A 43,766-nucleotide genomic window follows, 5' to 3' on the forward strand; every position below is an offset into this window, starting at 1 on the left:
TGATAACTTTGGCTTTCAATTTACCTGGAGACTTACCCCCAAATTTAATTTAGGTGGTTGGTTCGGTTACACGATCGCTCATCAAGTTAAAGGAGAAGAAAATGAAGCAACCATTCTCAATGGTGCAATTAACTTTGGTTTCCCGGACTTGTTTGTTAAAGGAAACTTAGGAGGGGTTATCGTTGGTGTACCACCGAAAGTTACTAGTAATGATTTTTTAGTCAACGGAAAACAAGCAGAAGATCCAGATACTTCATTACACATAGAGGCTTTTTATCGCTATCGAATAAACAATAATATTAGTGTCACCCCTATTGTTTATGTAATTACTAAGCCCGATCATAATGATGTTAATCAACCGATTTGGGTTGGGATTTTACGTACCAGTTTTACTTTCTAGTTTTATGCTCCCAGGAGGATTTTTTTTCATTATATTCAGCGTAATTTGTCAAGCAATCCACTAGATGCGATCGCTCTAGGTGCAGGTAGTCGTCACCAATAATATGCGATCTGTGACGGCTTTCGCCTGACGAGCGAAGGCACTCAACCCAAATTAGCAAATTTGTTGTACGCTCTGTTTCATTATGAGAGCGAAGTATTGGCCTTAGTTTGGTTTGGAGGAAACAACGGAGACTTCTTAATCCAAGGCATTTCAATTCCCCAACTACCACCACCGTTTTGTTACCAACGGCTATTTCCATGTCTAAAAGAATTTTAAGTTTCCATAATCCATATAACCACTGGAGTTTAGACATCGCACCTTCGGTGCGATAGTCTAAACTCCAGAAATTATCCCAAAAAGGTATCGCTCCCCATTTGCTAACGATGACGGCGACTCCCATCCCTCGCACTCTAGCATTAACTTTGCATGGAGATTTAGATGTCAGTCAGATTGACGAGTTACCACCAGGTAGACAACCAATAGAAACTAAGCTACTGACCGAGCGAACGCGAGATAAAGCTTACCGTTTAATCGATCGAGAAGTAGAACGGGGTCGTCAGGCATACATTATTCTGCCGTTGGTCGAAGCTTCCGAAAAGCTGGACTTGAAAGCTGCTATTGAGGAACACCAACATTTGAGTGAAATCGTTTTCCCTAACTACCAAGTCGGATTATTACATGGTCGCATGAGTTGGGCCCAGAAAGAAACTGCACTCGCTCGTTTCCTTAACCACCAAACTCAAATTTTAGTATCTACTACGGTAGTTGAGGTTGGTGTCGATGTCCCGAATGCCACCGTCATGCTAATCGAACACGCCCAACGATTTGGCTTATCGCAGTTGCATCAACTGCGGGGTCGAGTTGGCAGAGGTAATCACAAATCTTACTGCCTGCTGGTAAGCGATTCTAAATCTGACGATGCTAAAACTCGGCTGAAAGTTATGGAGACTTCGCAAGATGGTTTTTTCCTTGCTGAAATGGATTTACATTTGCGAGGCCCAGGTCAAGTGTTAGGAACCAAGCAAGCGGGATTGCCTGAATTTACTTTAGCTGATTTGGTCAAAGACCAAGCACTGCTGGAACAAGCGAGAAAAGCTGCTCAGTTGGTAATCAGGAAAGACCCTACTTTAAAGCAATGGCCTAAACTTTGGCAGGAACTGTCCCGCAGACAACGGTTTGACCAGCTAGATGTTCTGGCCACGCTCAACTAAGTCCAGCATCCCCAATCGAAAATGTGCGCCATGGCGCACAATTCTACCGAGTCAAAAGTAATACTTTTAAGATTTAAGTAGAAAATCAGGCTTGTCAGGCACTCAACTGCTGCTGCCTCATCACTTGCTCGCGAATAGCATTTGCGGCTGCTGTGGCGATCGCATCCCAATCAGAATGGGTCAAAATTGAGCGCACCAGAAAGCGCAGTTCGAGGTCATCCTTTTTTGTCGTCTCCGCTTCTGCTGTTAGTTCCTGCGACAAGATTGCCAACAGTTGTTGTTGAGCCTCTGGAGAAGGATGAAGTAACCGCTCCATAAGCAATTGTCTGCCATAAGCTACTGCTGCTTCCATTCCCGCACCCAGATCCCAAGAAGCCAGTAGCTTAAGGAACTCAGCCATGATGAGCGATCGCAACTCCAACAAACAAGCAAATTCATCTGGGTTTTGGAGAAACTCTCCTAAATTAGCACCTAAATCAAAACCTGCTCCAATATCGCACCCAGCTTCTTCCTCAATACGGACAGCTTCCCTAACCCAATCTTCGTCTAACATCAGTTGCATCAAATTAACTGCTGTCTCTTCTGTTTGCTTTTCCATCTCTAGTCCGGATCAGCTACAAATTTCTGCACCTTCGGAACTGTCTGGTTTCATGTTAAGCAACTGCTTGGCTCTATTCAATCGGTAGCGATACAGGGGTGAAGAGTGAATTTGCTCTTCAAGTTGGGCAATTAAACTATCTAAAACTAAAATCCCTGCATCGGCTCTATTGCAGATTTCCTTCATCTTGGCTGAAGTCTGCTTAACTGTTTCTAGATCGGGTAACTTCGGTTCCTGAGTCATAGTAGGTTAATGGCAACTGCCATATCGTTATTGAAACGCCTGATTAATTCTTTGGTGAATGCGGCTATAGCATAGAAAGAGAGCGAATAACTTTTACTGCTTCTCGAGTACTAATATCATTACGGCATTCTTTAATGGGCTGAGAATTTCGTTCTCCATAGTAAGACTGGCGGACAAAACCTGCTCCTATAAAACGGTAGAAGGGGCCGTTCCCCGCCCAGTCCATATACATATCCGCTTCTGGAAAATTTTGCCGCATTTCTGGATCTTGATAATGCCCGTAATACAGTATCGTCTGACCAAAAAGCTGGGTATCCACTGTAATCTGATTTTCTCGTTCAGGAATTCCCCCAATACCTCCGTATGTACCTTCAATGGCAAAACAAGCATTAGATGAGTTTCTGTAAATAATGGCATACTGAGCACACTGACTTCTGGGACGACATGGTGCTTCTACTCGAACGCTGGCTACCCGAAATCCTGCTGGGACATAAGTTGGAACTACAATTTTGATCCCAAGAGAACGAAGCTGTTGAATTTGTGCTTGATTTAGCCTAGAATTGGCTGGTAGTTGTGCCAACACTGGCAAATAAACAATACCTTTGAGAATTATTAAACTTACTATCAAGCCAAATAATAATCGTTTTTTCATCGCCCTTTGTCCCCATTCCCATTATTTTAAATCAATATAAGTTTGACGATACCTATCTCTTACCATTCGTTTAGCTTCTTTGGTTGTCCAAGGCTTAACAGGAAGCAAATCTGGTTGCGATTCTAGTAGTTCTAAATAAGATCGATCACCCGTCACTTCCCAAATTACCTGTGCTATAAATTTACAACAACTTAACGGAGCTTGCACTACCTGTTTTTCCGTAAACCGTACCACAATCCAACCCCATTCATTAAACAGTTGATTGCGACGATAGTCACTGTCATCATCCCAGCAATGTGTCGGCTTTTTAGAAATACCAGCATAAGGCTCATCTACCTCCACATCAATACCGATTCCTGAGCTATGATGCACAATAATAAAGTCTGCTGAATAGCACTTCTTTGACCTGGGAATCTTGAACTCAAGCCCCTGCATAACAGTTGGAAAGTAGCGTTGTAAATCCTGCATAAATTCTTTTTCACTTACACCTTGTCTAGCCTGGGAACGACCAATTGGGCTAACTCGATTTGACATCAAATCTGATAGCAATTGACAACGCGATTTAAGATTAGTTAATGATTTTTGAGCTTTAATTTCAGGTAGATGCTCGGAAATTATCTGCTGTTTTTGATACGTCGCCAACTTCATTTGGTATTCGGATATCTGCTGTCGATACTGCGAAAGTAGCTTAGTACGATAACTCAGTAAATATGTGTAAGCAGCTGCTATCAAACAAGAATAAGCACTGACAAGTAACAGCAATTCTATCCACGACCAACCCCAAGAAACAGCCATTAATGGAAGTGCGCTCGCACCACCCAACCACAATAGCCAAATTAAAATGAGCCATTGGACGGATGGTACTATCGGTAAGTTCGGTAACTGTGGTTTGGTAACAGATGAAGAACTATCAGAAACAACTGTTATCTGATTGTTTATAGACAAATTTAAAGGATATTTACGGCAGAAATTTGTTACCGCTTCTGGATAAAACACCATCGGATAATTCATTTTCTTTTTTTTGGTAGCGCTGTCGCGCTTTGTTGTAAAAAACCAGTTGAAATAAATGCCAAAACTTACTCAGAAAAAGCCTCAGTACCGAAAAGGCAATCGAGCCATCAACGAACCCTCTACAGTCAAATCAATTCCTATTAAACCTGATGAGGAAACTGAAACAATCTTAGCTCGAATAGAAGCCGAACGCGATTACTATCACACTTGTACTAACAGTAAATACTGATGAACTTAGCCACTCAATCTTTAGCCCATACATCAATTACGGCAGCCCAACTTTGGCATCAATTAGAAATAGCCGAAACAAATGAACAAATCGAGCGCTTATTCCAATCAATTTGGCACAATCAAGAAAACCAAGAAATCGCTATTGATGCTCATGCCGAACTTGCCAACCAAATTGATGCCGAAATTATAGCAATTAAAGCAAGAATGGAATTTTTAATCCAATTGCATCAAAGTGCGATCGATAAATTGGAAGGATGGCGAGAGCGATTAGACCAAACTGTTATTTATTTTAATCAGATTGGAGCAATTACAGCCGAAATTGTTGGTAAACAGCATCGAATTACTCTCAAAGAAAACCCACCAACTTGTGAAGTATCTATCGACCCTTCTCATCTCCCAGACCAATATCGCCGTGTCGAAACTAAAACCGTGATTTCGGCTGACAAAAAGGCAATTACTGATGCTTGGAAGCAAGGAATACCTGTAGAAGGTACAAAAGTTTATCGTAGGCGTAAAGTAATTTATACCTTACTACCAAGCAATTTACCTCAATACCAAGCTAGTACAATAGTCAATGTTGAACCATTAGAAAATCAGCCACAACCTACCAAAAAGCGACGTAAAAAAGCTGATTGAGCCAGATTAGGGGAGCAAAGGTATTATCCTTATTCCCCTATTTTTAGATAGCTAGAGATTAATCCAATAGTGAGGGTCATCCACTTGCTCAGGGGTAATATCAAACAGTTTTGATAATAGATGTTTCCTTTGTTTAAGGATGCTATCTTCCTCATATTCAGTCAAATCAGCAATTAAATTAACCTCCACATCCCAATTAAACAGAAATGTTGTCCCCCTTTTAATTGCGTTTTCAGTACCAACTATTTTCACTATCCTTGCTCCATTTGATAATACGAAGTAGCTAACTTGGCCTTATGTTAGCACATTACTTGCTTTGCTTTTTAAGCCCCTCCAATTGGAGGGTATAAAAATCATTCAACAGCAGGTTTTATTTGCTTAACCTTAATTGTCACGCTCAGAAAACTTGTAGTTCACTCATTTTCAATCATGAAAAAAATAGCGTTTTCTACTCCAGCTTATCACTCTACTGAATTAGCTAAGGGAGAGGGTCTTAAAATCCCTGTATTTGATATGTCGCTGACCGATAATAAAACGAAAGGTCGCTATCAAGCTGAACCGGAAGTGTTAAGAAACTCAATGCTTGAACTGCTATTTGAACCATCTGAATTGAAATCGCTTGTGATTGTTAAACCCGACCCCGATGATAACAGTCACGACCCTCTCAAAAATATTGATTTTGGCGATGATATTCCCAGAAGGGCTACTTTCAGTTCTGGTAAAAATGTGTACTTTGCCGACCAACAACTTTCAACTAAACTGTTAAGTATCTTTGCCACTCAACCCGACACGCCTGTCGTTACGGCTCTTTATTAGTTAGCAGTTGTACTCAAGGAGCGCAACTTTTAGATAGTTCAGAAGATGGTCAAACATTGAAAGTAAAAATTGTTGATTCCCAAAGCGATAATCCGAAGGAAAAAGCGTTAGCTAAAAAGTGGCAGACTGGCGACTGTCATGGCAAAATTTCACCTGCTTTAGCTGAACAATTAGGAGCAATTCACAACCGACCCTTCCAATTTCGTATGGCATGGATGAAACAGTGGTCGCAGGAAGATTGTCCAACTCCAGAGATTAGCTTCTTAGCTAAAGGAACCTTGCTACCTGATGCTCAATTAACTGATAATTCTGGCTATGATATTATTCTAGACCGCTCTTCTATCAAAGGAATTGCCAAAGATAAACTAGCTTCTTTAATTCCTTGTGGTGATTACGAATTTCCCCAAATTGTTTTAGGAAATCGTGGTAATGCTAAAACAACCGAGTACGAGAATTCTTGGCAATTCTCGATTTGGTACTCAGAATCAGCCATTGAAGCTGACATCGTTCCTGCTACTAAAGCCGAGGCTCAAAAATTAGCAAGTTTGCAGAATAATCGCATACAACTTGCCAAATACTTAGTCGAACAACATGACAAAAAAGCAGCTTTCAGACAGACCGCAGATGATACAGAAACCTCATTGAATGAATTAGGCGATGAGCAAACTAAACGCCACGAATCTCGCCTTATCTCTATTCTCAGAAATGACAAATTAGGCCAATTACTGGACTTTCCCAAAGTTGTTGACTTTATGCAAGAACAACTTGCTAGAAAATGGAAAGATTTAGCTATCAAAGGTGCCATTCATCACGGTTCTGCTATGGCTCAACCTGGTGAAGATTTGTTACCAGGAACGATTGTTGCACCTCATTTACGACATGGAACGGAAGTTATCGTTACTCGCTATCCCATTGTTAGTAAAGACAACATTCGCCGCTACACCGTTAACAACAAACAGAAACCCGAACTCATGCAATACAAAGGTTGTGTTTTCATTCGTCCCGACCAAGCTATGCAGCATCACCAATGCGATTTTGATGGTGACCAATTGGTAGTTACACCTGCTTCCAGACTACCTCACATTGCCCAAGAAACCCTTCACGCTAATGATGAAAACCAATACGAAGCGATTGAAAAACGCCCCAAAATTGACTACACTCAAGCTACTGACGAAGATGGTAAGCGTAAGTATACCAAACTCAGACAGATTGCTGTAGCGATCGCTAAAAACAAAATCGGCTGGGTAGCCACTTTGATTGGACGAGTACAATCTTCTGCACCAGAAGCTGGACAACCAGAAGGTTTATTCAACCAACGAAAAGAAAAATTGCTGGGTAAGTTATTCGACGCGCTACAAATTGAAGTCGATAGCCCTAAAAGTGCAACTAGGTTAGAAGACTACCACCCTAATCTACTAGAAACAGCCTCCAAGTGGTCTCAACAATATCCTTGCTACCTATAGTATTTTACTTTGTTTTGCACTGTTAGCACTCGAAAAATGAGCATGATTGGTGGCGATCGCACTTCACTCTTACCTTAAACTGCCACTCGATAATATAATAAATCACTTTACTATAGCAAGCCTTTATTGAGGATGGTGCATACTACGATATTACCAAAGGTAGCTCAAATTTACTGGAAATCCCCGACCTGCGACGCTTTGATAAACCAGAACGTTCTCGACGCTTAGACCAGTGGAAAGAGTTTATCAGAAAAGCATTGACTATTATCAGCATGGGCAAAGTAAATGACCCTAAATTAGCACAACGAGTTGATGCTATCCTGCTGTTAACTTTGAAAAAGTTTATCGAAGATTTAGAGATTATCGAACGCTATAATGCGGCTTTTGAAAAAGGTTGGAAATCAAATGAATGGCAAGAGATGCCAACACTCAAAGATTTGCTAAAATTCTGTACCAAAGAACAATTAAATTTAGCAAATTTTACCGATTTAGACCGCTTTGCTATCAACCAAATTACTACTCAATGTCATGCCTTACTCGCCTCACCTTTAGGAAAAGCGCTAGCTAAACCAAGTACATTTTCTCCCGAACCTGCAATTAAATTTTTCGCGTTAAGTGGTTTGAGTAACGAACAAGACCAATATTTGATGGCAATGAATGCTCATGCTGCTTGCATTCGTAATGCTCTTTCCCACCCAAAAAGTTTATTTATTGGAGACGAACTTTCGATTTTGTTGAAAAAAGATGGCTTTGCTGAAGTAGTAGGTGAACTTTGTGCAGTCGGACGGAAAAATGGGATTTCAGTGCTGCTACTTTGCCAGGATATCGATAGCATAAATGATTGCAGTGCCGGAACGATGATTCTGCAAAATATGGTGTACCGCATTACCGGGAGATTAACATCTAATGCAGTTAATTCTTGGGTGCAAAGTTTGGGGTATCCATCAGAAATTATCGGTCAAAATGCTACCGAAGCTTTCTTTCCCAGAACGGTTGACCTCTGTTCTGATTTGCCAACAAAGTCAATAAACTACTTCTTATATTAGTTACTCTCTCTATAGAATAATTGATTCTCCTCCGAATATATCCAGCCAATACCTTCAGGATCATATTTTTTAGTCCAATCAGTGAAATTTTTGTTAAATCTATTTCTAACAAGTGTGTCACGATGAATACCAAAAAGATCTGCTAGTTGATTTGTAGTACATGGGCTAGTTATTATTGGATTATTATTTGCTAAAAAGCCCATAACTTGTTGGTTGTCAAATAGTTCTATTTGGGTTACTTCTGAAATACCAACTTCGCCCATAAAATTCATATTATCTTCCATTGTTTGTACAAACAAATTCTTAATTGCTTCATTTAGTGTTTTATGCCGCTCTGCAATAAATTTCTCAAAATTATTCTCTTTAAGAGCATAGTAAGCTTCTTTAGAGATCAGGTGGCTACTCAATGTATTGAGTAATCTAGCTTCATCATTGCCGTGCTTACTCAGACAATCACTAAAAAAGTCTGATGGTAACTTCTTGCCTTTGCGGGTATTAGTCTTTTCTGAAATAAGTGTTCGGTTGAATATAAGATCTACTCTATTTCCTTTTTCTTTTCTATAAATACCTTCTGGGAAGATATGATCGTCTTCACATTGATGAAGTTTAGCAGGCTGACCATTCAGAAAGTCTTTAGCTCCCCTACTTGCTACTAAATTCATAATTCCTAGATAGATAGCTGATTGAGGTTCATCAATATCTAAATTTAAATCTTGAGTAGATAACTTCTTAAGCCATTCTGGTTTTTCATTTCTATTAATCCAATTTCCTATATCCCGTACATCCTGATAAGTTTTGGTATCTACTGCTTGATCGTAACGCCGACTAAAAATACTACCCCAATACCAACAATCTAGTTTTCGATAATCTTCCTCTCCTGCTGATTTCATCTTGAGTTGATTCAGTAAGCAAGCTAAAGGTATTATTAGTGTACTATAAGGAATCCATTTTTTCTCAAAGGCACCGTAATGACTAGTAATTCGTTTATGAGCCTCAACAATAGATTCAGTTGCTTCCTTCCAAAGTAAGTTAAAAGATTCACCTTCTAATTCGTTAATAACTTCAAGTAAGTTACGTTTACGAGGTTCTTTACCCTTTTGTAGTGCAATCACACGAAGTAAGAATTCAGGCTTTATTGCAGTAATTACATCTTTATTACTTTTCTCAAAAATCTCCCATAGTTTTCTTAGCTGTACATTTTTTAAGTACAATTGTGCTCCAATAAGATGAAAAAGTGATAATTTAACACCTGTTCGATTAATCCGATCAAAAGTATTAACTATGTTTTGCCAATCTGTTTCTTCCGAAAGATCAACGACTGGGACTTGGAAGCTTGTTAGACGCTGTTGAAATTTCAGAATTGATTTACGCTGCTCATTATCCCAGACATTTTGCTTTGTGTAGAGCCATTCATTAAAGGTGTTAGTATCCAATAAAGAAGAGAATCGCAATGCTTTATGTGTGTACACAAGTTGGTCTAATTCTGCCTTACGTTTCAAATCCACTACTGATATTCCAGTGACAGAATCATCAATAGCGCCATTTAGAGCTTCATCAAAACGCAAGTAGAATCGATAAGGATTTTTTGAGCCACGTAGCGGGATATCAGCCTCATAAAGAGCATAGAACAATGAAGTAATCCTCTGTTGACCATCTAGTACAAGGCGTACAGTCGTATGATTTTTGGGATTTGCTTGACTATTCACTTTTTTGACTCCTTCAACAGGTTCAAAAGGAAACATCGGTTTGTTAGCGGGAGTTTCGAGGATTAGAAAAGTGCCGATAAAGTATCCATATAGAATTGATGTCAGTAACTGTTCGATATCATCGCGATTCCAAACAAACGAGCGCTGAAATCCCACAGGAATAACAATTTTGGCATTTAGAGCTTCATTGATAATTTTTAAGAAATTCTCTGAGACTGCTGTAAACGAATTGGCTTCCATAGCTAACTTAAATCAATTAAAAGAGGTCTACTTAAGAGTATTCCCCAAAATTCGCTCCATAGAACAAAGATCTGTTTAGTAAATAAGTTTACTTACAGAGCTTTTACATACCTACTGCTAAACCTACACTTACTTCAACTCCTGAAAAGCTCAATCCGTTCGAGCGGTGGAATCAGCTAGCTCAACTTGGTCAAACCAGGGGGAACGTTGAAGTTGAAACAGAGAAATCGCCAGTTACTCAAAACTTGCCCATCCCAACCAAAGATAATTCTGCTAATCAAGATAGCAAACTGCTTACAGTTAATATCGGTAAGGAGCAACCACCAGAAACATCAGTGGCATCGGGCCAGTTTTCCTCCGGTGCTATCGGTATTCTCAACCGCACGCCTCAACCTCTAACAACTTCAAACACTTTACAAATTGCACTCGGAACCATTACTAAAGGTGCCGTATCCGTTCCCTTACTTTGGGACACTGGTAGTGGCGAACAGCTTTATAATCGATTTGCCATTACTTTAACCAAAGATATTTTAGCCACTAATGGCTCGGTTGCCTTGAACAAAGGAACTGTGATTATTGCTCTCAAGCCAATCATGTCGGTAAAAAGAATCTGATGGTACAAGCTAGTGCTATTGCTATTGTCTACACCGACGAATCGGGCAAAGTTAAACAGCAAGAAATACCCTCTGGCGCAATTTTGATTGCTGGTGAAGATGGTACGCCGTTGATTGCCAAAGGTCATCTCGATTCTGGCGATGATATTGCCAAGCAGGATTTGTTTGTCGGACTGCTTTCTGGGATTGGACGAGTCGGAGAAGTGTTTACACAACCGAGAACTACAAGTAGTACTAGCATCAACAGTAATGGTTTTAACAGAGACACCATCACTGTCGAAAACCGCGAACCACAAATTTGGTCGGCTGTCCTCGATGGCTTTTTCAGTCCTTTAGCGAAACGAATGGAAAGACGCTCGCAGCGAGCAGTTGAAGAACTTTTAAGCCGTCCCAATATTGCTATGGTTCCCAAAGGTACTAAAGTTTCCGTTACTGTCAACAGTTTCCTCAGCATTAGCCGATAACCGTTATGAAAACTCTGAGTTGCTCTTTGGTTACAGCAGCGCTCGCTGCTGTTTTTTGCCCAATTTCGACAATCGCTCAATCGGTAGCCAGTGGCTATCAAATAGTGGGTCGAGATATTGCTATCAATCGTGCTCTTGATGTTAAAGTTTATCCGGGACGGGCGAGTGTGATTGACTTTAGCCAAACGGATGAGGTGATTGGCTATGTATTGATTGCTGACCCCTCTCGTCTGGTGTTCGGTACAGATACAGAATTATCAAGCGGTCGTGCTAAAACTATATTCTTGCGCTCGATTCTACCATTGCGCTTTCCTGGTGCTACTACCGCTAACATCACCAGCCTTTCCATCAAAACAATGGATTCTCAACACAAACAACGACTTTATACTTTTAACGTAACACTCGCTAATAATCGACCAGAGCAATTAGGAATTCAGATTGCTACAGTTCCCTCTGGAAATAGGCAAACTTTGGGTATTAGTGCTGGTCAAACTATTACAGCATCAGATGTAGAAAGAGGCTTGAAAATTGCTATCCAAAGAAGGTACACCACAGCTAACGACCCAGTTGTTTATCAGGTGCGACAGTTTTTAGACAAATTGAAAAATCGCATACTGCTAATGGTGATAAGTATTTACTTCAAGTCAAACCTTTTTCTGAGTCCGGTGTTGGGAAGCACAATATAGATTGGTTAATTGTTGCTGTCGTCCCGGAAACTGATTTTATGAACCAGGTGAACGCCAACACTCGCGTTACATTTGTACTTTGTTTTCTGGCATTAATTCTCTCTATTTCACTTCTTTTATTTATTTCTTGGCGAATCGAACTCAAACTACAGCGATTAATTGCCGCTACCCAAGCAATTACTGCCGGAAACCTCAACCAACAGGTGCTCGGAACTAATGTAGTCGAACTCGAATACTTGGCTCTTGCTTTCAATCAGATGAGCCAACAATTACAAAAGTATCGTTCTCAATCCGAGTATTACTCTCATATTCTGCTATGCCGAGTCGAATCTAAAACTCGCCAACTCAAACTGAAAAACCGGGAACTCAAAAAAGCAAAAAAGGCAGCTGAAGCCGCTAATCATGCTAAAAGTTCGTTTCTGGCTAATATGAGTCACGAATTGCGAACTCCGCTCAATGCAATTCTTGGCTTTACTCAACAGATGACTCGTCACCAACAAACGACTCCCGCTCAACAGTGGAGTCTAAATATTATTAATCGCAATGGCTCTCATCTATTGAAACTTATTAATAATATTTTGTCTGTTTCTAAAATTGAAGCGGGTGAAATGAAACTGGATGAAACTGCCTTTGACTTCTATGCTTTACTCGATGATATTGAGCAGATGTTATTGCTCAAAGCTAAGGCTAAAGGTTTGCAATTAATTTTTGACCGTGCGGAAAAAGTCCCGCAATACATCTGCACTGACGAAAGTAAATTGCGTCAGGTTTTAATTAATCTTTTAGAAAATGCGATTAAGTTTACTTGTTCCGGTAGCGTCACGCTTCAAGTTAAAGTGACTGACCGTTTACCTCCTTCTCCCCACCTGTCATCAAAAACATTTGTCGCTTTGCTTTTTTGGATTAGCGATACAGGTTTCGGTATTGCTCCCGAGGAATTAGGGTCTTTATTTAAACCTTTTGTCCAAACCCAAGCAGGTAGGCGTTCTCAAACTGGAACTGGATTAGGATTGCCAATTAGTCGTCAATTTATTAAGTTTATGAGTGGCGATATTCGCGTCAAAAGTAAATTAGGAAAAGGAACTACTTTCCGGTTTTATATTCGAGTTGGTTTGGCTGATGCTGGGGAAGTGGACAATCACCTCTTATCTCCTAGAGTTATTGGTTTAGCTCCCAACCAACAAAAGTACCGCATCTTGGTTGTTGACGACCAATGGGAAAATCGTTTGCTCTTAAGTGAGTGTTGTCAGGAGGTGGGTTTTCAAGTTTGGCAAGCATCTAACGGTAGGGAGGCAATTCAGTTGTGGCAGCAACATAAACCGCACTTGATTTGGATGGATATTCGGATGCCGATAATGGATGGCTATCAAGCTACTCAATACATCAGAAAACAGCCAAATGGCGAACAGACAGTGATTATTGCTTTGACGGCTAGCGTTTTTGATGTGAAGCAGGAACAAGCTTTTGATGTCGGTTGCAATGACTTTGTAGCTAAACCTTGTCCAGAGGCGGTGATTTTTGAGAAGATGGCACTTCACTTAGGTGTTCGCTACGTTTATGAAACTCAATCTTCTCTTCTCCAGCAGCATCAGTTAGTTCCACAACTGACTCCTGAATCGCTTTCTGTGTTGTCTCAAGGATTGCTCGTTCAACTTCACCAAGCAGCGGAGCTTGGAGATGACCAAACAGCTAAACAACTTATTGAGCAGATTCAAGAGTTTCACAATCCACTTAAAATGGCACTTGTTCAATTGGTTGAAGAGCTACGATTGGATACTATTAGTGACCTCACTAAATTTTCTGTTAAATGACTCTCTGGTTTAAAAACAAAGTTACTCACATTTGAGACTCTGTTTTTTTTCTGGGATTAAGAACAGTATCTATCGCTTTATCAATTAATTCAATCGATTCCTCGCCTGGGTAACTAGACACGGGGATTTTTCTGTTGGTTAATTTCGGTGGTTTAGTACCATGTTTTTCTGTATAGTACCCGTCAGCAAAACTTTGGATTAGCTGGATTTGGTCTGGGTTACTTTTTATTCCCTTTTCTTTTAATCTTTCTTTGTTTTGGTATTAGTTTGATTATTAGCTTCAGTTTCTGGTGACGAACCATTTCTCCCTTGGGCAACATCGGCTAAATTATCTGGTTGTCTAAAGTAATCTTCTAAAATTGGAATAACCGAACGATACCACTTTAACTGTGACCCCTGCCATTTATTAGTTTTGGAAGTAGCGAGCAAACTAATACCATGTTGAGAACCTGCTTCTGTGAGTATCCAAATCCGCTTTTCATCGTTTCTTTCTTGGTATCCCAGCTTGACTAATGCCGTATTTACTTGCTCCGGCTTAATTTTAACGGTTAAGTTTTCTGTTAATAGCGCCGCTAGTTCTGTGGCACTCATTCCTTCTTCTGGTAGTGAGTGAGTTGCACCAATCAAAGATTTAGCTAATTCTGCTATTTCTTTGAGTTCTGGGTACATGGTGGCTAAAGCATTGAATTTGAATTGAGCAATTGCGGCATTACTCAGTCCGGTATTTAAGAGCCAGTTAGATAGTTGGTCGATGGTTTGGATGGCTGTTGCCACCTGTTCGGGAGAAGGCATGGAATATCGTTCAAGAACTTTTCACCAGATTAAGACTATCCGTTGCAGTAGTCCAGCTATCTGTAATTAATTGGCATTATTGCAGCAAATTTTCCAATTCACCAAGCAATTTTTCTAGCCTTTTTTGCTTCTTCGGATCGTGCCAAATCTTAGCTTGTTTGATAGCACGAGTAACACTTGTCAATCGCCCCGATAAATTGGGCGACTGCTCCTTTGCTGTCTTGCTAGGGCGTAGTTCTCTGACTCGCTGACGAATTTCTTCTACCGATAAGTTAGCTGTCATTACTTCATCTAAAAGTGCTTCCTGCTGCTCAACTGACTTAAGTTTGAGAATCTCATTGACCTTGGTGTATTGCAATTTTCCCTGACGCAATACCGACTCGATCGGTTTGGGAAGTTTCAGTAATGGCACTCGATGCTTGCGAAAACTCTCTGGCGTTAGCCTGCCAACTAAGTTGAAAACATCCTCGACTATCTCCCAATCCGACTTACGGACAACATTATCCGTAAGCCCACGTTTCTGATTGGCAGCTTGGTTGAGCAAGCTAACGACTTCCTCTTGTGACTTTTCCAAGTTCCGCATCAGCATTCCCATGATGGCTTGAGTTTCCTCCCAAGCATTTAAGTCAGAACGCTGGAGGTTACTAATCGCCTTGATATCAAGAGCAGTGCGATCGTCCACATCAAAAATGCGGACTGGTATCATTTGCAATCCGGCTATCATCGCACTCCGCCAACGCTTCTCTCCTGCCAGCAAATCGTACTCCAAATCGTTGCTATTTGGTTTAGGGCGCACGGTGAGCGGGTCAATTACGCCAATTTCCCGCATTGATGCAGCCATTTTGTTGAGTTCTCCTTCATCAAAATAGCGGCGAGGCTGATCGGGGTCGGGGTGAATTTTGTCTAGGGGAACTAATACCACTCCCGTTGGAGTATGGCTAGCTGTTGGCAGTTGTTCCACTGTTTCATCAGGTGGAGGCGAACTCTCCTGCCGTATGGTTTGCATTAGTCCCTGAAAGCGATTTGGTTTATTTGCCACTGAAGATTTCCTTACCAATTGCTTGATAATCACTCCATGCTATTTTGGCACGCCGATCGCTTACTTGATGCACCAAAATCCCATCATTCCAGAAGAAGCATCGCCTTCCTCTATCCGTTCAAAACCGACAGACTGGAGCTTAAAGCCAAGCTTGGTACGCAGGATATATTGCACCACCTCCATTGGTTGAGCATGGGGATGGATTTTTATCCCCAAAAACTCCTTCACATCCTGACTGTACTGCTTCACCCGATCGCTAAACTCTATCACCTCTTTTTCAATTCCTGTAAACTTAAGTTCAGAGTTGAAGAAATACGTTATTCCTAATTTCTTCAGTGCTTCTATTTGTGCAGTCATCAATCGCAAATCCTGCGGACAAACTTTCCCTTTCCCCCTTTCCCAATGTCCGGTTAAATGATTTTTATCCCGATTTTCCACCAACTCAGAATCATGAGTCAGGTAATAATGCAAACGAACTTTGGACAGCCAGCCATCTTCGTCCTTTAGTACTAATTCTGGAGTAACGGGAACCCCATAAGTTTCTTCTAATTGATATTTGCGAATCCTGTTTATTTCCTCCTGAGTTTTAGCACGTTTGTCCTTTAATAAAAGGTATTCATAGTTGCTAATGTTTTCGTTATTACTAACAGCTTTGGCAGCAGATAATCTGTTTGTTTTTCTGGTAATTTCAGCGACTTCACTAACAGAAGCCGCTTCAGTTTTTAACTTATCTAACTCCTCTTTTATTTTGCCGATTTGCTCCGATAATTCATCCGCTCGTAGGTAATCTTCAGCAGTATGAGCCGCTGTTTCTAGAGTCTGCAAAGCGGTAATTTCTTGCTGCAATTCATTCTCGCGGCACAAATGTAGTCTATGACCTTCAGCTTGCAAAAGCTGCCAAATAGTATGGCGATAATCCCACATCCCGGCATTAATTCTCGCCGCCATCTTTGCCCAAGTTCTTAAGTGAATTGGGTCATAAGCAGAATCAATATCAAAGTCTATACCTTGCAACAAATGAAGATTAGTTTTGATGACTTTATGCTGAGATTTTAGGATAGATTGATAGTTAGCAGATCCGTTGCCAATCTTACCAAAGCCAAACTGTTTAGCCCAAACAAACCAAGGCACATTTTCATCTCGGACTCGCGCCAAAGCTTGCAAAGCATCGTTAACTGGTATCGTTCCTTTAAAAATCCCAAAAACTAATGACGATCGCACCTTCCCAATCTTCCGGGTGAAAATTCGCTTGCGACAAAGGATGCAGACTATCAATGCAAAGACCGTATCCGAACAGTTTACCAGCAGTCGAATCTCTAGTTTCGTCGATGTAGTTAACTCCCAGAGTTGCACAGATCGCCCTTCCCAGTTGAATCCGGTGAGTAATAATCAACACGCGACGATTACCCGTATGCAGAGCATCAGAAACGAGATTGATTAAACCTTGAGTTTTTCCCGTACCTTTGGGCGATTGAATGCCCACCAACCCCGACTGTGGATATGGTACTTCTTCCAGATATCTCTGGCAGAGCCTTAAAGCCACCGGATAGGTCAGTTGCCATGATTGGTTTGCCAAAATGAAAAGGCTTGTGCGCCCTCGTAGAGGTCACAGAACGCATCCTCGCCTTGGACTACCACAAAATCATCAACGCCTTTCTCTGGCCCAGGCAAGCAGATGACTTTCACCCCACATTCGGCAACCTGGAAGCATTGACCTAGTTTGTCAATTTCCCGGTTGACATTCCGAATAGTTTGGCGTTTGATGTCATGATCGAAGCCGATGTAGATTTCCCGACCTGGTGTAGCGAAGTGTTGCAGTTCCGGGACGAGGTAGGGAGAGCATTTTTCCCCGAACGGGGTTTTAGTGCGAACGCCCCCAGTGACTCCGGGGAGAGCAATAGCGGCGTAGCCCAAAGTGAGCAAGCAACCTGCTTTTTTAGCGCCTTCGACGATGACTATAGGCAGGTTCTTCGCCCATACCCATTGCCAGAAGCCCTGTTGCCTGTCTTCAGAAGTGATGGGGACATGGTAGCGATCGGAGACTCGTTGCCAAATGCGATCGGGAACTTGCAGGAAAAACACTCTGGTCGGCGTTTGGGGCGGATGCTCGTACTTGATAATTTTCCCTTCAGCGCCACAGCGGGGATTGTTAGGTTTAAAGCAGCCCCACTGCATCGGTTGCCAGTTGTCCAAGGGATCGAGTCCACTACACCACCAACCGCCAGCTTCAATGTGGCTGTATTTTTTCCTAGCCCAGCGCCATTGAGCATCAGGTTGAATTCTACCAGAGGCGGTGTCAATTTCGTATAGGAGATAAGAATAAGGGGCATTGCCTGCGAGGACACGGACGTTAAGGGCGAAGATGTCAGGATCTACGCCGCTACTGTGCCATTCATCGAAAGGTGCCAGAGAATTAAGCATCGAGCTATTCCTTGCATAGGAATAACCGTTTTCTCATGTTCTGAAAATTCCTGCTTGCACGCCGATCAAAGATAATTAGGTTAATCCAGGCGTAATAAAACGCTGAAACGCTTGCCGTTCAATAGTTTCAAAATTAACTTGTCACCAGATCCGGGTATTTTTGTCACCAGATCCGGGCGTTTTTGTCACTAGATCCGGGTGTGTCCGTAATAATTTTCTAAGCCATGCCCCGTATGGGTTTGAGGCTTGTTTTGGGCTAATTTTTTTCTTATTACGCAAAAGCCCAGCTTTTATTACGGGCTGGGCTGTGGTTTGAAGTGGGTGATGATGTTCTTAGATAGAGAGTTCCGGTAGCACTTTAGGCAAGATTTTCCTGAGTTTAGCGGCAGTTTGGGGACTGATTGGCTTGCCTTTCTGAAGTTGGCAGACTAGCGGTTGAGATATGCCCAGCTTTTCAGCAATGACACTTTGCTTCGTCCAACCTTTAGTCTCACAAGCCTTCTGTATTGGTTCCCACTCTAACGGCGCAGAAGATGCTGATTTCCGTTTTCGGGGCAAAGATTCTGACTTTTTAGCAGCTATTAGGGCGGGAATTTTACCGGGAGGCTTGATAGTAATCCCAGCTTCTAGCAGTAATTCAATAATTCTTTTTTTGCAATCTTTAGGTTTACCTATTGTACTTCCAGGTCGTAACCATTCTGGATAAGTTTCAGAGTCATATAGAATCTGCCAATCTAACTCAATCAATCGTATTAAAGCTTTATCCCAACGTTGTTTCAGCTTACCAGCATAGCGATGATCTTTACGGGCTAATTCAATTTCATTTTTTGGCATCACCATCTCTAGCACCGTTTTAACCCTGTATTTCCCATTGGTATGAATGGCGCTTTCTGTTGTTATATTGATGGCAATTAAGAACGCCAACTCATCATGATACGGATTCATTTTGAGCGTCGATTCGGAAATCCAACCAAACTCATATAACGCAACTGGAGGAGTGGAATTCTTACCTTGCTTATTAAAGAAAAATTCCGCCCACCTCCCTGTCCGAATGAACGCTACTATTTCTGTTGGTTCTTCAATTTTATCTGTAAAAATGTTGCGCTGTCCATAGCGTTCTATAGCAATATCCCAAATCAGGGAATTCATATCGCATCCCAGTTTTCCCACATTCCACTTAATAGTTGCATCCAATCTTCTAAGCAGCTTCAAACATTGCTCTATTCTGAGTAGCTTCTGGGAAGTAGTCATATCTTTTCGCTCACCCCAACCCATTAAATCTATTAAATTAGTGCCGCCATTTTTCCCAGTTCCAGCTAACTTAATTTCAGTTCTCCAAGGTTCAGGTTGCCGAAAAACATAAGCAGACAGTAAACAGTGCAGTTTAGCGGTATCTTTACCCAAACTGCCAAACTCCTCAATAATTCCCCAGGCGGCCTTGCCTGTAAAGTAAAAATACTCTTTAGTAACTGGGTCTTTATCTTTTAAAGCTAACTTGACAAAACCCGTGCTGTAACGATCCCAAAAAAACACATTTTTATGGATATCTTCCTGCCAATTCCAGATTCGTAGTAATGATTTACAAGCCGTTCTAGGAGGGGCTGAAGTGAGCAATTGAGTGATAGTGTTGCTAATAAATAGCTGAGGTTCTGTTGCTGGAACTGTTTTTGAAGCTAACCCCAGCATTGCGGTTAACTCATCTATTGTCCGATTGGATAAATCTAGTGGCTCTAGAAAACTCAAAGCTGAATCAACTGCTACTTTTTTCCATAAACTTTCCTCGGTTCTACCTGTCTGAAGCCAGGGAGTCAGATGATTTAATATCTCCTCTGCTGTTGAAGAGTAGAAATCATCATCAACTATCTGCTGTCCGAGAAATTTTTCGAGTTCATCAACACACTTAGGACTAAAACCTTCTAATGTTTCATCCCTTTTAGTAATTTCGGCATGAATTCCCATTGCTACATTCAAGGCTAAGGTTTCTAAAAAATTCCCCTGTCTTAGCTTTTGGGCATATTCTTGAATGCGGTTATGGTCTATTGAGTTATATGTTGCCGATAATATCAATACTGTCTTACTAGCTCTCTCTGGCTGCTCTGAGGTTCCTAGTTGCGTATTGATATTAATTTTATTATTTGTTCCTGGCATTAGTTAGGCTTTCCCCGAAATTGCTAAATGGTAAAGTGAGCTAAGGAAAGAATTAGTGAATTAATGCGGACTTCCTAAGCTGTTATTTCTTCAGAAAATTCAATAGCTGCTTTAGTTTCAACAGTTACGTTGTTTTGGGAAACTTCTGAAACCGAAACATCGATCCAATCTACAATTGTTGACACGGTATCGTTGCAGGAGTTAGCTGCACTGTGGGGAATAGGAGTAGTTTCAGCAAGAGTGGAACTCCTTGCCTTAAGTGCCGCTTCTAAAACTTTGGCTACCCAGTCCACCAAAACCAATCCTTCTCCTCTAGCAGCATCTTGTATCAGGGATTGCAAGTGTGCGGGAAGCTGTAAAGTTAAGGTAAAAGTTTCTGTTGATGGCAACGTTCTTTTGGCTTGCTCAGGAATTGCCTGTCGATTAGTCCAGAATTCACATTCTGCTCCCCTTTCGTTGCCGTCCTTTTCAATAAAGTTCAATTTCCCTAACTGGTAGCAGTAAAAACTATGGGGGTCATCTAGGAACTCTCGGCTGCAATGGTAGCAGTTCCAACAGCTTCGTGAATCAGTTCCCGCTTGACTTTGTGGCTTTTTGGAGATGTTCTTGTTCTTAGAGTTAGAACCTGAACCTTTTTGCTGATATTCTTTGGCAATTTGGGCAACATGAGTGGATGTAACTCTACCTTTAGGAGCAGTTTGGAAACAATTGAGGAAAGATATACAGAAATTTATATCTATCCGCAAAACATTAGTTGGTGGAATCAAACATTCGAGGAACTCAGTCAAGTAGAACAGTTTATCATCAGTTTATTAAATTGGGGATACGAGCGAGAAAAATGGGAATCGGTTTTTGGTTTTAGCCCTACTTACACTGCTAAACCAGAACAAATTGACTGGGAAAAGTTAGAACAATTGTGCCAAACGGAAAAACCGCCATTACAATACTTTAGCAACGTAATTAGCATCATCGACCATAGTTCAGACTGCATTTGGCTAGACCTGACTGATGAAAGTTATGAATCGTTGGCTTGGAGTAAAGAGAATATCATTTACCTAAAAAGCCAATGGGAAAAAGCACTTAAATTACAGCAGCAAATGGCAGAATTTTCAGTTTGGTTTGAAGCGAAAGTCGAACACAAAAAAGCCGCCTTGAAACTGTGGAATCAAGCTAAAAAATGAACGTACCATTACCACCTCTAGACATAGGAAAACTGGTGCAAACGATAGTTCCTCAAACCGAGTTGGGTGAAGTACAAGCCCAACTCTTATTTTTGTCGGGACAGTACGTTTTGATTTACAAAGAACAGGAAAAAACCCATTGTAAATTTGTATCGCCAGCCGCCATAGCAAGAGCTTTCAGCAATACAGTAATTGATTCGGGTTGGCTTGATTATCATACCGTTCGCTGGGGACATGGTTTATCTGGGGAATGGATAGTCCAGTACTATCCACCGCAGCAGTATCAAATTCTGTGTGAAAACAATGAATGGCAAATTCCCCTACCTGCCTTCATATTCGTGGGATATCGGACTAGGTACTGGATTTGGGCATCAAAAACTAAACAGTTTGACCCAAATGCGGCTTTGTACGCTGCACCCCTGCCTAACGTTTATGGCGATGGTGCAATTTGCTTTGGCGAACTGCATCCACCTGATTGTTCGCCAAGCCAAATCGGAGTAGCCTGGAAAATATTTTGGCAGAGCAATTTCAGTAACCATCTAATTCAAGGTAAATCAAAGCGCTATCCTCAAGACGTGCTTAAGCAGCTAATGCAGGTGAGAAACAAACGAATTTATCCCAGCAAAGACTTAGTGATTTTTAACAAATCCCTCGACGTTATTTGCCAAGGCATTACTAGATGAAAATTCCTCAATTTATAGAGTACAAAACGGCTTTTGATGCAAGTTTACCACCAATAACTGCTAGCGCACTCGAATATTGGTTATCCAGAAATGGTGTATTTGTTCGAGCACAGCGACAAGGAATAAAAGCTTGTTTCCCCATCGCCAATTGTCGCATTGCTTCCTTGGCAGTATTAGAACCATATTTCCAGATGGAATACCCTCGCGTACCGTTGGAAATAACCAAATTGATGTGGTTACTTAGTGAGTCAGCAGGCGAAAATGAAATACTTTTTCACCTATTCTTTAAAACTGGAGGTTGGCATTTAGAAGTTCCCGCCCAAATTGCTACACCAACTAGCGTTACACCTTTAATCAGTTCGGTTGATTCATCTTATGAAACAGCATTGATTGAAGTGCATTCTCATGCCAACATGAGTAGTGAATTTTCGGAAGCAGATAATCGAGAAGAAACTGGATTTAGAATTTTTGCGATTCTAGGTAAGCTGAGAAGCCAACCGGAAATTAATACTAGAATTGGCATTTATTCTCACTTTTACTCAATTCCGGCACGTTGGGTATTTGAACTACCAGAGATGCTAGCGGAAAAAGTGCCAACTTAAAGTATTAATTGTAGCTGATTTTCTGCGATAATTATTTTTCCTTACCACCACAAGAATCAGTATGGCTAAAACCTACTGATTCTTTTACTGACTAAGCAAGTAATTTATTGCGCTGTCTTTGAAAATTTTAGTTAATCATTAAATGTATGATAGACCTAACTTACAGTAATTCCGTCCCAATTTTAACTCGTCATAGTCATCAAATTAATATTTGGATTGTTGGCACAGGAGGAACAGGAGGATGGCTGGTTCCTAACCTAGCTCGATTAAGCAAACTCATGGAAAAAAGTAGCAACAAAAAGATTACTTGTACTTTGGTAGACCCAGATATTATTGAGGCTAAAAACATTCCCAGACAGAACTTTATTGAAAGTGAAATTAGCAGTAATAAAGCCTTAATTTTAGCTACTAGATACAACCTAGCATTAGGCAGCAATTTAACTGCTATTCCCGAACCTTTTCATCAAGATTTATTAGATAATTGGTGGACGGGTTTAACAATAATTATTGGTTGTGTGGATAATGCAGCAGCCCGTTACCAAATCAGTCAATGTCTGGAATTGAATCAAAATAAAGAACCGAATATTTGGTATTTGGATTGTGGGAATCATGCCAATTCAAATTCGGGACAAGTGTTACTTGGTTCTACCAATCAATTCCAACTAGAAAATGCTTTCGACAACCCAGAAAAACCCAACTTTTGTATTAACTTACCTTCCCCTACTTTGCAGCATCCTGAATTACTAGAACCGCTACCTGAAGAACTGAATAATACCTCGCTTTCTTGTGCAGAAATTGCATTGCTTAACCAACAAGCATTATTTGTAAATCAACAAGTAGCTACCATAGCCACAGAGTACGTAAAATCTCTTCTATTAACAGCAGAATTGAGACGGTTTGCTACTTACTTTAATAGTGATATTGGTTCAATGCGATCGCGCTACATTTGTTCTGAAAATATAACCCAATATACAACCTAACACAACATGAGCCAACTTTTCCACCTCGACACTTCTATCGGGAATCCAAATCAGTTACTCAAACTTCTAGAGTCAGAAAATTCAGCTTTAGAAGTAAGAGAGGTAATAGCAGTTTTTGGAGCATCTATTTCCCAACCAAAATTACCTAAATTGCATCAATTTCAATTAGGGGATATTGTAACCCAAGGGCAATGTTATGGAGTAGTAACTGCGCTAAATGAAACAGACCGACCGATAACAATTACTTGGGATGGAAATAATAATTCTGAACCTGATGTATTTGCTTACACGCTGGACGAAATTCGGTTTTTGGGAATTTCAATCATTCCTCAATTAGTTCCACTAAAAACAATTGTAGAACTACCAGCTAATATAACTATTCAACTAGCGAATACTAAATTTGTCAAGTTCCATCAAGCGAATACTTTCTTAGTTGAAGAAGTTAGCGAACATCATTTGGTTATCCGCTCTCTTGAAGAGCGATATCGCTTGACTAAAGAACTGTTTCCGGGAAAGCTATTTGCTTGTATTGTAGATATTGCCATCTCGGTTCAAGTACCTAGCAATTTATCTTTAATAGCCCTAAAAAATCAAGTTAAATTGCATTTAGGAATGGCTAAAGCTGTTAACGATAATTTGTCATGTTTAACAGCAATGAAGAAACAACAATTATTTCAGAACTTGGTTTTGAAATTAGCAGGTCAGAATTATGATACTGAGGAACTAAACGAAGTTTGGTCAGCAGTGTGGGCGGAACAAATAGCCAGTTTAGCTAAGGAACAAGACTTGTACAAGTTTAAACTAAGTGAGCGGGTTTTCAGACAACGAGAAGGGTTAGAAATCTGGGGAACTATTGTGGGGTTAAACGTTGAATTAACACGACCTTTTCAAATAAAATGGGAGCAGGGAGAAGTGCAGAATTATAGCTTGATTGAACTAAAATGTTTAGGGATTACTCCCCTCAAACCTATCATCAAATTATCGCCGAATGTTGCTTATCAAATTAGCGAAGACGGTCGTTATTTTAAAGCTTGGATTGGCTTTCGTACCAAAGGATTAGCAAAAGCTTGGTGGCGAATAATCAAAAAGCAAGTGGGATACCTCAGCCATTGGCAAGAATGTTTTAGTGTTGAATTTAAACACACAGATAAGCGTTATGAATGCGTTGTAGAAAAGTTTCGTCAAAAAACTGTAGCTAAACGATTGTTAACTTTGCAAAGATTAGCAGAAATCAACTTGGAAGAAATGCCACGATGAACGGAAGGAAAAACAGAGCATTATACTAGCTCAAGAGACTCATTAGTGGTAAAACTTAGTAAGAGTTAACTAGCATGAGTTTCCAGCAAGAATGAACCCAGAAGAACAGCAAGAAATCCTCAAGTTACGTGCTTTAAACGTCACCCCCAAACAAATTGCCCGTAAATTAGGTTTGAAAGCATCAGAAGTAACTGCATTTATCAAAGAACAAGCCGAACAAACTGCAAGAGCGAAAGCTCAAACTGGTGAATTACCACCCATAGATAAATGTCTAGCTGATACCAGATGTGCTAAAAGATTACTGTTTGAAGATAGTGATTCTCTTCAGAATGAAATCGGAGGTTTAGGGTTAGTTTTAGTAGCCAGAACTACTGGATACAACCGCTATAGCGTTTGTACTTATTTGCTAGATTACTGGTGTTTGGGTCTAAAAGATACAATCGGACCTAGAGACTTTAACAGTAATAAGTATCTAGAATTCGTGCAAAATTCATATATGAACTTTCCCCAAGGATACCAAGAGATTACTTTAGAACAAGCACAAGCAATAGTTTTTGGTGCAATTGATTATGCCAAATCGTTGGGATTTAGCCCTCATCGAGATTTTGAACAATCACGAACACATCTGGGTGAGTGGAATGGGGAAAGTCAACTAAAATTTGGTCGGGCTGGTAGACCATTTTATATTAGCGGCCCTTACGATAATTTCCAACGAGTTATTAGTACTCTGGAAAAGACTGTGGGAGTGGGAAATTTTGATTATTTCGGTGGTTTTGAGGTTTGAATGAGCTAATGAGTACATATAACATTTTGAGCCAAACTGAACGTCAACGGGTAAGTGATGGAGAAGTTGTTTCAATCTTGAGTGGTTGCGAGTCTTCATCTCGAAAAATGGTGCTAATATTGCCACAATTGGGAGATTTCGACAGCTTGGAGTATGCTTGGTGGTTGCAACGAGAAGCCCAACAGCTACAAGCACAAGGGATTGCAATTCGAGCAGTAGGAATTGGTAATTGCACTTCCGGTCAAAAATTCTGTAGTTACACTGGATTTCCGGCAGACTGTTTATTTGTAGACCCTACTGCTCAACTGCACCAAACACTCAACCTATATTCAGGTTTATCCCTCAAACTACCAGGTTTATCGCCTGGTGCGAATGCTTGGCTCAACCTAATGCTAATGTGTGCTGGAATTGGTAGTCCAGGGACTTTGGCAGAAGTGTTTCGCGGATACAAAGGCGACGCAAAAGCACCTCAGTTAATTGGCGACGAAGAAATTGTACGGGCTGCCCCCCTGCCTCCAATCAAAGGCTCATTCTTCAAATTGGCAGGTGGTAAAGGTTTTCAGCGTCCATTTGAGTTAGCAACTTTACGACTGCGAAATATGGCAGAAGTGCTAACAAATTGGAAAACTTACGTTCCTAACCCTGCTTATCTTACCCAACGCGGTGCGACTTTCTTGTTTAATCAGCAGGGGGAATTACTTTATGAACATCGCGACTGTGCCATACTTGGCTTTGCTGCTGATATGAGTAATCCGCTATCTTTTCTTAAGAAAACCAACTAAAGTAAGCTAGCGCTTAAGTCAAAGGTTGAAGAAATAGTAATTGAGTGAAATCAATGAGCCAAAATTTACTCAACCTAACCCAAACCAGCGAATCACACCAGTTTACTTTTACTCCCCAACAATCAAAAGCTATCCAACAACTAAAAGAATTTCTGATTAGCCGAAACACAATATTTCTGTTATGTGGATATGCCGGAACCGGAAAATCGACAATCATTATTCAATTCATCAAAGAACTGCTACAACAAGGCAAAAGAATTGCTTTGAGTGCGCCCACCAACAAAGCAGTTAATATCCTCAAAAAGATGGCAACACAGCACCAAATTATCGGAGTAGACTTTTTGACAATCCACCAACTGTTAGGGTTAGGAATGGTCAGAAAAGAACAAGATAAAGTGCTAGAGCAAACCAACTCCAGTACCCTATACCTATACGATATCATCATTCTTGATGAATGTTCGATGGTAGGAATAGAACTGTGGAAATGGATAGAAAAAGGATTCAAGCAAACACTGTTCAACCGGAAAAAACTAATTTTGATGGGAGATCCAGCCCAATTAAATCCCATTGGAGAAAAACACAGTCCTAGTTTTAATGTAATCAATCGAGCTATCCTGACAGAAGTAGTTAGACAACCAGGAGAAAGCCCAGTACTGGACTTTATTACTAACTGTCGCTCCTTTGTAAAAAATCAAGCTAAAACTTAAATTTTCCTGCCTCATTCCCAATACAAAAAAGGAGACAAATCGAATGGTGCTTTTAAAGTAACCAGCGAAACAATGTTAGACTATGCCATCAAAACAATCAAGCGAAAATTTGCTCTTCATCCCGATTGTTTTAGAATTCTCTGCTGGACAAACAAAAGAGTAGATTACTACAATCAGATAATTCGAGAACAAGTTTACGGTTCGACTGCACCACCATTCGTTCCCAGCGAACGACTAATTACTAAAAAACCAGTAATAGCACCAGATGGCAAGACAGTAATTTTGCCAACTTCGACTGAATTTACCGTAAAAGAAGTAGAAATCAGTCAACATTATGGCTATCGAGTATGGCTGCTAAAAATTGTTACCGATGAGGGAATAATGCGGCAGATTTTTGTGCAGCATGAATCCGAATCCAACCGCTACGAAGCAGAACTAGAACAAAAGCTAAAAAGTGCTAAACGAAATGGTTTCTTGTGGCGTAAATACTATTGGTTCAAAGATGATTTGTTTGCGGAAGTCGATAATTGTTTTTCTTTGACAGTACATAATTCGCAAGGAAGTACTTTTGATGAAGTAGGAATAGATGGGGATGACCTTTTCACTCGCTTATTGGTAGGAGATGATGAGAGCAAAAAACAGAAATTAAAGGAGTATCATCGTTTGTGGTATGTGTCTGGCTCCAGATGTAAAAAAAGACTATTGTTTGTCGCTCCTCAACCTCACAAAATTGAGCGACTATTCCCCCGACAAATGACGCTTTTTTAACTAGGGAAGTAGGGAGTAGATAACTTTGATTCGCTACTCTCTATAGCAGTCTAAATGATTTGTGAACAAGACTTTTTTTGAACCACGTTCGCGTAGCGGTGCGTAGCACTTAGACACGAAGGACACGAAGAAAGAAGAGAGAAGAAGAAATTTTTACAATTGATTTAGACTGGCTATATTCCCTATTTACTAATAATGAGTACTGCTACCGCAGCGATAAGTCGAACCATTAAATTGCTAGAATTATGACAAGAATTGGACTGAAAAAATCAGTTAAAGCCAAAACATCTGACTCTAGTGTAACTTCCGCAGAAAAGTCAAATGTAGATAGTGCTAAAAAACGGCAAAAAATTTCAAAAACTAACTTACCTACACCAACTAAAGAAGTAGCGAATGAACCCTCAGAAACTATTTCATCCCAAACCGAACAAACCTCTGAAATATCGGCTTTACCAATACCAACACCAGTAGAAGCGATTTGCAATTCTAGAGAATTCAACGATTACGTACAGGTACTAAAAGCGATAGTTCCTAACAATAATAACCATCCGATATTGTGCAACATTCTGATTGAAGCCGAGCCGAATTCCCAAAAGTTACAATTGACTGCATATAACCTAGAATTTGGAATGCAAGTTAGCTTTGATGCCACAGTTAATCAACCAGGTTCTCTGACATTACCTGTTACCATACTAGCTGATATATTAGGAAAATTTCCTCAAGGTCGGCTGACAATAAACAGTGAAGTTACTATACCCAAAGGTAACAAAGCTGCAAACACATCACCATCCATAACTGCTACCTTATCAATGCCAAGGAGTCAGCACGTTATTCGAGGATTAATCGCCAGCGAATTTCCCACAATTCCTCCAGTAAACCACAAGTTATTTTCTCTCCCAGCTAGCACGCTAATAGGGGTACTTAAAGGTAGCTTGTTTGCTGTCAGTTTGAATGAAGCGAAACGAATTATAACAGGTGTTAACTTTAAACTTAGTTATGATGCAGAACGTGGGATTAATTGCTTAAGAATTTGGACAACAGATGGACATCGAATTGCCATGATTTTGGGATTAAGTGAGAGCAACAACGAAGCTAATCATTGGCTGGAGGAAGCAGTAGAATTTACTGTACCTGCTAAAGTGTTGAAGCTACTAGAACGCAATTTAAACCCGACAGAGCGCGTTTCTATTTACTACGATGGTTCGGCAGAGCAGGTAGCAAAGTATGTAGCTTTTCGTTGTCAGAATTGGCAAATGACAACCCAGTTGTTAGAAGGAAATTACCCACCATGTAACCAAATTGTTGACCCTTACAGAAGTGAGTTGAAGTACCAAATAATAGTGGAGCGATTAGCGTTAGTTAAAGCATTGGAAAGATTAGCAACTCACAGCGATAAATCCCATGTTACGGTAGGGTTAGAATTTGATTCCGAACAACAACAAATTCGAGCTTCAATTACTAATGCAGTTAGTTCCGGTCAGGAAATAATTGCTGCTAAGATTGATGGTGATAACTTGCGAGTAAAGTTAGATATTCGTTATTTAATCGATACAATGAAAGCAGTTACAACGTCAGATTTGCGAATGCTGTTAGCTTCACCCTTGGCACCAGTGTTGATTGTACCTTTTGGTACGCCAATTTCAGGAGAAGCTGCAATCGAATCCGAATATGCAATAGCACCCCAAGAGTAAGTGAAAAAGGGGGAAGGATTTTTGACTTTTCCTACTCCCTTTTTCCTCTTAAATCAATTATTATTTTCTTCTGATTGAGACTGAGATACAAGTTGCTGAAAATCAGACAATGATTCAATAGTAACAGCTTGCCTATGCAACATCCTGAGTAACTCAGAATCTTGTACCAGATTAATAGCTTTTACCAACTCACTTGGCAGTTCTGTGAACCGGATTTCTAAAATTTCGATAATATCCTCTCGACGAGCTAAACGTTCAAAAGTAGTATCGTAACGCATTTGATTTTCCTCCTCAAAACGTTTGATTTCTTGACTAAACCCACTTTCCAAATCTCCTGGCAATTTCATCATCCAGTCGATTAATCGAAATAATTCACGGATTTCAGTCCGATTATAACCTCGTTCAAATAAACTCTTAACAATGCTCAATTTCCACTCTAACCGTTCTTGAGGTTTTCCACCTGTCGCCTGTGTTTTTAGATGCGCCATAACGAGAGGAGCGAAAGGGTTTATACTTGCTTCTAAAGTTTGCCAATCCTGTTGATAGTCTAGCAACTTGACCATCGAAAACCGCAATAAAACCCTAGTTCCCCAGATTTCATAACTGTACTCTTGGGGTCGCCAAGACTTTTCTGAGTCGGCTAAAATTGCTAAACTCGCCACTTTTTTCCGGTAAATACCGAAAATGCGGCTGTTATAAACATACATTCTTTCCGCAAAAGTTGATTGGTATTGACTCTGCACTTCTAAATGAATCAATACCCAAGTTTCCTGACCGTTAGTTAACCAAACTTTAACTAATTTATCAGCTTCTCTTTGTCCTAATTCGTCATCCCGCATCACTTGTCTGAGTTCGTTATCCAGAAATTCGTATGGGATTTTCCAGTCTATTTGTTCGTAGATATCCGGGAAAAAGAAAGCAATAAAAGATTTAAAGTAAACAGCGATAGCTTCTTTCCAAGGATTATCATAATCATCCCGTTGTTTAGACATATTTCTCCTTCCCCTAGCGGGGATTCTCTGGGAACTTTTGTGAAAAACTGAACTAATGCACCAACCATTATCACTCAAATATCGACCAAAAAACCTAGCAAGTTTAGTAGGTCAAGAACCCATCAAAATCGCCCTAACAAATGCAGTAACTTCGGCTAAAATTGCCCCAGCTTATTTGTTTACTGGGCCAAGAGGAACAGGTAAAACTTCCACAGCACGCATTCTAGCCAAATCGTTAAATTGTCTTAATTCGTCAGTGACGACAGCAAATCCTTGCCAGAAATGTGCATCATGTAAAGCAATTGATGCAGGCAATAGTTTGGATGTAAGTGAAATTGATGCAGCTAGTCATAATGGGGTAGAAGATGCTAGAGAATTAATCGAACGCAGCAATTTTGCACCAGCAATGAGTCGGTATCGGATATTCGTTTTAGATGAATGTCATCAACTTAGTAGTAGTGCTCAAAATGCCCTGCTAAAATGTATCGAAGAACCACCATCTCATGTGGTATTTATTCTCTGTACGACTGAAGCACATAAGGTATTACCAACTATTAGTTCGCGCTGTCAAACGTTTAACTTTAAAGCACTGTCTATGGAGGCAATTGTCGCACAATTGTCACGAGTAGCTGTTCAAGAATCGATCGCCATTACAGAGGAAGCAAATAAGCTAATTGCACGACATTCAGAGGGTGGCTTAAGAGATGCTTTGCAATTGCTTTCTCAATTATCGCTGATGGGAGAACAAATTACACCAGAGCGTGTAGTAGAAGTGTCAGGTGGGATTCGTTCTCACGATTTAGCTACGATTGTCAAAGCTATCTGTGCGGGTGATGTACTGACAGTATTACAATCAGCAAGAACTCTAATTGATAGCGGTAAAACACCGAAATTGATTTTGAGTAGCCTGTTGGCAGTTTACCGCGATTTACTGATTGTTAAAAGCGTGCCCAAAAGTGAGAATGTAGTCGTCGGAACTTTGAATTATTCGCAATTGCGACAAGTTGCTAACAGGCTAGATTTTCCTAGCATAGATGCAGCTTTGATGCAGTTACAAAAATCAGAAAGTCAGTTGAGAGTAACAACTAATGGTGCTACTTGGTTAGAAGTATGCTTGCTCAATTTAATTCACAACAACCAACGCCAACCATTACGAGAACTACCAGAAAGTCAAGAACAGCATAATCGAAATGGAAATGGCAAAGCTGAGAAATTAAGTTCTGTTTGGATGAAGGTTGTTGAAGCTACAAAACCCGCTAATCGCAGCTTACTTTCTCGTGCCACATTAATCAGTTTAAATGAAAGTAACTGTGTATTAGCAGTTCCCACATCTGATGTAAAAAGGTTTCAAAACAACGTTGCATTGGTAGAACGAATTGTTAGCAGAGTATTGGGTTATTCGGTTACGATTGCGATTGAACAAAGGAAGGAACTGTCAGCATGATAACGCTATTAGTTGGCAACGATACTGAAGCGATTAAGCAAGAATTAGCAACATTAAAAGCACAAACTCATCCCCGGTGGCGAGACTTTAACGTGCATCAATTTAGTGCCGAACAATTAAGTGCTGCCATGATGAGTGCTTTTTCAATTCCTTTTGGTGAAGGTGGCAAACTAATTATTGTAGAAAATTGTGATTTCAAACAGTTTGGTGAAACTGGATTAGAGATGTTGCAACCTTTATCCATGTTACCAAAAACTACCCATTTGGTGTTTACGGCTAATTCGATTGATAAGCGACTGAAGGTAACTAAACATTTGTTATCGTTAGGTAAGCTCAAAGAGTTGGCTTTGATTCCACCTTGGCGTACTGACTTAATCGAACAAGCGCTCGGCAATACTGCTAAACAAATGCAGTTAACTATTGCTCGTGATGCTGTAAACTATTTAGCTCAAGCTATTGGTAATGATACTACCAGAATGGTGAAAGAATTGTCAAAGTTAGCTGTCTATGCCGCAGGTGCAAAAATTACCAAAGAGCAGGCTATTGCGTTAATTCCCATCACTACAAGTAACAGTTTACAATTAGCTCAAGCATTACTAAAACGTGAAATTGTTGTCATTGTTCAAATAGTACGCGAATTACTATCTCGTGCTGAATTTCCTTTAGTAATTGTGGCTACTCTCATTACTCAGTTTAAGACTTGGTTGTGGGTAAAAGCAGCATTAGTAGCTAAACGCTCTGACTCAGAAATTGCTACTTTGTGCGGCTTAGGCAATCCCAAACGAATGTATTTCTTACGGCAAGAGATAAATGAGGTTTCGACAAATTACTTGTCAAAAGTACTTTCGATGCTATTTGAGTTGGAAGTTGAACTAAAAAGTGGAGAAAAGGCTGATTCCATACTGCCAGCATTGTTGAGAATTGTACAGGTACCCTCGCATACTCAGTAGACGAAAAGCGAAAAGGTAGGGGTTAGGGGGTAGGGGGTAGGTGTTAGGGAATCTTTAGGTGATAGGGCTCAGGTGGTAGGGGATGGGGAAAAAGACTCTTCCCTAACACCCAACCCCTAACCCCTACTCCCCGCACCCAAGATTTACTCATACTACATAGTCATGCTACAATAATGGGGCAAGTAGTAATACATGAACTGGCTATGGTTTGGGTTCTTTTTGCCCAACTGGTGCGCCAACCGCTGGATTGCGCGTATACCGCACAGAAATGCGTGACTACTCAGCAGTTTGATTAGCTCAGTGGTAGAGCATCCGAACGCATCGGTAGGACGTAGGTTCAATCCCTACATCAAACACCAGGAAGTTAGCTCAATGGGTAGAGCGATCGACTGAAAATTCGATTTGTCGCAGGTTCAAATCCTGTACTTTCAACCAACCCTGTCCGGGTCAAAAGACACTACTTTTTGGAAGTAGCTTACCTCAACTCTCTAACAAACTCTGCAATGTAGGTGTGTACTAGGGATAGTAACAGTAAAGAAGCCAGTGCAATTGTTTTCTCTCTAACTTGAGTATGTCCTTCATTGTCTTTATCCAGTTTTCCTAGATACAACAAACTGAACGGCATATCTGAGGATTGCGATCTTTTTCTGAGTACTCTACTCACGAAGTAGCAATCATCTTAATCCAGTCCGAGAAGAAGCAACTCGCCCGCAACCGAACTGCAAACACCTACATTTGCAGATTTGACAATCTGTGTAGTATCTATGTAGCATAAAGTTAATAGTAAAAACCTAAGTCGTCTGAGCAATTTTCTATGTGGAAAACATTTTATATTAAACCTAACGAAATTGGAATTTTGTATCACCGTAGTGATTTCCAAAAAATTTTGCAGCCGGGGACTTACACTTATTTTGGTTGGCACTGGCAAGTCAAAACCTACGATCTCAATCAACCAGAGGTAAAGATTGAGAACTTGGAGCTATTACTGCGAGATCGTAGTGCGGAGTTAGAACCATACTTATTAGTAGTAAGAACTGCATTCAATCAAGCCGCTTTAGTACGAGTAGGACAAAATTGGGTTAGTGTTTTACCCAATCGATTGCGAGCTTTTTGGCGCGGTTTTATTGAAGTCGAGTCTCATATTTTCAATTTGAATGAAAGTTTGGAATTACCAGCCGAGTTTAGAGAACAAATACGTAAGATTGCCTTGGATGGAATCCAGAAGTTCTTAATTTCCGAGTCGGAAATTGGTTTACTTTACGTGCAGAAAAACTTCGTGCGATCGCTCGAACCAGGTGAGTATGCTTTTTGGAATGTCGAGCGAGTTGTTTTAGTTCACAATCTCAGTCGAATTATACCCAATCCAGACTTTCCCTTGCCAGATGTATTGATCGAGCAACATCCTGATTTCGTAGCAGCTTACTGCGAAACGGTGCAATTACAAAATCATCAGGTAGCCATTGTTCGCTATCAAGGTAAAGTTATTTCTATTCTCCCACCCACTATTCGGAAACTATTTTGGCGAGGTGTGGAAGTAGAGGTAATTGATATCAGCAATGATGCTAAATTACCAACTAATTTAGTAGCAGAATTAGTCTTGAATGCGTCAGAGAGAGTTCGCAATTTTTTGCATATTCAAGAAGTGCCAGCACAGCACGTTGGATTACTTTACATCAATCAAGAGTTTCAAACCCAACTTCAGCCAGGAATACACGCTTGGTGGATATTTGGACGTTCTTGGCAGACGGAAGCTATTGATTTGAGATTGCAAACGATCGAAGTATCCGGTCAAGATATTCTCTCTAAAGATAAAGTACCTTTGCGGTTGAATTTAACTGCTGGGTTTCGCATTCTAGATCCATTAAAAGCCAAAAACGGCTTATCCGATATTGCTGGTTTCTTATACAAGGAACTACAATTTGGTTTGCGGGGAGCAGTGGGCGAACGTACTCTAGATGCTTTACTAGAAAATAAAGGAGCAGTCGATAAAAGTGTAGCTGAATATATCGAGCAAAAAACTGCCGACTATGGAATTGAAATTAATTCCGTTGGGGTCAAAGATATTATTTTACCTGGCGAGATTAAGACAATTTTGAGTAAGGTGGTAGAGGCAGAGAAATCTGCTCAAGCTAACGTAGTACGTCGTCGGGAAGAAACTGCTGCTACTCGCAGTATGTTGAATACGGCGAAAGTGATGGAAGATAATCCGGTGGCTTTACGTTTGAAAGAGTTAGAAGTGTTAGAAAGAATTGCTGAGAAGATCGATCGCATTCAAGTTAACGGTAGCTTGGATAGCATTTTGACCGACTTAATTCGGCTCAACCGGGAATAAAATAATAGTGCGATTGCTCAATATTTCGGAGGAAATTTAATCGAGCGATCGCATACACATTGCTGCCATTTGTACTGCTTAATTTTTATTTTTAGCCGCCCCTATCGGTGGCGGTAAATAGAAGTAATTGTAGTCTACAAATGCAACCAGATTATCTGAAATTACTGGCTCAATTTGAGCAGGAATTCTCTCCTATCTCTCGCCATCAATCAGTAACAGAAAACCAATTGGTTGAGGCTAACAATCTCCTAGAATTACTAGGAGAAGAGATCATTTGGCATGAAACAACACCTGCAACCAACCCACTCAATAAAAACCTGCCATCTGATTTACCAAAAGAACTGAAACAAGCTTTACAACAGCAAGGCATAAAACAGCTTTATTCTCATCAAATCAAAGCTCTCAAAGCAGTGCGTCAAGGTCGAGATATCATCTTATCAACTACAACCAGTTCTGGCAAATCTTTGAGTGCATATATTCCGATTTTAGAAGGAGTAATGCAGCATGATTATACCGCCTTAGCTTTTTATGGATTAAGAGCCTTAACATCAGAACAAGGTCAAAAGGTTGCTAACTTAATCAAATCTATTCCCCAGTCTACACAACCTCGATTAGCGATGCTAACCGGAGATACTAACAAAGAGGAAAGAGAAAGATTGTTAGCAACTAATCCTCAAATTATTGGAGCTACGCCAGAATTAATTCACTTTGCACTTAGAGGAGTTCATTGGAGTCAACCTTGGCAGCAATTTTTGAGCAAATTGCGTTACGTCCTAATTGATGAAGCGCACACTTTTAATGGTGTTTATGGAGCAAATATGGCAGCTTTAATTCGTCGCTTAAAGTTGGCAGTTGATAGTAATGGTGGTAATTCTAATCAACTACAATTCATCTTTTTGAGTGCTACAATCGGTAATCCAGTAGAATTAGCTAGGAGATTATCTAGTAGAAATCGTCAACGTAATTCAACTAAACCAGATAGATTGGTTTGGATTAATTCTAGTGGAGCAGCTACACCTTCTCGACAGTTAATTGTCACTAAATCTAGCCATAATGCTAATCCAGATGCAGCGAGAATCATCTTGTTTTTATTGCAGTCTGGACAAAGCGGAATTTGTTTTTGTAATGGCAGACAAGCTATCAAGAATTTGTGGTCAACTTTACGACAGGAAGCGATTCAACAAGGCTATAGCAGCATTGAAAAACAAGTAGCTATATTCTATAGCAGTTTAACTAGCCAGCGTCGTGCCGAAATAATTCAACAATTAGAACTAGGTCAAATTCGATGTATTATCAGTACCAGTTCGTTAGAAGCTGGAATTGACCTACCACAACTGGATTATGTAATTATTAGAGGTTGGCCTGGTAGTTTGCAAGCATTTCGACAAAGATTAGGAAGAGCAGGGAGAGTAAAAGCTGGTTTAGCTGTTTTTATTCCGATTGCTCAATTACCGTTGGATAATTATTTTGCTACGCATCCTCAGTTGTTATTAGGAGCTCCGTCAGAACAAGTTAGCTTTAGTACCAATTACCCGATAGACTTAGCCAAACATTTGATGTGTGCCGCAGTAGAAACGGGAATTCCTGTTACTAAACTCAAGTACTATTTTGGTAAATTAGCGCTGACTATTGCCACAGCTTTGATGGAACAGGGAGTCATACACAAAAGTCGCGGTCTATTATGGGCTAAAGGATTTCCTCATAAAGATGTTAACTTTAGAGGTGGAATAAATAGCAACACAGTTCAATTGATAGATGCGGAATTTGGAGAAGAAGTTGAAAGTTTAAGTGCCGAAATTGCTATCCATGAAGTGTTTCCTGGTGCAATTTACCGAACGCAGAATTTGGATGGACAATTAGTAACTTATCGTTCGGAAACTTTGGAATTGGAAATGGGAAAAGCCCTATTGCAGTTAATTACAGAAACTCAGTTGTTTACGATTGCTGTCAATCGTGTTGATACCTGTATCCATCAAGAATTGAGTACGCCTAAAATTGTTCCTTTGCTCGTTACAACAGAAGAAAGTAATGGTTCTACTCAAGTTCCGCTATCAATACAATTGAGTTTAGGTTGGGGTGAAATTAGTCAACAAGTAACTGGGTATCAATTACTAACTAGGTCATATAAGTTAACTTGTTTGCAGAAAAAGTGCGTAAATTATAAGGAGGGATTGAACAATCATATTCATTGTCCAGCTTGTGGTAAACGATTGCGGAAAGCGGAGTTAACAACGGTACTTAATGAAGTTGAGTTTGAGCAACCTTATGCTATCGAGTTTAGTACTCCTGTTGTCCAGATTAGTGTTAGCGAATCAGTTAATCGATACTGGCAAGAAATTGTAGTTCGGACTCGCACTCAACTGTTACAAACCAAGCAACCAATTCCGACAAATTATCAACAACTATGGGAATATCCAGCGCAGTTTTTGGTAATCCATAGTTTTGGGCATCAGATTTTAGCAGCTTTGCCATTGGTGGTATTGTCTGGGATGAATGATGTGAGTTTTCGGGTAGAAAAAAGAGGAATTGCAGATTATGTTGGCTTATTTTATGACCAAGTTGAAGGCGGTTCTGGTAGTGCGGAGGCAATTTTTAAGCAGTTGCCAAAACTTGCTAAAGTAGCAGGGGAATTAGCTCGAAATTGTGAATGCGAATCCGGTTGTCCTAAATGTTTGATTCAACCTGGTTGTCCTGATGGTAATAAAGGGTTACTCAAAGAAATGGGGCTGCTTTTATGTGATGCGCTTTCATTAACTGAAGCATAATTCGATTAGGTGAACTTGGAGAAGTGCATATTAAATGCGCTTCTCCAAAAAATTTAATGCGGCGGTAAGTTCTTCAGGTTTCATTGGTTAGTTCCTGTAAAATTAGTAAAATTCTCTCCTTGAGTTCTGGCAAATTTAGTTCAACTACATTCCAAACTTCATCTAAATCTATACCCAAATAATTGTGAATTAGGACATCTCGAAATCCGGCAATTCTTCGCCAAGGAACTTCTGGATGATTCTGCCTTAATTCCACAGAAAGCTGCTTAACCGCTTCTCCGATAACTTCAAAATTACGAATCACTGCATCTTGAATCAAAACAGATTCCAAAAACACCTCTTTACCACCTAGCGTGTAAGATTCAATCCGCTCAATTCGTTCGATAATATCTTCTAAAAAAACCCGCTCGTTTGTCACAATGGAACTGCCTCATTCAAAATGCGCTCGCGCCACACATCTCGCAGACCTTTGACATTTGCTACATCAACTTTTTTGCCCAAAAGGTCTTCTAAATCTTGTATAAGTGCTACCCGATCTAAAAGACTTCGCCCTGTCTCCATTTCTACTAAGAAATCCACATCACTATCCGGTTTGGCAACACCTCGCGCTACAGAACCAAATATCCGCACATTTGATGCGCCATGTTGTGCAGCAAGAGAGAGAATTTCTTCTCGTTTTTGTTTGAGTAACTCATCAATATTCATAGTTCTAGCCTCCCGCTTCTATATTTAGTTTAAGGAATTTGTTCTACGATTTGTTTAACTAATTCGGAAGCTGAATCTAATTGATTTAAATTCACATTTGTATAGTAGTCAGGCATCCGAGCGATTTCTCTCACCACTGCTGCTAAATCAGCATTTCCTTTCCTCGCTCCCAACCCATTAATAGAACATTCGATTTGTCTTGCGCCACTATGAAGAGCAGCTATTGAATTTTCGACAGCCAAACCTAAATCATCATGACAATGAACCGACAGCTTAATACAATCAATCTCCCTCACCCGTTGTTGTAGCATTTGAATTAGTTGACTAAATGATTCCGGGGAAGCTGTTCCCAGACTATCAGGAATACTGATGGTAGTTGCTCCACTAGCACAAGCTGTTTCCACCGCCTGACATAAGAAATCTGGTTCACAGCGAGTGGCATCAAATGCTGACCATTCTACATCTGCACAATAGTTTTTTGCTGTAGCCACGCTTTCTCGAATTCGGGCTAGCGTTTCTGCTTGACTGTGGATCGATCGATCTTTTAAATTTACAGAAGTGTAAAGATGAATTCTACCTTGAGCCGCAGGTTTAATTGCCTGGGCTGCCACCATAATTTCTTCAACTTTATCGCTAGCTAAAGCACAAACAATCGAATCTTTTACAAGTTGAGCCACTTGGAAGACTGCAGCGAAATCTTTCTCTTTAGCTGCCGGATATCCCACCTCAATTACGTCAACCTTCATGAATTCTAAAAACTGAGCCAATTCAAGCTTTTGTTCTACATTAATTTGCACCCCCGGCATTAATTCTCCATCGCGCAGAGTAGTGTCAAAAATGATGACTTTATTTCCAACTTCTCCCGCCATATTGCACCTCGCGCCAGTCCTCGCTCAACAAAAACTTAGGTGTTTCAGTGGCGCAACCGCCACTTAATTTTCAGAATTAGTACTCATTCTGAAACTATGAAACTGCTAACTTTATCGGACTTTAAACCAATTATAAGTAATAAATCAACCTCTTCAGTTCCTAGCCACATTCAACAACAATTCCAGTTACTTGTCAAACAAATATTAATGGAATTGCCAGTAGAACCAATCCTTGACAACTATCCTCAATTTCAACAATGGATTACATCGTTAAAACAACTAGCACCTAGTCTATTTGTTCCTCACAAAAAGCTTTTTGTTGACCTGACAATTACGGCTAGACTAGAGTGGAAATCGGAGAATGCCAACAATACTTCATCTTTTCCACTCATAGAAGTGCAGACAAATCTAGGGATTATCAAAGGAAGAAAGCGACTATTTGAATGGGGAATTCGTCATCCTAGCCTAAGTTATTCAGACCGAATTAAGTTATGGGTGGCAACCGAACATTTTCAAGTTAATCCTAATGAAATGCAACTGATTGTTTTAGCACTCCATCCAACAAAAACTGCTCAAAAAGTAGTATTTAACTGGGATAGCAAACAACATAAGCTCACCCGCAATTGGTTAGTGAAGAGAATGAACCCATCTATTACTACCAATAAAAAAAATACAGATGCAGCACTCGCCCTAGCAAAAAGCCTAGATCAAATTGAGGAAATACCAATATGAACTAATAAGAAAGAAATGATTAAAATTTAATGCTGTTTCCTGAAAGATTGTGCTAAGAATAGAACTCTTTCTTCTACCGAGCGCTCGATAGAATTTGCCAACGTTGCCGGAAAAGTTAGTTCGTTAAACAATTCTTTGGAGAAGAGATAAAAATGTCTACCAAGATTGACATAAAACCAAAAACAATTTTGATTGTGGAAGATAACCCGATGTTGCAGGTAGGGCTGCGGCACGCACTTTCTGCTCAACCTGCTTTTCAAGTTGTAGGACAAGCCCAGGATGGTCTACAAGCAATGAGTGCCGCCGTCGAACTCAAACCAGACATTGCTTTAGTAGATATCGAATTGCCAGGAATGGATGGTATTACACTGACGCAACGAATCAAAGAGATACTACCTAACACCCAAGTAATCATTTTCACGCACTACACCAATCGAACCAAAGTGATGGCAGCCTTAACCAGTGGGGCTAATGGATACTGCGTTAAAGGTGTTAGTATTCCTCAACTAGAAGCAGCAATTACCGCAGTAGCCGAAGGAAACTTTTATCTAGATGCGAAAATTGCTGAGTGCTTGCTGCAAAACCTCAGACAACCATTACCCGACGGTGAAGAATTAGAAGAAGTGAAATTGACCCCCAGAGAAATGCAAGTTTTACAACGACTGGTTGAGGGGAAAAGCAACACGGAAATTGGTCTAGAATTGAGGATTAGTGCGAACACGATTAAAGGTCACGTTCAGCAAATTATTCATAAACTCAAGGCAAGCGATCGCACCCAAGCCGCAGTCAAAGCTTTACGCTTGGGATTGGTTTAGTACTAAAGGTAGCGTAAACCAAAAACTCGCTCCTTGACCTAAATCGCTGACTACACCAATTTGACCGCCGTGCGCTTCCACAATTTGCCGACAAATATAGAGTCCCAAACCCGTTCCCGGACGACGTACAGAGTTAGTTCCCCGCACATACAAATCGAATAAAGAAGCACATTCTGTTTTTGGAATGCCCACACCATTATCTGCAACAGTTACACGCAGCATTTTTTTACTAGCATCTACCAGGGCATCCAATGTCAACATAAAACCGGATGGATTGTATTTGACTGCATTACCAATCAAATTTTCAAACACTCGCCAAAGTTGCTCGGCATCAGCATTTATCAAAGGTAAATCAGCAGCAATCCGATAAGCAACAACAACCTGAGACTTGGTTAACATCGGTTCCCAGTTTTTCAGGATACGACTGGTCAAAGCGTGCAGCGATATCGGTTGTAAGTTCAACGGATAGCGCGACGTTTCTAATAGCTGCGTTTCCACTAAAGAATCAATCAGTTGAAGTTGCCGAGTGCAACTATCCAACATTGTTTCGACAATCTGCCTGTCGAATACAACATTTGCCGTAGTGTTATTTAGATAACTTTGCAGTAACAAAGAAATTCCGGTGACGGGATTTCGTAAATCGTGGGAAACAGCATGAACAAAAACTTTCAAACGCCGTTCTGTCTGCTGTCGCTGTTTAATTTCCTGCTGTAGTTGAATATTCTGTGTAGCGAGTTGTTGATTCTTGGCAAATAGTTTCTGTTGACAGCGACGCATCGCTAATTGCTGTTCGACTCGTGCTACTACTTCAATCGATTCAAACGGTTTAGTAATGTAGTCAGCACCCCCGACTTCAAACCCTTTCACTTTATCAAATACATCGTCGGCAGCACTAATAAAAATAATCGGTATTTTTTTGGTTATATCAGATGCTTTGAGTCGGGCGCATACTTGATAACCATCGAGATCTGGCATTCGGATATCCAGTAAAATTAGGTCGGGCAGTTGTAAAGCGATCGCTTTTAATGCTCTTTCCCCGTTTACCACTTTTCGTACCCGATAACCATGTTCAACTAGCATGGATGACAACAACCGAATGTTATCAGGAATGTCATCAACTATCAAAATATCAGGTGGAACCAAATGTTCAGTCATGACGTACACCGCTAATTGCTTTGTTTTTTAGGAGTTCCCGAATCTTGCCGACAGTTTGGTTCGATTGGACATCAGCCGTAGTTACTGGGTCGCTAGGGTCATGAGGATGGGGTAATAATTGTTCGGCAGCGCGAATTCGACGATCTAGTTCATCATCAATATTGAGTACCTGCTTAGTTTTCGGGTCAACTGATTGCCCAATTGCTCGTTTCTCTAGCTGGGGTCGAATTTGACTATCCCAGAGTACTTCTGATTCTTGAGCGCGTTTGCGGTCGCTTGGCTTAACTGGAACCTTCAAGGGATAAGGAAACAGAGCTTCTGTGCCAGAACTATAAGCAGGAGAGGTAATTACGCACTTACCTTGCGGAAATCGCAGAATTTCATCAGCACTAATCAACGGTTTCTTTTGCAATTGTTCGTTCCAATTGACAGAACGACTAGTATGTTGACCCATCGAACTACCCGTAGAGCGATTTTTCACCAGCACTTCCACTTCTCCATAGCGTTTAGAATATTTCTCTGCCGTGTCGTAATCGCCCGGATTGAACAGCACATGAGTCGATAAAGCACTAGCGATCGCTGCTCCCTTTTTATCCCCATAAAGGTTATACAATTGGTTCAAGCTTTGAATACCGACAATCGGGACACCGCCAGCACTGCGATATTCGTTCGCCCACTGATCCATGCGCTCGAATTTGAGCGAGGGAAATTCATCCAAACAGTACACGAAGGGGTCTTTTCTTGGTTTAGATAGATTACTGACAACGCATAAGTGGATGGCAGCAGCTAAAAGTGGGCCAACTACGGCACGTCTTTGGTCATCTAATTTGAAAATGATGCACTTTTTCCCTGATAAAACAATCGGAATAGTACTCTGACCGATAAATGCTCTTAGTAAATCTTTTTGAATGAAAGCCGAATAAGTTGCTTCGGCGGTAGCTTTAATACCTGCTACAGTTTTTTCAGCATCTTTGGAACTTAAAAGTTGAGAGAAACTAGCAGCAATCCATCGATCCATTTTCAGGGGATGACCTTCAGGACGATGAACCGCATGATGAATGCGTTTGACTAAATCTGGTAGTTGAATAAAGGCATAGACCATTGCTAAATCTGGGTAGGGGCTACCTTTAGCTAGCTGTACCAGTCCCTTTGCCATTAATTCCTGACGGGGTGACAACAATCGGTAAACCCCTTACTGCGTGCGGGGTTTACCGATTGTTGTCAAAAAAAAAGAGGTCTGCTATTCTCAAGAAGACCTAATTAACGAAAATAATGAATTTATTACCATTATTTTACACCGAA

At 40.5% G+C, this 43,766-nt stretch carries 46 protein-coding genes, 2 tRNA genes and 1 pseudogene (1 of these 49 only partly in view); 29 read left to right on the forward strand and 20 right to left on the reverse strand.

The annotated features are described in order from the left end of the window. A protein-coding gene (locus ACE1CC_RS29385; protein WP_413273981.1) for an iron uptake porin crosses the window boundary here: on the forward strand, positions 1–400 show its end. Its footprint begins 1,253 nt before the window's first position; the window shows 400 of its 1,653 coding nt (coding positions 1,254–1,653); its start codon lies off the left edge, out of view; it ends in the stop codon at positions 398–400. Here ACE1CC_RS29385 and ACE1CC_RS29390 read toward each other — a convergent pair. Then, the gene (locus tag ACE1CC_RS29390) at positions 390–842 is read right to left on the reverse strand and encodes a hypothetical protein (RefSeq protein ID WP_413273982.1); all 453 of its coding nucleotides are present in this window, start codon (positions 840–842) and stop codon (positions 390–392) included. The genes ACE1CC_RS29385 and ACE1CC_RS29390 overlap by 11 nt on opposite strands. Here ACE1CC_RS29390 and ACE1CC_RS29395 point away from each other — a divergent pair. Beyond that, a pseudogene (locus ACE1CC_RS29395) lies at positions 787–1,653 on the forward strand (helicase-related protein); the annotation flags it as partial. The gene ACE1CC_RS29390 and the pseudogene ACE1CC_RS29395 sit on opposite strands and share 56 nt — an antisense overlap. Before the next feature lie 94 nt (positions 1,654–1,747). Here ACE1CC_RS29395 and ACE1CC_RS29400 read toward each other — a convergent pair. From ACE1CC_RS29400 to ACE1CC_RS29415, 4 genes are all read right to left on the reverse strand, one after another. Then, positions 1,748–2,251, reverse strand: a complete 504-nt coding sequence (locus ACE1CC_RS29400; protein WP_413273983.1) for a hypothetical protein — start codon at positions 2,249–2,251, stop codon at positions 1,748–1,750. Between the two features lie 12 nt (positions 2,252–2,263). Next, complete coding sequence (locus ACE1CC_RS29405) at positions 2,264–2,494, reverse strand: hypothetical protein (protein ID WP_413273984.1); 231 nt, start codon at positions 2,492–2,494, stop codon at positions 2,264–2,266. A gap of 64 nt (positions 2,495–2,558) precedes the next feature. After that, positions 2,559–3,146 carry a hypothetical protein gene (locus ACE1CC_RS29410; protein WP_413273985.1) on the reverse strand — a complete coding sequence of 196 codons (588 nt, stop codon included), beginning with the start codon at positions 3,144–3,146 and terminating at the stop codon, positions 2,559–2,561. 21 nt (positions 3,147–3,167) lie between these two features. Beyond that, positions 3,168–4,157: a hypothetical protein gene (locus ACE1CC_RS29415; RefSeq protein WP_413273986.1), complete on the reverse strand. Its 990-nt coding sequence runs from the start codon at positions 4,155–4,157 to the stop codon at positions 3,168–3,170. A 55-nt stretch (positions 4,158–4,212) separates the two neighbouring features. Here ACE1CC_RS29415 and ACE1CC_RS29420 point away from each other — a divergent pair, with 55 nt between their 5' ends. Beyond that, positions 4,213–4,386, forward strand: a complete 174-nt coding sequence (locus ACE1CC_RS29420; protein ID WP_413273987.1) for a hypothetical protein — start codon at positions 4,213–4,215, stop codon at positions 4,384–4,386. Beyond that, positions 4,386–5,024 carry a siphovirus Gp157 family protein gene (locus ACE1CC_RS29425; RefSeq protein ID WP_413273988.1) on the forward strand — a complete coding sequence of 213 codons (639 nt, stop codon included), beginning with the start codon at positions 4,386–4,388 and terminating at the stop codon, positions 5,022–5,024. Before ACE1CC_RS29420 ends, ACE1CC_RS29425 begins: the two co-directional genes overlap by 1 nt. A 51-nt stretch (positions 5,025–5,075) precedes the next feature. Here the strand turns inward: ACE1CC_RS29425 and ACE1CC_RS29430 are convergent, their stop codons facing one another. Further along, the gene (locus ACE1CC_RS29430; RefSeq protein ID WP_413273989.1) at positions 5,076–5,276 is read right to left on the reverse strand and encodes a hypothetical protein; all 201 of its coding nucleotides are present in this window, start codon (positions 5,274–5,276) and stop codon (positions 5,076–5,078) included. 177 nt (positions 5,277–5,453) lie between these two features. Here ACE1CC_RS29430 and ACE1CC_RS29435 point away from each other — a divergent pair, with 177 nt between their 5' ends. The 3 genes from ACE1CC_RS29435 (at position 5,454) to ACE1CC_RS29445 (ending at position 8,349) form a co-directional block, all read left to right on the forward strand. Then, positions 5,454–5,840 (forward strand): hypothetical protein, encoded by a 387-nt coding sequence (locus tag ACE1CC_RS29435; RefSeq protein WP_413273990.1) that lies wholly within the window; start codon positions 5,454–5,456, stop codon positions 5,838–5,840. A 56-nt stretch (positions 5,841–5,896) separates the two neighbouring features. After that, entirely contained in the window at positions 5,897–7,303 is a 1,407-nt protein-coding gene (locus ACE1CC_RS29440; protein ID WP_413273991.1) for a hypothetical protein, read from the forward strand. 257 nt (positions 7,304–7,560) lie between these two features. Further along, complete coding sequence (locus ACE1CC_RS29445; RefSeq protein ID WP_413273992.1) at positions 7,561–8,349, forward strand: type IV secretory system conjugative DNA transfer family protein; 789 nt, start codon at positions 7,561–7,563, stop codon at positions 8,347–8,349. On the opposite strand, the gene ACE1CC_RS29450 is transcribed toward ACE1CC_RS29445, so the two are convergent. Then, positions 8,346–10,295, reverse strand: a complete 1,950-nt coding sequence (locus ACE1CC_RS29450; RefSeq protein WP_413273993.1) for a GmrSD restriction endonuclease domain-containing protein — start codon at positions 10,293–10,295, stop codon at positions 8,346–8,348. The genes ACE1CC_RS29445 and ACE1CC_RS29450 overlap by 4 nt on opposite strands. A 245-nt stretch (positions 10,296–10,540) precedes the next feature. Here ACE1CC_RS29450 and ACE1CC_RS29455 point away from each other — a divergent pair, with 245 nt between their 5' ends. From ACE1CC_RS29455 to ACE1CC_RS29470, 4 genes are read left to right on the forward strand one after another with little or no spacing between them, the layout of a single operon-like run. Then, positions 10,541–10,909: a hypothetical protein gene (locus ACE1CC_RS29455; RefSeq protein ID WP_413273994.1), complete on the forward strand. Its 369-nt coding sequence runs from the start codon at positions 10,541–10,543 to the stop codon at positions 10,907–10,909. Then, positions 10,909–11,373: a hypothetical protein gene (locus ACE1CC_RS29460; protein WP_413273995.1), complete on the forward strand. Its 465-nt coding sequence runs from the start codon at positions 10,909–10,911 to the stop codon at positions 11,371–11,373. Before ACE1CC_RS29455 ends, ACE1CC_RS29460 begins: the two co-directional genes overlap by 1 nt. 5 nt (positions 11,374–11,378) lie before the next feature. Beyond that, positions 11,379–12,059, forward strand: coding sequence for a hypothetical protein (locus tag ACE1CC_RS29465; RefSeq protein ID WP_413273996.1), 681 nt, complete (start codon positions 11,379–11,381; stop codon positions 12,057–12,059). Between the two features lie 38 nt (positions 12,060–12,097). Then, positions 12,098–13,870 (forward strand): response regulator, encoded by a 1,773-nt coding sequence (locus tag ACE1CC_RS29470; RefSeq protein ID WP_413273997.1) that lies wholly within the window; start codon positions 12,098–12,100, stop codon positions 13,868–13,870. A 240-nt stretch (positions 13,871–14,110) separates the two neighbouring features. Here the strand turns inward: ACE1CC_RS29470 and ACE1CC_RS29475 are convergent, their stop codons facing one another. The 7 genes from ACE1CC_RS29475 to ACE1CC_RS29505 form a co-directional block, all read right to left on the reverse strand. After that, complete coding sequence (locus ACE1CC_RS29475) at positions 14,111–14,662, reverse strand: hypothetical protein (RefSeq protein ID WP_413273998.1); 552 nt, start codon at positions 14,660–14,662, stop codon at positions 14,111–14,113. Between the two features lie 76 nt (positions 14,663–14,738). Continuing rightward, a complete protein-coding gene (locus ACE1CC_RS29480; protein ID WP_413273999.1) occupies positions 14,739–15,701 on the reverse strand; it encodes a ParB/RepB/Spo0J family partition protein in 963 nt (320 codons plus the stop codon). A gap of 60 nt (positions 15,702–15,761) precedes the next feature. Continuing rightward, positions 15,762–16,922 carry a hypothetical protein gene (locus tag ACE1CC_RS29485; protein ID WP_413274000.1) on the reverse strand — a complete coding sequence of 387 codons (1,161 nt, stop codon included), beginning with the start codon at positions 16,920–16,922 and terminating at the stop codon, positions 15,762–15,764. Beyond that, positions 16,891–17,277, reverse strand: coding sequence for a DEAD/DEAH box helicase family protein (locus ACE1CC_RS29490; protein ID WP_413274001.1), 387 nt, complete (start codon positions 17,275–17,277; stop codon positions 16,891–16,893). Before ACE1CC_RS29490 ends, ACE1CC_RS29485 begins: the two co-directional genes overlap by 32 nt. Continuing rightward, positions 17,253–18,122, reverse strand: a complete 870-nt coding sequence (locus ACE1CC_RS29495) for a DUF3854 domain-containing protein (RefSeq protein WP_413274002.1) — start codon at positions 18,120–18,122, stop codon at positions 17,253–17,255. Before ACE1CC_RS29495 ends, ACE1CC_RS29490 begins: the two co-directional genes overlap by 25 nt. 333 nt (positions 18,123–18,455) lie before the next feature. Next, entirely contained in the window at positions 18,456–20,270 is a 1,815-nt protein-coding gene (locus ACE1CC_RS29500) for a helix-turn-helix domain-containing protein (protein WP_413274003.1), read from the reverse strand. A 74-nt stretch (positions 20,271–20,344) separates the two neighbouring features. Continuing rightward, a complete protein-coding gene (locus ACE1CC_RS29505; RefSeq protein ID WP_413274004.1) occupies positions 20,345–20,752 on the reverse strand; it encodes a hypothetical protein in 408 nt (135 codons plus the stop codon). A gap of 216 nt (positions 20,753–20,968) precedes the next feature. Here ACE1CC_RS29505 and ACE1CC_RS29510 point away from each other — a divergent pair, with 216 nt between their 5' ends. The 10 genes from ACE1CC_RS29510 to dnaN all read left to right on the forward strand — a co-directional run bounded on the left by ACE1CC_RS29510 (position 20,969) and on the right by dnaN (position 29,705). After that, positions 20,969–21,451, forward strand: a complete 483-nt coding sequence (locus ACE1CC_RS29510; RefSeq protein ID WP_413274005.1) for a hypothetical protein — start codon at positions 20,969–20,971, stop codon at positions 21,449–21,451. Next, positions 21,448–22,134: a hypothetical protein gene (locus ACE1CC_RS29515; RefSeq protein ID WP_413274006.1), complete on the forward strand. Its 687-nt coding sequence runs from the start codon at positions 21,448–21,450 to the stop codon at positions 22,132–22,134. The genes ACE1CC_RS29510 and ACE1CC_RS29515 overlap by 4 nt, the downstream gene beginning before the upstream one ends. Continuing rightward, positions 22,131–22,736 (forward strand): hypothetical protein, encoded by a 606-nt coding sequence (locus ACE1CC_RS29520; RefSeq protein ID WP_413274007.1) that lies wholly within the window; start codon positions 22,131–22,133, stop codon positions 22,734–22,736. Before ACE1CC_RS29515 ends, ACE1CC_RS29520 begins: the two co-directional genes overlap by 4 nt. Before the next feature lie 146 nt (positions 22,737–22,882). Continuing rightward, a complete protein-coding gene (locus ACE1CC_RS29525; RefSeq protein WP_413274008.1) occupies positions 22,883–23,716 on the forward strand; it encodes a ThiF family adenylyltransferase in 834 nt (277 codons plus the stop codon). A gap of 6 nt (positions 23,717–23,722) precedes the next feature. Then, a complete protein-coding gene (locus ACE1CC_RS29530; protein ID WP_413274009.1) occupies positions 23,723–24,973 on the forward strand; it encodes a hypothetical protein in 1,251 nt (416 codons plus the stop codon). 91 nt (positions 24,974–25,064) lie between these two features. Further along, on the forward strand, positions 25,065–25,757 hold the full coding sequence (locus tag ACE1CC_RS29535) for a DNA-binding response regulator (protein WP_413274010.1): 693 nt from the start codon (positions 25,065–25,067) through the stop codon (positions 25,755–25,757). Between the two features lie 8 nt (positions 25,758–25,765). Then, positions 25,766–26,539, forward strand: coding sequence for a peroxiredoxin-like family protein (locus ACE1CC_RS29540; RefSeq protein ID WP_413274011.1), 774 nt, complete (start codon positions 25,766–25,768; stop codon positions 26,537–26,539). Positions 26,540–26,592: 53 nt separating this feature from the next. Further along, the gene (locus ACE1CC_RS29545; RefSeq protein WP_413274012.1) at positions 26,593–27,246 is read left to right on the forward strand and encodes an AAA family ATPase; all 654 of its coding nucleotides are present in this window, start codon (positions 26,593–26,595) and stop codon (positions 27,244–27,246) included. A gap of 72 nt (positions 27,247–27,318) precedes the next feature. After that, positions 27,319–28,014, forward strand: a complete 696-nt coding sequence (locus ACE1CC_RS29550; RefSeq protein ID WP_413274013.1) for a hypothetical protein — start codon at positions 27,319–27,321, stop codon at positions 28,012–28,014. 245 nt (positions 28,015–28,259) lie between these two features. Beyond that, complete coding sequence (gene dnaN, locus ACE1CC_RS29555; protein ID WP_413274014.1) at positions 28,260–29,705, forward strand: DNA polymerase III subunit beta; 1,446 nt, start codon at positions 28,260–28,262, stop codon at positions 29,703–29,705. Positions 29,706–29,758: 53 nt separating this feature from the next. Here the strand turns inward: dnaN and ACE1CC_RS29560 are convergent, their stop codons facing one another. Next, positions 29,759–30,697, reverse strand: a complete 939-nt coding sequence (locus tag ACE1CC_RS29560) for an RpnC/YadD family protein (RefSeq protein ID WP_413274015.1) — start codon at positions 30,695–30,697, stop codon at positions 29,759–29,761. Positions 30,698–30,752: 55 nt separating this feature from the next. Between ACE1CC_RS29560 and dnaX the strand changes: the two genes are divergently transcribed. The 6 genes from dnaX to ACE1CC_RS29590 all read left to right on the forward strand — a co-directional run bounded on the left by dnaX (position 30,753) and on the right by ACE1CC_RS29590 (position 38,188). Next, complete coding sequence (gene dnaX / locus ACE1CC_RS29565; protein ID WP_413274016.1) at positions 30,753–32,141, forward strand: DNA polymerase III subunit gamma/tau; 1,389 nt, start codon at positions 30,753–30,755, stop codon at positions 32,139–32,141. Beyond that, positions 32,138–33,091: a DNA polymerase III subunit delta gene (gene holA / locus ACE1CC_RS29570; RefSeq protein WP_413274017.1), complete on the forward strand. Its 954-nt coding sequence runs from the start codon at positions 32,138–32,140 to the stop codon at positions 33,089–33,091. The genes dnaX and holA overlap by 4 nt, the downstream gene beginning before the upstream one ends. Positions 33,092–33,377: 286 nt before the next feature. Further along, positions 33,378–33,450 (forward strand) — tRNA-Ala (locus tag ACE1CC_RS29575). Then, positions 33,450–33,526 (forward strand) — tRNA-Phe (locus tag ACE1CC_RS29580). Before ACE1CC_RS29575 ends, ACE1CC_RS29580 begins: the two co-directional genes overlap by 1 nt. A gap of 379 nt (positions 33,527–33,905) precedes the next feature. Then, the gene (locus ACE1CC_RS29585) at positions 33,906–35,423 is read left to right on the forward strand and encodes a slipin family protein (protein ID WP_413274018.1); all 1,518 of its coding nucleotides are present in this window, start codon (positions 33,906–33,908) and stop codon (positions 35,421–35,423) included. Between the two features lie 140 nt (positions 35,424–35,563). Next, the gene (locus ACE1CC_RS29590; RefSeq protein ID WP_413274019.1) at positions 35,564–38,188 is read left to right on the forward strand and encodes a DEAD/DEAH box helicase; all 2,625 of its coding nucleotides are present in this window, start codon (positions 35,564–35,566) and stop codon (positions 38,186–38,188) included. Between the two features lie 73 nt (positions 38,189–38,261). Here ACE1CC_RS29590 and ACE1CC_RS29595 read toward each other — a convergent pair whose 3' ends face one another. The 3 genes from ACE1CC_RS29595 to ACE1CC_RS29605 are packed head-to-tail and all read right to left on the reverse strand — an operon-like array spanning position 38,262 to position 39,762. Then, on the reverse strand, positions 38,262–38,606 hold the full coding sequence (locus ACE1CC_RS29595; RefSeq protein WP_413274020.1) for a HepT-like ribonuclease domain-containing protein: 345 nt from the start codon (positions 38,604–38,606) through the stop codon (positions 38,262–38,264). Continuing rightward, the gene (locus ACE1CC_RS29600) at positions 38,603–38,893 is read right to left on the reverse strand and encodes a nucleotidyltransferase family protein (protein WP_413274021.1); all 291 of its coding nucleotides are present in this window, start codon (positions 38,891–38,893) and stop codon (positions 38,603–38,605) included. Before ACE1CC_RS29600 ends, ACE1CC_RS29595 begins: the two co-directional genes overlap by 4 nt. A 29-nt stretch (positions 38,894–38,922) precedes the next feature. Next, complete coding sequence (locus tag ACE1CC_RS29605; protein WP_413274022.1) at positions 38,923–39,762, reverse strand: beta/alpha barrel domain-containing protein; 840 nt, start codon at positions 39,760–39,762, stop codon at positions 38,923–38,925. Between the two features lie 96 nt (positions 39,763–39,858). On the opposite strand from ACE1CC_RS29605, the gene ACE1CC_RS29610 reads away from it, so the two are divergent. Both ACE1CC_RS29610 and ACE1CC_RS29615 read left to right on the forward strand, forming a co-directional pair. After that, positions 39,859–40,494 carry a hypothetical protein gene (locus tag ACE1CC_RS29610; protein ID WP_413274023.1) on the forward strand — a complete coding sequence of 212 codons (636 nt, stop codon included), beginning with the start codon at positions 39,859–39,861 and terminating at the stop codon, positions 40,492–40,494. 152 nt (positions 40,495–40,646) lie between these two features. Next, complete coding sequence (locus tag ACE1CC_RS29615) at positions 40,647–41,309, forward strand: response regulator (RefSeq protein WP_413274024.1); 663 nt, start codon at positions 40,647–40,649, stop codon at positions 41,307–41,309. On the opposite strand, the gene ACE1CC_RS29620 is transcribed toward ACE1CC_RS29615, so the two are convergent. Continuing rightward, entirely contained in the window at positions 41,289–42,464 is a 1,176-nt protein-coding gene (locus ACE1CC_RS29620) for a hybrid sensor histidine kinase/response regulator (RefSeq protein WP_413274025.1), read from the reverse strand. The genes ACE1CC_RS29615 and ACE1CC_RS29620 overlap by 21 nt on opposite strands. Beyond that, on the reverse strand, positions 42,457–43,644 hold the full coding sequence (locus ACE1CC_RS29625; RefSeq protein WP_413274026.1) for a type IV secretory system conjugative DNA transfer family protein: 1,188 nt from the start codon (positions 43,642–43,644) through the stop codon (positions 42,457–42,459). Before ACE1CC_RS29625 ends, ACE1CC_RS29620 begins: the two co-directional genes overlap by 8 nt. Between the last annotated feature and the right edge of the window lie 122 nt (positions 43,645–43,766).

Origin of the sequence: Floridaenema aerugineum BLCC-F46 (assembly GCF_041929345.1) — a bacterium.
Taxonomy (GTDB): Bacteria; Cyanobacteriota; Cyanobacteriia; order Cyanobacteriales; family Aerosakkonemataceae; genus Floridanema; species Floridanema aerugineum.

What these genes read in the sequence shown, in the direction of transcription:
- ACE1CC_RS29390 (WP_413273982.1), bottom strand. Translation starts at nt 842, where the DNA reads ATGGGAGTCGCCGTCATCGTTAGCAAATGGGGAGCGATACCTTTTTGG.
- ACE1CC_RS29400 (WP_413273983.1), bottom strand. Translation starts at nt 2,251, where the DNA reads ATGGAAAAGCAAACAGAAGAGACAGCAGTTAATTTGATGCAACTGATG.
- ACE1CC_RS29405 (WP_413273984.1), bottom strand. Translation starts at nt 2,494, where the DNA reads ATGACTCAGGAACCGAAGTTACCCGATCTAGAAACAGTTAAGCAGACT.
- ACE1CC_RS29410 (WP_413273985.1), bottom strand. Translation starts at nt 3,146, where the DNA reads ATGAAAAAACGATTATTATTTGGCTTGATAGTAAGTTTAATAATTCTC.
- ACE1CC_RS29415 (WP_413273986.1), bottom strand. Translation starts at nt 4,157, where the DNA reads ATGAATTATCCGATGGTGTTTTATCCAGAAGCGGTAACAAATTTCTGC.
- ACE1CC_RS29420 (WP_413273987.1), top strand. Translation starts at nt 4,213, where the DNA reads ATGCCAAAACTTACTCAGAAAAAGCCTCAGTACCGAAAAGGCAATCGA.
- ACE1CC_RS29425 (WP_413273988.1), top strand. Translation starts at nt 4,386, where the DNA reads ATGAACTTAGCCACTCAATCTTTAGCCCATACATCAATTACGGCAGCC.
- ACE1CC_RS29435 (WP_413273990.1), top strand. Translation starts at nt 5,454, where the DNA reads ATGAAAAAAATAGCGTTTTCTACTCCAGCTTATCACTCTACTGAATTA.
- ACE1CC_RS29450 (WP_413273993.1), bottom strand. Translation starts at nt 10,295, where the DNA reads ATGGAAGCCAATTCGTTTACAGCAGTCTCAGAGAATTTCTTAAAAATT.
- ACE1CC_RS29460 (WP_413273995.1), top strand. Translation starts at nt 10,909, where the DNA reads ATGGTACAAGCTAGTGCTATTGCTATTGTCTACACCGACGAATCGGGC.
- ACE1CC_RS29465 (WP_413273996.1), top strand. Translation starts at nt 11,379, where the DNA reads ATGAAAACTCTGAGTTGCTCTTTGGTTACAGCAGCGCTCGCTGCTGTT.
- ACE1CC_RS29470 (WP_413273997.1), top strand. Translation starts at nt 12,098, where the DNA reads ATGAACCAGGTGAACGCCAACACTCGCGTTACATTTGTACTTTGTTTT.
- ACE1CC_RS29475 (WP_413273998.1), bottom strand. Translation starts at nt 14,662, where the DNA reads ATGCCTTCTCCCGAACAGGTGGCAACAGCCATCCAAACCATCGACCAA.
- ACE1CC_RS29495 (WP_413274002.1), bottom strand. Translation starts at nt 18,122, where the DNA reads ATGCTTAATTCTCTGGCACCTTTCGATGAATGGCACAGTAGCGGCGTA.
- ACE1CC_RS29500 (WP_413274003.1), bottom strand. Translation starts at nt 20,270, where the DNA reads ATGCCAGGAACAAATAATAAAATTAATATCAATACGCAACTAGGAACC.
- ACE1CC_RS29515 (WP_413274006.1), top strand. Translation starts at nt 21,448, where the DNA reads ATGAACGTACCATTACCACCTCTAGACATAGGAAAACTGGTGCAAACG.
- ACE1CC_RS29520 (WP_413274007.1), top strand. Translation starts at nt 22,131, where the DNA reads ATGAAAATTCCTCAATTTATAGAGTACAAAACGGCTTTTGATGCAAGT.
- ACE1CC_RS29525 (WP_413274008.1), top strand. Translation starts at nt 22,883, where the DNA reads ATGATAGACCTAACTTACAGTAATTCCGTCCCAATTTTAACTCGTCAT.
- ACE1CC_RS29530 (WP_413274009.1), top strand. Translation starts at nt 23,723, where the DNA reads ATGAGCCAACTTTTCCACCTCGACACTTCTATCGGGAATCCAAATCAG.
- ACE1CC_RS29535 (WP_413274010.1), top strand. Translation starts at nt 25,065, where the DNA reads ATGAACCCAGAAGAACAGCAAGAAATCCTCAAGTTACGTGCTTTAAAC.
- ACE1CC_RS29540 (WP_413274011.1), top strand. Translation starts at nt 25,766, where the DNA reads ATGAGTACATATAACATTTTGAGCCAAACTGAACGTCAACGGGTAAGT.
- ACE1CC_RS29545 (WP_413274012.1), top strand. Translation starts at nt 26,593, where the DNA reads ATGAGCCAAAATTTACTCAACCTAACCCAAACCAGCGAATCACACCAG.
- ACE1CC_RS29550 (WP_413274013.1), top strand. Translation starts at nt 27,319, where the DNA reads ATGTTAGACTATGCCATCAAAACAATCAAGCGAAAATTTGCTCTTCAT.
- dnaN (WP_413274014.1), top strand. Translation starts at nt 28,260, where the DNA reads ATGACAAGAATTGGACTGAAAAAATCAGTTAAAGCCAAAACATCTGAC.
- ACE1CC_RS29560 (WP_413274015.1), bottom strand. Translation starts at nt 30,697, where the DNA reads ATGTCTAAACAACGGGATGATTATGATAATCCTTGGAAAGAAGCTATC.
- dnaX (WP_413274016.1), top strand. Translation starts at nt 30,753, where the DNA reads ATGCACCAACCATTATCACTCAAATATCGACCAAAAAACCTAGCAAGT.
- holA (WP_413274017.1), top strand. Translation starts at nt 32,138, where the DNA reads ATGATAACGCTATTAGTTGGCAACGATACTGAAGCGATTAAGCAAGAA.
- ACE1CC_RS29585 (WP_413274018.1), top strand. Translation starts at nt 33,906, where the DNA reads ATGTGGAAAACATTTTATATTAAACCTAACGAAATTGGAATTTTGTAT.
- ACE1CC_RS29590 (WP_413274019.1), top strand. Translation starts at nt 35,564, where the DNA reads ATGCAACCAGATTATCTGAAATTACTGGCTCAATTTGAGCAGGAATTC.
- ACE1CC_RS29600 (WP_413274021.1), bottom strand. Translation starts at nt 38,893, where the DNA reads ATGAATATTGATGAGTTACTCAAACAAAAACGAGAAGAAATTCTCTCT.
- ACE1CC_RS29605 (WP_413274022.1), bottom strand. Translation starts at nt 39,762, where the DNA reads ATGGCGGGAGAAGTTGGAAATAAAGTCATCATTTTTGACACTACTCTG.
- ACE1CC_RS29610 (WP_413274023.1), top strand. Translation starts at nt 39,859, where the DNA reads ATGAAACTGCTAACTTTATCGGACTTTAAACCAATTATAAGTAATAAA.
- ACE1CC_RS29615 (WP_413274024.1), top strand. Translation starts at nt 40,647, where the DNA reads ATGTCTACCAAGATTGACATAAAACCAAAAACAATTTTGATTGTGGAA.
- ACE1CC_RS29620 (WP_413274025.1), bottom strand. Translation starts at nt 42,464, where the DNA reads ATGACTGAACATTTGGTTCCACCTGATATTTTGATAGTTGATGACATT.